Source organism: Bradyrhizobium sp. CSS354, assembly GCF_029051725.1.
Taxonomy (GTDB): Bacteria; Pseudomonadota; Alphaproteobacteria; order Rhizobiales; family Xanthobacteraceae; genus Bradyrhizobium.
On record NZ_JAACFU010000018.1, the window covers coordinates 1 to 54435 of the forward strand.

Annotated in this window: 59 protein-coding genes (1 of these 59 only partly in view); 34 read left to right on the forward strand and 25 right to left on the reverse strand. The window is 63.8% G+C overall.

Features of this window, described 5'->3' with window-relative positions:
* Nucleotides 1-1269, reverse strand: a 1269-nt coding sequence (gene istA / locus GWG67_RS30760; RefSeq protein WP_275173153.1) for an IS21 family transposase, incomplete at its 3' end; no start/stop codon positions are given.
* A gap of 1244 nt (nucleotides 1270-2513) precedes the next feature.
* Nucleotides 2514-2903, reverse strand: coding sequence for a hypothetical protein (locus GWG67_RS30770; RefSeq protein ID WP_275173155.1), 390 nt, complete (start codon nucleotides 2901-2903; stop codon nucleotides 2514-2516).
* A 286-nt stretch (nucleotides 2904-3189) separates the two neighbouring features.
* Here GWG67_RS30770 and GWG67_RS30775 point away from each other — a divergent pair, with 286 nt between their 5' ends.
* The gene (locus GWG67_RS30775) at nucleotides 3190-3447 is read left to right on the forward strand and encodes a DUF2798 domain-containing protein (protein ID WP_275173156.1); all 258 of its coding nucleotides are present in this window, start codon (nucleotides 3190-3192) and stop codon (nucleotides 3445-3447) included.
* 50 nt (nucleotides 3448-3497) lie between these two features.
* On the opposite strand, the gene GWG67_RS30780 is transcribed toward GWG67_RS30775, so the two are convergent.
* From GWG67_RS30780 to GWG67_RS30790, 3 genes are all read right to left on the reverse strand, one after another.
* Nucleotides 3498-5285: a chloride channel protein gene (locus tag GWG67_RS30780; RefSeq protein WP_275173158.1), complete on the reverse strand. Its 1788-nt coding sequence runs from the start codon at nucleotides 5283-5285 to the stop codon at nucleotides 3498-3500.
* A 12-nt stretch (nucleotides 5286-5297) separates the two neighbouring features.
* A complete protein-coding gene (locus GWG67_RS30785) occupies nucleotides 5298-5951 on the reverse strand; it encodes a class II aldolase/adducin family protein (protein ID WP_275173159.1) in 654 nt (217 codons plus the stop codon).
* 159 nt (nucleotides 5952-6110) lie between these two features.
* Complete coding sequence (locus GWG67_RS30790; protein ID WP_275173160.1) at nucleotides 6111-6737, reverse strand: MarC family protein; 627 nt, start codon at nucleotides 6735-6737, stop codon at nucleotides 6111-6113.
* 89 nt (nucleotides 6738-6826) lie between these two features.
* Here GWG67_RS30790 and GWG67_RS30795 point away from each other — a divergent pair, with 89 nt between their 5' ends.
* From GWG67_RS30795 to GWG67_RS30815, 5 genes are all read left to right on the forward strand, one after another.
* Nucleotides 6827-7033 carry a hypothetical protein gene (locus GWG67_RS30795; protein ID WP_007601434.1) on the forward strand — a complete coding sequence of 69 codons (207 nt, stop codon included), beginning with the start codon at nucleotides 6827-6829 and terminating at the stop codon, nucleotides 7031-7033.
* A gap of 112 nt (nucleotides 7034-7145) precedes the next feature.
* A complete protein-coding gene (locus GWG67_RS30800) occupies nucleotides 7146-7712 on the forward strand; it encodes a ferritin-like domain-containing protein (RefSeq protein ID WP_007612902.1) in 567 nt (188 codons plus the stop codon).
* A gap of 156 nt (nucleotides 7713-7868) precedes the next feature.
* Complete coding sequence (locus tag GWG67_RS30805; RefSeq protein WP_275173162.1) at nucleotides 7869-8252, forward strand: Hsp20/alpha crystallin family protein; 384 nt, start codon at nucleotides 7869-7871, stop codon at nucleotides 8250-8252.
* Between the two features lie 8 nt (nucleotides 8253-8260).
* Nucleotides 8261-10678, forward strand: a complete 2418-nt coding sequence (gene lon, locus GWG67_RS30810) for an endopeptidase La (RefSeq protein WP_275173164.1) — start codon at nucleotides 8261-8263, stop codon at nucleotides 10676-10678.
* Nucleotides 10679-10683: 5 nt separating this feature from the next.
* Nucleotides 10684-10839, forward strand: coding sequence for a hypothetical protein (locus tag GWG67_RS30815; protein WP_275173166.1), 156 nt, complete (start codon nucleotides 10684-10686; stop codon nucleotides 10837-10839).
* A 70-nt stretch (nucleotides 10840-10909) separates the two neighbouring features.
* Here GWG67_RS30815 and GWG67_RS30820 read toward each other — a convergent pair whose 3' ends face one another.
* The 3 genes from GWG67_RS30820 to GWG67_RS30830 form a co-directional block, all read right to left on the reverse strand.
* On the reverse strand, nucleotides 10910-11212 hold the full coding sequence (locus tag GWG67_RS30820) for an HU family DNA-binding protein (protein WP_007601427.1): 303 nt from the start codon (nucleotides 11210-11212) through the stop codon (nucleotides 10910-10912).
* 357 nt (nucleotides 11213-11569) lie between these two features.
* Complete coding sequence (locus GWG67_RS30825) at nucleotides 11570-12802, reverse strand: acetyl-CoA C-acetyltransferase (RefSeq protein WP_275173168.1); 1233 nt, start codon at nucleotides 12800-12802, stop codon at nucleotides 11570-11572.
* A gap of 147 nt (nucleotides 12803-12949) precedes the next feature.
* Complete coding sequence (locus GWG67_RS30830) at nucleotides 12950-14413, reverse strand: GH1 family beta-glucosidase (protein ID WP_275173169.1); 1464 nt, start codon at nucleotides 14411-14413, stop codon at nucleotides 12950-12952.
* Between the two features lie 492 nt (nucleotides 14414-14905).
* Between GWG67_RS30830 and GWG67_RS30835 the strand changes: the two genes are divergently transcribed.
* Nucleotides 14906-15112, forward strand: a complete 207-nt coding sequence (locus GWG67_RS30835; protein WP_007601421.1) for a hypothetical protein — start codon at nucleotides 14906-14908, stop codon at nucleotides 15110-15112.
* Nucleotides 15113-15279: 167 nt separating this feature from the next.
* On the opposite strand, the gene GWG67_RS30840 is transcribed toward GWG67_RS30835, so the two are convergent.
* The 6 genes from GWG67_RS30840 to GWG67_RS30865 all read right to left on the reverse strand — a co-directional run bounded on the left by GWG67_RS30840 (nucleotide 15280) and on the right by GWG67_RS30865 (nucleotide 20763).
* Nucleotides 15280-15687, reverse strand: coding sequence for a hypothetical protein (locus tag GWG67_RS30840; protein ID WP_275173171.1), 408 nt, complete (start codon nucleotides 15685-15687; stop codon nucleotides 15280-15282).
* A 58-nt stretch (nucleotides 15688-15745) separates the two neighbouring features.
* Nucleotides 15746-15913 carry a hypothetical protein gene (locus GWG67_RS30845; RefSeq protein WP_275173173.1) on the reverse strand — a complete coding sequence of 56 codons (168 nt, stop codon included), beginning with the start codon at nucleotides 15911-15913 and terminating at the stop codon, nucleotides 15746-15748.
* 169 nt (nucleotides 15914-16082) lie between these two features.
* Complete coding sequence (locus GWG67_RS30850; protein WP_275173174.1) at nucleotides 16083-16316, reverse strand: hypothetical protein; 234 nt, start codon at nucleotides 16314-16316, stop codon at nucleotides 16083-16085.
* Entirely contained in the window at nucleotides 16313-16612 is a 300-nt protein-coding gene (locus GWG67_RS30855; protein WP_275173176.1) for a hypothetical protein, read from the reverse strand. Before GWG67_RS30855 ends, GWG67_RS30850 begins: the two co-directional genes overlap by 4 nt.
* A gap of 152 nt (nucleotides 16613-16764) precedes the next feature.
* Entirely contained in the window at nucleotides 16765-19251 is a 2487-nt protein-coding gene (locus tag GWG67_RS30860) for a TonB-dependent receptor (protein WP_275173178.1), read from the reverse strand.
* A gap of 153 nt (nucleotides 19252-19404) precedes the next feature.
* The gene (locus GWG67_RS30865) at nucleotides 19405-20763 is read right to left on the reverse strand and encodes a histidine kinase (RefSeq protein WP_275173180.1); all 1359 of its coding nucleotides are present in this window, start codon (nucleotides 20761-20763) and stop codon (nucleotides 19405-19407) included.
* A 145-nt stretch (nucleotides 20764-20908) separates the two neighbouring features.
* Here GWG67_RS30865 and GWG67_RS30870 point away from each other — a divergent pair, with 145 nt between their 5' ends.
* Nucleotides 20909-21529, forward strand: coding sequence for a response regulator transcription factor (locus GWG67_RS30870; RefSeq protein ID WP_275173183.1), 621 nt, complete (start codon nucleotides 20909-20911; stop codon nucleotides 21527-21529).
* A 69-nt stretch (nucleotides 21530-21598) separates the two neighbouring features.
* Nucleotides 21599-22444 (forward strand): S-formylglutathione hydrolase, encoded by an 846-nt coding sequence (gene fghA / locus GWG67_RS30875; RefSeq protein WP_275173185.1) that lies wholly within the window; start codon nucleotides 21599-21601, stop codon nucleotides 22442-22444.
* Between the two features lie 27 nt (nucleotides 22445-22471).
* Here the strand turns inward: fghA and GWG67_RS30880 are convergent, their stop codons facing one another.
* Nucleotides 22472-23044 (reverse strand): DUF3280 domain-containing protein, encoded by a 573-nt coding sequence (locus tag GWG67_RS30880; RefSeq protein ID WP_275173186.1) that lies wholly within the window; start codon nucleotides 23042-23044, stop codon nucleotides 22472-22474.
* Nucleotides 23045-23103: 59 nt separating this feature from the next.
* Between GWG67_RS30880 and GWG67_RS30885 the strand changes: the two genes are divergently transcribed.
* From GWG67_RS30885 to GWG67_RS30910, 6 genes are all read left to right on the forward strand, one after another.
* The gene (locus tag GWG67_RS30885) at nucleotides 23104-24285 is read left to right on the forward strand and encodes an ABC transporter substrate-binding protein (protein ID WP_275173188.1); all 1182 of its coding nucleotides are present in this window, start codon (nucleotides 23104-23106) and stop codon (nucleotides 24283-24285) included.
* Between the two features lie 46 nt (nucleotides 24286-24331).
* Complete coding sequence (locus tag GWG67_RS30890) at nucleotides 24332-25276, forward strand: YVTN family beta-propeller repeat protein (RefSeq protein WP_275173190.1); 945 nt, start codon at nucleotides 24332-24334, stop codon at nucleotides 25274-25276.
* On the forward strand, nucleotides 25273-26079 hold the full coding sequence (locus GWG67_RS30895) for an ABC transporter ATP-binding protein (RefSeq protein WP_275173192.1): 807 nt from the start codon (nucleotides 25273-25275) through the stop codon (nucleotides 26077-26079). Before GWG67_RS30890 ends, GWG67_RS30895 begins: the two co-directional genes overlap by 4 nt.
* Nucleotides 26076-26924, forward strand: coding sequence for an ABC transporter permease (locus GWG67_RS30900; protein WP_007612935.1), 849 nt, complete (start codon nucleotides 26076-26078; stop codon nucleotides 26922-26924). Before GWG67_RS30895 ends, GWG67_RS30900 begins: the two co-directional genes overlap by 4 nt.
* Nucleotides 26921-27535 carry a hypothetical protein gene (locus GWG67_RS30905; RefSeq protein ID WP_275173194.1) on the forward strand — a complete coding sequence of 205 codons (615 nt, stop codon included), beginning with the start codon at nucleotides 26921-26923 and terminating at the stop codon, nucleotides 27533-27535. The genes GWG67_RS30900 and GWG67_RS30905 overlap by 4 nt, the downstream gene beginning before the upstream one ends.
* Nucleotides 27536-27672: 137 nt before the next feature.
* Nucleotides 27673-27972 carry a copper-binding protein gene (locus GWG67_RS30910; RefSeq protein WP_275173196.1) on the forward strand — a complete coding sequence of 100 codons (300 nt, stop codon included), beginning with the start codon at nucleotides 27673-27675 and terminating at the stop codon, nucleotides 27970-27972.
* A 128-nt stretch (nucleotides 27973-28100) separates the two neighbouring features.
* On the opposite strand, the gene GWG67_RS30915 is transcribed toward GWG67_RS30910, so the two are convergent.
* Together GWG67_RS30915 and GWG67_RS30920 are read right to left on the reverse strand one after the other, a co-directional pair.
* Complete coding sequence (locus GWG67_RS30915) at nucleotides 28101-28658, reverse strand: PQQ-dependent catabolism-associated CXXCW motif protein (RefSeq protein ID WP_275173197.1); 558 nt, start codon at nucleotides 28656-28658, stop codon at nucleotides 28101-28103.
* 1 nt (nucleotide 28659) lies between these two features.
* Nucleotides 28660-29541, reverse strand: coding sequence for a substrate-binding domain-containing protein (locus GWG67_RS30920; protein ID WP_275173199.1), 882 nt, complete (start codon nucleotides 29539-29541; stop codon nucleotides 28660-28662).
* A 128-nt stretch (nucleotides 29542-29669) separates the two neighbouring features.
* Between GWG67_RS30920 and GWG67_RS30925 the strand changes: the two genes are divergently transcribed.
* Both GWG67_RS30925 and GWG67_RS30930 read left to right on the forward strand, forming a co-directional pair.
* On the forward strand, nucleotides 29670-30596 hold the full coding sequence (locus GWG67_RS30925) for a quinoprotein relay system zinc metallohydrolase 2 (RefSeq protein WP_275173201.1): 927 nt from the start codon (nucleotides 29670-29672) through the stop codon (nucleotides 30594-30596).
* 50 nt (nucleotides 30597-30646) lie between these two features.
* Nucleotides 30647-31465: a quinoprotein dehydrogenase-associated SoxYZ-like carrier gene (locus GWG67_RS30930; protein WP_275173203.1), complete on the forward strand. Its 819-nt coding sequence runs from the start codon at nucleotides 30647-30649 to the stop codon at nucleotides 31463-31465.
* Nucleotides 31466-31484: 19 nt separating this feature from the next.
* Here GWG67_RS30930 and GWG67_RS30935 read toward each other — a convergent pair whose 3' ends face one another.
* Nucleotides 31485-32369: a transporter gene (locus GWG67_RS30935; protein WP_275173205.1), complete on the reverse strand. Its 885-nt coding sequence runs from the start codon at nucleotides 32367-32369 to the stop codon at nucleotides 31485-31487.
* Between the two features lie 213 nt (nucleotides 32370-32582).
* Nucleotides 32583-32942, reverse strand: a complete 360-nt coding sequence (locus GWG67_RS30940) for a hypothetical protein (RefSeq protein ID WP_027566550.1) — start codon at nucleotides 32940-32942, stop codon at nucleotides 32583-32585.
* An 87-nt stretch (nucleotides 32943-33029) separates the two neighbouring features.
* On the opposite strand from GWG67_RS30940, the gene GWG67_RS30945 reads away from it, so the two are divergent.
* Genes GWG67_RS30945 through GWG67_RS30960 form a run of 4 tightly spaced genes read left to right on the forward strand, consistent with a single transcriptional unit; the run spans nucleotide 33030 to nucleotide 35850 of the window.
* A complete protein-coding gene (locus GWG67_RS30945) occupies nucleotides 33030-34010 on the forward strand; it encodes an ABC transporter substrate-binding protein (RefSeq protein WP_275173369.1) in 981 nt (326 codons plus the stop codon).
* A 1-nt stretch (nucleotide 34011) separates the two neighbouring features.
* Nucleotides 34012-34749, forward strand: a complete 738-nt coding sequence (locus GWG67_RS30950; protein WP_275173206.1) for an ABC transporter permease — start codon at nucleotides 34012-34014, stop codon at nucleotides 34747-34749.
* Nucleotides 34739-35449, forward strand: coding sequence for an ABC transporter ATP-binding protein (locus GWG67_RS30955; protein ID WP_275173208.1), 711 nt, complete (start codon nucleotides 34739-34741; stop codon nucleotides 35447-35449). The genes GWG67_RS30950 and GWG67_RS30955 overlap by 11 nt, the downstream gene beginning before the upstream one ends.
* A gap of 47 nt (nucleotides 35450-35496) precedes the next feature.
* Nucleotides 35497-35850, forward strand: a complete 354-nt coding sequence (locus tag GWG67_RS30960; RefSeq protein WP_085350566.1) for a hypothetical protein — start codon at nucleotides 35497-35499, stop codon at nucleotides 35848-35850.
* A gap of 10 nt (nucleotides 35851-35860) precedes the next feature.
* On the opposite strand, the gene GWG67_RS30965 is transcribed toward GWG67_RS30960, so the two are convergent.
* The 4 genes from GWG67_RS30965 to GWG67_RS30980 all read right to left on the reverse strand — a co-directional run bounded on the left by GWG67_RS30965 (nucleotide 35861) and on the right by GWG67_RS30980 (nucleotide 37790).
* Nucleotides 35861-36070: a hypothetical protein gene (locus tag GWG67_RS30965; protein ID WP_027566545.1), complete on the reverse strand. Its 210-nt coding sequence runs from the start codon at nucleotides 36068-36070 to the stop codon at nucleotides 35861-35863.
* 133 nt (nucleotides 36071-36203) lie between these two features.
* Nucleotides 36204-37109: a hypothetical protein gene (locus GWG67_RS30970; protein WP_275173209.1), complete on the reverse strand. Its 906-nt coding sequence runs from the start codon at nucleotides 37107-37109 to the stop codon at nucleotides 36204-36206.
* Between the two features lie 36 nt (nucleotides 37110-37145).
* Entirely contained in the window at nucleotides 37146-37226 is an 81-nt protein-coding gene (gene pqqA, locus GWG67_RS30975; protein WP_018460299.1) for a pyrroloquinoline quinone precursor peptide PqqA, read from the reverse strand.
* 171 nt (nucleotides 37227-37397) lie between these two features.
* A complete protein-coding gene (locus GWG67_RS30980) occupies nucleotides 37398-37790 on the reverse strand; it encodes an EF-hand domain-containing protein (RefSeq protein WP_275173211.1) in 393 nt (130 codons plus the stop codon).
* Nucleotides 37791-38132: 342 nt separating this feature from the next.
* Between GWG67_RS30980 and GWG67_RS30985 the strand changes: the two genes are divergently transcribed.
* The 6 genes from GWG67_RS30985 to GWG67_RS31010 all read left to right on the forward strand — a co-directional run bounded on the left by GWG67_RS30985 (nucleotide 38133) and on the right by GWG67_RS31010 (nucleotide 44014).
* Entirely contained in the window at nucleotides 38133-39797 is a 1665-nt protein-coding gene (locus tag GWG67_RS30985; RefSeq protein ID WP_275173213.1) for a methanol/ethanol family PQQ-dependent dehydrogenase, read from the forward strand.
* A 10-nt stretch (nucleotides 39798-39807) separates the two neighbouring features.
* Nucleotides 39808-40164, forward strand: coding sequence for a cytochrome c (locus tag GWG67_RS30990; protein WP_275173214.1), 357 nt, complete (start codon nucleotides 39808-39810; stop codon nucleotides 40162-40164).
* On the forward strand, nucleotides 40161-41087 hold the full coding sequence (locus GWG67_RS30995) for an ABC transporter substrate-binding protein (protein ID WP_275173216.1): 927 nt from the start codon (nucleotides 40161-40163) through the stop codon (nucleotides 41085-41087). Before GWG67_RS30990 ends, GWG67_RS30995 begins: the two co-directional genes overlap by 4 nt.
* A gap of 254 nt (nucleotides 41088-41341) precedes the next feature.
* Nucleotides 41342-42358 carry an FUSC family protein gene (locus tag GWG67_RS31000; protein WP_275173217.1) on the forward strand — a complete coding sequence of 339 codons (1017 nt, stop codon included), beginning with the start codon at nucleotides 41342-41344 and terminating at the stop codon, nucleotides 42356-42358.
* 110 nt (nucleotides 42359-42468) lie between these two features.
* A complete protein-coding gene (locus GWG67_RS31005) occupies nucleotides 42469-43458 on the forward strand; it encodes a tripartite tricarboxylate transporter substrate binding protein (protein WP_275173218.1) in 990 nt (329 codons plus the stop codon).
* Between the two features lie 130 nt (nucleotides 43459-43588).
* The gene (locus GWG67_RS31010) at nucleotides 43589-44014 is read left to right on the forward strand and encodes a hypothetical protein (protein WP_275173219.1); all 426 of its coding nucleotides are present in this window, start codon (nucleotides 43589-43591) and stop codon (nucleotides 44012-44014) included.
* 59 nt (nucleotides 44015-44073) lie between these two features.
* Here the strand turns inward: GWG67_RS31010 and GWG67_RS31015 are convergent, their stop codons facing one another.
* Entirely contained in the window at nucleotides 44074-45042 is a 969-nt protein-coding gene (locus tag GWG67_RS31015; RefSeq protein ID WP_106946412.1) for a helix-turn-helix domain-containing protein, read from the reverse strand.
* A 512-nt stretch (nucleotides 45043-45554) separates the two neighbouring features.
* On the opposite strand from GWG67_RS31015, the gene xoxF5 reads away from it, so the two are divergent.
* The 7 genes from xoxF5 (at nucleotide 45555) to GWG67_RS31050 (ending at nucleotide 53440) form a co-directional block, all read left to right on the forward strand.
* Nucleotides 45555-47360 carry a lanthanide-dependent methanol dehydrogenase XoxF5 gene (xoxF5, locus tag GWG67_RS31020; protein WP_275173221.1) on the forward strand — a complete coding sequence of 602 codons (1806 nt, stop codon included), beginning with the start codon at nucleotides 45555-45557 and terminating at the stop codon, nucleotides 47358-47360.
* Between the two features lie 109 nt (nucleotides 47361-47469).
* A complete protein-coding gene (locus tag GWG67_RS31025) occupies nucleotides 47470-47958 on the forward strand; it encodes a c-type cytochrome, methanol metabolism-related (RefSeq protein WP_275173371.1) in 489 nt (162 codons plus the stop codon).
* Nucleotides 47959-48018: 60 nt separating this feature from the next.
* Entirely contained in the window at nucleotides 48019-49128 is a 1110-nt protein-coding gene (locus tag GWG67_RS31030; RefSeq protein ID WP_027566533.1) for an S-(hydroxymethyl)glutathione dehydrogenase/class III alcohol dehydrogenase, read from the forward strand.
* 34 nt (nucleotides 49129-49162) lie between these two features.
* Nucleotides 49163-49726, forward strand: a complete 564-nt coding sequence (gene gfa / locus GWG67_RS31035; RefSeq protein ID WP_275173223.1) for an S-(hydroxymethyl)glutathione synthase — start codon at nucleotides 49163-49165, stop codon at nucleotides 49724-49726.
* Nucleotides 49727-50355: 629 nt separating this feature from the next.
* Entirely contained in the window at nucleotides 50356-50808 is a 453-nt protein-coding gene (locus GWG67_RS31040) for a (2Fe-2S)-binding protein (RefSeq protein WP_007612984.1), read from the forward strand.
* Nucleotide 50809: 1 nt separating this feature from the next.
* Nucleotides 50810-53122: a molybdopterin cofactor-binding domain-containing protein gene (locus GWG67_RS31045; protein WP_275173225.1), complete on the forward strand. Its 2313-nt coding sequence runs from the start codon at nucleotides 50810-50812 to the stop codon at nucleotides 53120-53122.
* Between the two features lie 57 nt (nucleotides 53123-53179).
* Entirely contained in the window at nucleotides 53180-53440 is a 261-nt protein-coding gene (locus tag GWG67_RS31050; protein ID WP_275173227.1) for a hypothetical protein, read from the forward strand.
* 221 nt (nucleotides 53441-53661) lie between these two features.
* Here GWG67_RS31050 and GWG67_RS31055 read toward each other — a convergent pair whose 3' ends face one another.
* A protein-coding gene (locus tag GWG67_RS31055) for a methanol/ethanol family PQQ-dependent dehydrogenase (RefSeq protein ID WP_275173229.1) crosses the window boundary here: on the reverse strand, nucleotides 53662-54435 show its final stretch. 966 nt of this gene lie beyond the right edge of the window; 774 of the gene's 1740 nt are visible here — the last part of the coding sequence; the start codon falls outside the window, past its right edge; the stop codon is at nucleotides 53662-53664.

Below are 54435 nucleotides of genomic sequence, written 5' to 3' on the forward strand. Positions count from 1 at the left end.
CGCCTGGCACAGCGCGATCGTGGACGGACCGATCTTCTCGGCGGCGGCCAGCAGACGTGCCGGCGTCCAGAAGGCGTATCGGCGATGTGCGCTCGGCATGTGCTCGGGGATCGTGGTGTGGCGGCGCCTGACGCCTGAGCGTGCGTGGCTGGCGATCCGGGTGCCGCGATGGAACACCTCGATGGTTGCCTCGGTGGCCCGCACCTCGACGACCTGGCGGATCAGGCGAGATGGCACCGAGTAGAAGTGCCCCTGAACCTCGACATGGTAATCCGGCGCTACACGGGCACGACGCCATTCGGCGTACTGATAGGGTTCGGCCGGCAGCGGCATCAGGGCCGGACGATCGATGGTGTCGAAGAACTCGCGGCGGCTGGCACCGAGCTTGCGCATCAGGCGGGCGTTGAGTTCGTCGACCAGGATGCGGATCGCAACGTTCAACTCGGCGAGCGAGAAGAAGCGCCGGTTGCGCAGCCGCGCCAAAATCCATCGCTGGACGATAAGAACCGCCGCCTCCACCTTGGCTTTGTCGCGCGGCTTGCGGGGCCGCGCCGGCATAATGGTGGTGCCGTAATGGGTGGCAAGATCCTGGTAAGTCCGGTTGACGCCTGGCTCGTAGCGGCTCACCACCGTCACCCCGGCCTTCAGATTGTCGCAGACGAGCGCCTTCGGCACTCCGCCCAGGAAGGTGAGCGCATCCACATGGGCGCCGATCCAGTCGGGCAGCGCCTCGCTGAACCGGGCTTGGACGAATGTGTAGTTCGACGCTCCCATGACCGCGACGAAGATCTTGGCGGCGCGCACCTCCCCGGTAAGCCCGTCGAACACCGGCACGGTATCGCCGGCGAAGTCCACGAACAGCTTTTCGCCGGCCGCGTGGGTCTGCCGCATGGTCGCCGTGATGCCGTGGCGCCATTCGACGTAGAGGTCGCAGAACCGGCTGTAGCCGTAGCCGTCGGGATGATGGCCGCGGTATTCCTCCCACAGCAGCGCCAGCGTTACGCTGCGGCGGCGCAACTCGGCATGGACATGCCCCCAATCCGGAAGCGGCTTCGATCGCGGCGGGTTGTAGCCGGCTGGCGCAAACAGCTTGCGCTCCAGTGCTGTGTCGTCGAGCTCCTCCGGTATCGGCCAGGTGATGCCGATCACCGCGGCGCGGCGGACATACTCCGCGATCGCCGTGCGACCGATCCCGACCGATCGGGAGATCACCCGATCGCTCACCCCACAGGCATACTTCAGGCGTAGAACTTCTCGAATCTTCCGCATCGGCAATCTCTCGGCGGGCATCGGACCTCCCATTGCGTGAACCGCAAAAGGAGGGACCTTGCCCCGTTCAGATTGCCGACAACGCCCCCCGTCTCACCCTATCAACAGGGTGGCCGCCTTCGTTCGGATTGGGTGGCCGCTTTCGATCGGAATCGCTGGCCGCCTTCCGTCGGAATCGGTGGCCGCTTTGCCTCGGATTCCGCAGGTACGCCATAATGCCGGTGGCAATGCCAATGGTGGCGTCAACCGCGTCGGCGTGCGGCGATAAGCCAGTTTGCAGGTGACTGGGCAGAAAGGAGCTGTCGCGGTCATCTCGGCCCGGAGGACCGGGACCGATGACGAGCAGCGGCCTCGCGGTATGAAGTACACGTGGTATGTCACGTTTGAAGTGCCCATGGATGGCACGCTGCAAAGACGGCGACTCCGCGCCTGACCAAGACGTTCGTCACTGAAGCAGAAGCGCGGGATTTTGCGCGAGCGAAATTCGCCGAAGGATTGATTGTCACTGCGGGCACCATCATCCCGCACGTGCCGAGAGTGTCGATTCCGTCGGAGGAGATTCCAGCGTGGTTTGAAGCTGACCAAGTAAATGACTGATCAGCCAGCCGGGAGCTTGAAGATGTCGGAGCCGAAAAAGGCCCGTTGTCATCGCAACGCACTGACTTTCCTTGGATACGGAAGGCTGTTTGAACCACCATGTGAAACTAGGGCCTAATAGGGCCCGGCTGTTTCAGGCCGGACGGAGCGCCGGACGGCATCCTTGTAAGTCTTTCAATGATCGAGGGTTTTCAGGTATTCCAACCCACGAGAAATCACTGGACGACAGGACCACACGGTTTGCCGTACGCACGGCTCGCCATTTCACCACCGGTTTCGACGACGTTGTGCACGTTGCCGCCGACCTGATGACGAGACGAAGCCTAGCAGCGCCGCTCGTCGGAACGAAGTTTTGGGCTCACGGAGAGCAATCCGCCCTGCCCACACCTCTCGCACCCGAACGCTGCCGCGTCCACCGCAAGCCCGGCTCGCGAACGTGACGACCACAGGATCGCCCCTCAAGAATGAGCCGGGATGAGCGACACATACGCCAAAACCGAATTTCGGTAAAGTGGAATATTTTTACGCGCGCGCGGATTGACACCCGCGACACAGGTCGCGCAATGACATGCCTCGCGCAGAAGCAACAAGGGGCGGTGTAAAACACCGCCCCTTGGCGCGATAGAGGCTGCAACGAGGGCAGCCGCCTAATACGGCTGATAATAGCCACGCGGACCATAGTAGGGACCGCCGCCGTAATATCCCTGGCCGCCGTAGTAAGGACCGGGGCCGTAATTATAGCGGTCCTCGTAGTACTCCTGGCGCCTGCTCTCCGCGATCGCACCGCCGATCAGACCTGCCGCCACGCCCATGAAAGCGAGGCCTGCAGCGTTCGGACCTCGTCGATAGTAGCGGTGGCGGCGAGCCGCGCTGAAATCAGTGGCAGCCGGAGCAGCCGGACCCGCGGCAGCGGCCTTGCTGGGCGCGGATGAGTTGGCAGCCGAAGGCGCGATAGAGGCCGTAATCAGAACAAGACTTGCGAAAGCCGCCAACACAAGGTTGCGGCCGGCTGCAGAAATCATCGGTCTCTTATTCATCTTGACCTTCCCCTGTTCTCGCTCAAAGCGGCATGCAAACAAGACTTAATGCGCAAACCACTGAAATCGTTTCGCGATCGCGGCAATCTGCCACGCTTTGAACGATTGTAAACCGAACGTCTGGATCCAGCTTGAACCATCCAACATGAGCGGATAATGAACAGACGCACCGTTTTCGGTCGCCGTAAGCGTTTTACGTGAACCAACGCATCAACCGACGCCGTCGGGATCGATGCCATTCTTGGGTTCACCGTGACTGACGCGTCCTATTCCAAAGAGAAATCAGATGATTGCGGTTCGCAAACTGCCGGCGCGCTATGCGCCGATCGTGATGCCATTCGTGCTGTCCATCCTCATGACGGCCGTGGTGTCGGTCATTTCGACGCTCCGAAGCCTCGGCGCAACGCCGGCGTTTCTCGCGACCTGGCCGGGCGCCTGGGCGCTGTCATGGCTCGTCGCCTTTCCGACGCTGCTGATGGTGTTGCCACTGGTCCGCCGGATCGTGGCTAGCGTCGTCACGGCTCCCTCCCAACCGGGCCGGTAGAAGGCGCGGACGGCGGCGCATGACGCACGTCGTCCCGCTTCCGCGTGACCTTACGACAGCGCCCCGAGCACGCCGCGCGTCGCCTTGTCGATCTCCTCGACATAGCGGCGGCGCGCGAAGGTCTCGGTGAGGAAGCCGACCACCTTGCGGCTGTCGGTGGAATCGACTACCGCCAGCATCTCGGCCTCCGCCTCGTCAAACACCGCCATCGCCGACTTCACGTTCATTTCCGGGATCAGCACGATCTCGGTCAAGCGCGCGAGCTCGATCACCTGGATCTCGTCGGCGATGCTGTCGAGGTCGCCGGAGAACAGGTCGGGCAGCAGGACGAGGCCGACATATTCGTCCGCATTGTTGACGATGACGATCCCGGGCCGCGAGCCCAGCGCGAATTCCCGGCGGACCGCGGCGATCGTGGTGGTCGACGGCACCTTGCCGACATCGGAGCGCATCAGCCGCTCGACGGTGAGGTTGCGCAGCCAGCCGACGTCGTTGGCGCTGCGGATGGTCTCGCCGCGCAGATGCAGGCGCCAGGTCGAGAAGGAGTGCCCGAACATGAAGCGGACGCAGATCGAGGTCACGATGCAGCCGGCGAGCACCACGGCGGTAACGTCGACGTTGCGGGTCATCTCGAGCACGAGGAACGACATGGTCAAGGGACCGCCGACGATGGCGACGCCGAGCGTCGCCATGCCCGTCAGCATCGCGACCAGCGGATCGATCACGAAGTTCGGGCTGATCAAGAGCAGCACCGCGGAAAAGAACTTTCCGATCAGGCTGCCGACGAACAGCGAGGCAAAGAACAGCCCGCCGCGGAAGCCGGAGGCGAGCGAGATCAGGCAGGCCGTCACCTTCAAGGCGATGATCAGCGCGATCAGGCCGATCGTCATGTCGTGAAAGAGATCGAGCACCATCGCGCCGTGGCCGGCCGCCAGCACCTGCGGCGTGACAATCGCAAAGCCGCCGACGATGAGGCCGCCGATCACCGGGCGTAGCCAGACCGGCAGCCATTTGAACAGGCGCTCGAACATCGAGGACGAGCGCATCACGGCGATGCCGACGCCGCTGGTGATGAGCGCGAGCCCGATCAGCGCCAGATATTGCTCGACGCCGACGGCGCTGACCTTGGGTATTTCGAGCGAGTATGGCGCGCCGCCGAGCCATTGCGCGGTCAGGGCACCGGCGAGCGAGGCGGCGAGGATCGGCGCGGCACTGCCGACCGAATAGACGCCGACGATCAGCTCGCAGGCGTAGAAGGCCCCCGTGATCGGTGCACCGAAGGCCGCCGCGATCGCCGCAGCCGCGCCGCAGCCGACGATCAGGCGCAGATCGTTGCGGCGCAGATTGAAGAACTTGCCGAGCAGCGAGGCGATGCCCGATCCGATCTGGGTGTAGCCGGCCTCGAGGCCGACGGAGGCGCCGCAACCGTTCGAGATCAGCGTCTGGCTCGACACCACCACGCTGTCGCGCATCGACAGATTGCCACCACGCAGCGCGTTCGCCTCGATCGGATCGACCGCGCTGGAGAGTTTCAGCCGTCGCCGCCACCACTCCATGATGCCGAGCGCCAATCCGCCCAGCGCGGGCGCAATCAGCGCGGCCCAGGGACTGACGCTGGTATTGGCGGACAGACGGACGTCGATGGGAATGCCGTAGATCACCATATGGGCAATCTGCGCAATCTCGGCCATCAGCGTCACGATGGCGCCGGCAAGCGTGCCGATCACCAGCGCCAGCGGGATCAGATAGAATTCGTTGCTGCGCAGCAGCGCCCGCAGCCGAACCATGACGCGGTTCGTCCCCTTGCGGTCGGCGAGATGTCTGATCCGCAGGAACACTTTCTGTCCGCCCTACCCTTCCGACATGCCGTAACCGGACATGCGCTGGCGGACCCGCTCGATCTCCGCGCTCGACAGCAGCGGCGGCTCTCCGATCTGGAGACAGCCGTGATATTGGCGCGCCAGCGTCTCGACCTCAACGGCGAGCCACATCGCCTTGTCCAACGACTTGCCGATCGCGATCATGCCGTGGTGGTCGAGCAGGCAAGCAAGCCGGTCCTCCAGCGCCCGCACGGCATGTTCGGACAGCTCCGCCGTTCCGAAGGTGGCATAGGGCGCGCAGCGGATGCTATCGCCACCGGCGGCCGCGATCATGTAGTGCACAGGCGGGATCTCCAGGCCCATGATCGCCAGGATGGTGCAATAGGTCGGATGGGCGTGGACGACGGCTTCGATTTCGGGCCGGGCCTTCAGGATGTCGAGGTGGAAGCGCCACTCGCTGGACGGCTTCTGATCGGGCGCGTGCGAGCCGTCCATCGTCATGAACACGATTTGGTCCGGCGTCATGGCATCGTAAGGCACGCTGGTCGGAGTGACCAGAAGCCCGTCCACATGCCGGACGCTGATATTGCCCGAGGTGCCCTGGTTGATGCCGAGCGCGTTCATGCGGCGGCAGGCGCCGATGATGGCCTGTCTCTTGTCGAGCTCGTCCGCTGTCATCGACATCTCGATTTCCTGACGATGGGCGCCTGTCAGACGGGGAGTACGTCAAAGCAATGTGGCAGCGCAAGAGAAAGCAGACCGGATCGCGCGTGATCCCGCCAGCCGCCTCATGGCATCATGAAATAAACATGAAAATCAACGCATTAACAGATTGTCGCAGCCCTACGGCAGGCCCGCCCGGACGGCCGAGATTCCGTTGATCACGAACTGCACCGAATAGGCCGCGAGCAGCATGCCGAGCACGCGCGAAAGGACGGCGTTGCCGGTCCGCCCGAGGGTCCGTGCGATCAGGCGCGCGGAGACAAAGCAGAGCATGCAGAGCAAGCACACGGAGAGCACGACCGCGACGATGATCGCGAGCCTCGGCCCGTAGCCGGCATCGCCCGTCAGGAGCAGCGTGGTCGCGATCGCGCCTGGACCGGCCATCATCGGGATCGCCAGCGGGAATACCGCGACGTCGGAGGCATGCTCGGAGCTTGCTTTGTCAGCCTCGCGGGCCTCGCGATGCGGACGGTCGCCGAAGATCATTTGGTACGACACGCCGAACAGCAGCAGTCCGCCGGCGATCTGGAAGGCGGGGATGCCGATCCCGAGCTGGCGCAGCAGCCAGTTTCCGATCAAGGCAATCACCACCAGGATCGACGCCGCAATCAGCGGCGCGCGTAGCGCGATGGTGCGTTTGGTCTTGTCGGGCATGCCTCCGGTCGCGGCGAGGAAGGCGGGCACGAGACCAACGGGATCGACCACCAGCAGCAACGTCACGAACGCGGACAGGGAGAAGTCGATCATGTCTCGGTGGGCTCCCTGGGCGCAGGAACGATGGCTGGCGAACTGACTTAGCCCGGCAGAACCGCTTTGAAAATCACCGGAGATGCACAATGAGCGACAGTGGAATTGGAATGTTGCTGGGCCACCTTTCGGGCAACCTGCTCTGGCTCTGGTTCATCGGAGCCTTCGTGCTCGGTGCGGTCCTCGTCTACGGCGTGGCGAAGGCGGGGCGCCTGCGACGCCGCGAGCGCGCACAGCTCGACCGCAACACCGAGGCGCGGCAGCGGCAGGAAGATCCCTACAAGCGTCCGACCTGAGCGACGCGCCGAGTGCAGCTTGCAGTTTGGAACTTTCGTTCACCGAAAGGCTTGGATCGCCTGAGGATTGAGGAAGGCGATGCCTTCCCGTGTCACCTCAAGAGGAGGATTTATGGCCAAAAAAGCGAAGAAGCGCACAACCAAGAAATCGTCGACGGGCCGCGCCCGTCAGGCGCCCAAGATGTTGAGCGACCTATTCCTGGAAACGCTCAAGGACATCTATTTCGCCGAGAACAAGATCATCAAGACCTTGCCCAAGATGGCCAAGGCTGCCAACTCGAAGGAGCTCGCGGCGGCCTTCAACAAGCATTTGCGCGAGACCCAGGGCCAGGTCAAACGTCTCGACCAGATCTTCAAGATGCTGGGCAAGCCGGCCCGCGGCAAGCCTTGCGAAGCGATCAACGGCATCACCGACGAAGGCGCCGAGATCATGAAGGAGTTCAAGAACGCTCCTGCGCTCGACGCCGGCCTGCTCGCAGCCGCGCAGGCGGTCGAGCATTACGAAATCTCCCGCTACGGCACGCTGCGCACCTGGGCCGAGGAGCTCGGCATGCAGGACGCCGCGAGGCTGCTCCAGGCGACGCTGGACGAGGAAGAGGCGACCGATCACACCCTGACCGAGCTCGCCACCTCCGTGATCAACCTCGAGGCGGAAGAGGAATACCGCCAGGCGGCCTGAGCCACACATCGCGTGACGACGAAACGCCGCGGCCCCAAAAGGCCGCGGCGCTTGTCTTTTCGGATCGCACGATCCGCATGGCACCTGCGCGCCGCCGGACTGGAATTTTCGGGAACCGGCCCCATATTCAGCGTTCCCCACCGCCGAGCCCGCATCATGCAACCCAAAAATCCCCTCGACTGGATGTTGTCCGAAGCCCTGGACTCGCTGACCCGCGCCGAACGGCTGCGCCAGCAGTTCGGCCGGCAGGACGCCTGCTGGGAGCCACCGATCGACGTGCTCGAAACCGAGCATGAGCTCCTGATCCTGGTCGCGCTTCCCGGCGTAAATCCCGACAATGTCGAGACGGTGATCCTCGACGGCGTGCTCGTCATCTCCGGCCAGCGCACCCTTCCGCCGGAGCTTCGCAACGCCCGCATCCACCGGCTCGAACTGCCGCAGGGGCGTTTTGAGCGCCGCATTGCATTGCCCGTTGGCCGCTACGCCATCAGCCGTTTCGTGATGGACGGCTGCGTCGCGCTGCGCCTCGCCAAATCCTGAGGTCGATCATGGCCACCGAACCAATGAATACCGCACCGACCAATCCCCAGAGCAATTCCGACGTGAAGATTCCCGAAGACGCGCTGATCATCATTCCCGTGCGCGAGATGGTGCTATTCCCCGGCGCCATCGCGCCGATCGCGATCGCGCGGCCGAAGTCGGTCGCCGCCGCGCAACAGGCGCTGCGCGAGCAGCGGCCGGTCGGCATCGTCCTGCAGCGCAGCCCCGAGACCGAGGAGCCCGGACCGGACGACCTCTATCGGGTCGCGACCATCGCCAATATCGTACGCTACATCACCGCGCCCGACGGCACCCATCACATCGTCTGCCAGGGCGTGCAGCGCGCGCGCATCCTCGACTTCCTGCCGGGGACGCCGTTCCCGGCCGCGCGGATCCAGCAGATTCCGGAGCCGACCACGAGCACGCCCGAGATCGAGGCCCGCGGGCTGAACCTGCAGCGCCAGGCCATCGAGGCGATCGAGCTGCTGCCGCAGGCGCCGCCCGAACTGATCGCGATGTTCCAGGGCACCACCGCGCCCGGCGCGCTGGCGGACCTGGCGACCTCGTTCATGGACATCAAGCCGCAGGACAAGCAGGAGGTGCTGGAGACCATTGACCTCGCTCTGCGTGTCGAGAAGGTGTCGAAGCATCTGGCCGAACGGCTGGAGGTGCTGCGCATCAGCAACGAGATCGGCCAGCAGACCCGCGCCAGCTTCGACGAGCGGCAGCGCGAAGCGATCCTGCGCGAGCAGATGGCGACCATACAGCGCCAGCTCGGCGAAGGCGACGGCAAGGCGGCTGAGGTCGCCGAGCTGACCGCTGCCATCGCCAAGGCCAACATGCCGCCCGAGGCCGATGCACATGCGAAGAAGGAGCTGCGCCGCTACGAGCGCATGCCGGAGGCCGCGGGCGAGGCCGGCATGGTCCGCACTTACCTGGACTGGCTGATCGAGTTGCCGTGGGCGTTGCCCGCGGAGAAGCCGATCGACATCAAGGAAGCGCGCCGCATCCTCGACGCCGATCATTTTGGCCTGGAGAAGATCAAGAGCCGGATCATCGAATATCTGGCGGTGCGCAAGCTGGCGCCGCAGGGCAAGGCGCCGATCCTGTGCTTCGTCGGACCGCCCGGCGTCGGCAAGACCTCGCTCGGCCAATCCATCGCACGCGCGATGGATCGCCCCTTCGTGCGCGTCAGCCTCGGCGGCGTGCATGACGAGGCCGAGATCCGCGGCCATCGGCGCACCTATATCGGCGCGCTGCCCGGCAACATCATTCAGGGCATCAAGAAGGCCGGCACCCGCAACTGCGTCATGATGCTGGACGAGATCGACAAGATGGGCCGCGGCGTGCAGGGCGACCCTTCCGCCGCAATGCTGGAGGTGCTCGACCCCGAGCAGAACGGGACGTTCCGGGACAATTACCTGGGCGTGCCCTTCGACCTGTCGCGCGTGGTGTTCATCGCGACCGCCAACATGCTGGACCAGATCCCGGGTCCGCTGCTGGACCGCATGGAGCTGATCAGCCTCACCGGCTACACCCAGGAAGAGAAGCTGGAGATCGCCAAGCGCTATCTGGTGCGGCGGCAGCTCGAGGCCAACGGCCTGACGGCCGAGCAGGCCGAGATCGAGCCGGAGGCGCTGAAGCTGGTGGTCAACGGCTACACCCGCGAAGCCGGCGTGCGTAACCTCGAGCGCGAGATCGGCAAACTGTTCCGCCATGCCGCGGTGCAGGTCGCCGAGGGCACCGCCGTCAAAGTCGTCGTGACGCCGAAGGATATCGGCACCGTGCTCGGCCAGCCGCGCTTCGAAGGCGAGATCGCGCAGCGCACCAGCATTCCGGGCGTGGCCACCGGCCTTGCCTGGACACCGGTCGGCGGCGACATCCTGTTCATCGAGGCCTCGCGGGTATCAGGCCGCGGCGGCATGATCCTGACCGGCCAGCTCGGCGAGGTCATGCGCGAGAGCGTGCAGGCTGCGATGACGCTGGTGAAGAGCAAGGCCACGCAGCTCGGCATCGATCCGCAGCTGTTCGAAAAGAGCGACATCCACGTTCACGTGCCCGCAGGCGCGACCCCGAAGGACGGGCCGAGCGCGGGCGTTGCGATGTTCACGGCGCTGACGTCCCTGCTCACCAATCGCACGGTGCGCAGCGACACCGCCATGACCGGCGAGATCTCGCTGCGCGGCCTGGTGCTGCCGGTCGGTGGCATCAAGGAGAAGGTGGTGGCGGCTGCGGCCGCGGGCCTGAAGCGGGTGATGCTGCCGGCGCGCAACAAGCGGGACTACGACGACATCCCCAAGAGCGCGCGGGACAACCTCGAATTCATCTGGCTGGAGCGCGTCGACGAAGCCATCGCCGCGGCGCTCGAGCCGGCCGAGGCCCAAGCCGATGCCCAAGCCGAGGCCAAGGTCGAAGCGGCGGAGTGAATGCGATGAAGAAACTGCTGGAAAGAGCGAAGGAAGCGCGGACAACGCAGCGGCTGCGCCAGTTGCTGGATCGCGCCATCGACGGGGTTCGCGATGCGCTGGCGGCATCAGGACCGCGGCTTCAGCCGGTCCCGGTCAGGGTGAAGCGCCGCAAGGGTTGAGCCCTCCGTCTCAAGTCCTCGCGACAGCCCCAAACAAAAGGCCCCCTCGCTCGAGGGGGCCTTTGCGTCGTTAGCCCACGGCGTCCTTGGCGGCCTTGACCGGACGGGCGCGGACGATCTTGCGGGCCGGCTTGGCCTTGAACATCATCTCTTCGCCCGTGAACGGGTTGGTGCCCTTGCGCGCCTTGGTCGCGGGCTTCTTGATGACCACGAACTTGGCAAAGCCCGGCACCAGGAACAGGCCGTTCTTCTTGAGCTCCTTGTGACCGACGTCGGTCAGCGTCTCCATGACGCTCTTGACGTCACGCTTGGAAAGCTCCGTGGTGGTCGCGATCTTTTCGATCAGCTGCGATTTCGACATTTGGGTGGCCATCGTGTCTCCTCTGATTCGTTGACGGCTGCATATTAGACCAACCGGTGAAGGCCTATAGCCTTCTGCACAGTTTTGTCGGGGTTTTACGGGCTTTTTTGGCCCTCTATGGCAAAAAACCCTGCTTTTTAGCCACTTCCGGAGCGGGAGAGGCCTCAGGCAGCGGATTTTACCTTGTTTCAAAGGCCCGCACGCAGCCTTGCTAAAGCTGATTCGATGCTTTCGACAAGCGACGACCGGCCTCTTTGTGAAAGGCCGGCCGCGATTCACCCCGGAAAATAAGGCTAGATCGTCGTGATGCGGCGATCGCGGGTACTTTCTCTCGCTTATTTCTAAGGAGCGCGACGAGCTTCGCTCGCGCTAGATGCGCTCGATGATGACGGCCGGGGCCATACCACCGGCCGCGCACATGGTGACGAGACCGCGCTTCAAGTCGCGCCGTTCGAGCTCGTCGAGCAGGGTGCCGATCAGGATCGAGCCGGTGGCGCCGATGGGATGGCCGAGTGCGATCGAGCCGCCATTGACGTTGACCTTGGCGCGGTCGAGCTTGAGGTCGCGGATGTATTTTTCCGCAACCACGGCAAAGGCCTCGTTGATCTCGAACAGGTCGATGTCGTCGATGGTCAGCCCGGCCTTCGCCAACACCTTGCGCGTCGCCGGCACCGGCGCGTTCAGCATCAGCGTCGGCGAGTCGCCCATGTTGGCCATCGCAACGACGCGGGCGCGCGGCTTCAGGCCGTGCGCCCTGGCGTAAGCGGGCGAAGCCAGAAGGATCGCGGCGGCGCCGTCGACGACGCCGGACGAATTGCCGGCGTGGTGCATGAAGTCGATTTCGAGATCGGGGTACTTCTGCAGGATCAGGCCGCGATAGGTCGTGCCCTTGTCGTCGAGCGCATGGTCGGCGACCGCGGGGAATGCGGGCTTCAATGCGCTCAGCCCTTCCATCGTGGTCTGCGGCCGCGGATATTCTTCATGGTCGAGCGCGAGGCTGCCGTCCTCGCGATGCACCGGCACGAGGCTCTTCTTGAAGTGGCCGTTCGCGATCGCATGCGCGGCACGCTTCTGGCTTTCGAGGCCGAGCGCGTCGACGTCCCTTCGCGTGATGCCTTCCAGCGTCGCGATCGCGTCGGCGCAGACGCCCTGATGCGACTGCGGATGTTGCGCACGCAGGCGCAGATTGCCGTTGTCCATCATCATCGGGCCGCCGCCGCGGCGTCCTTCCATTGACATCATCTCGCAGCCGCCGGCGACGACGAGGTCTTCCGCGCCCGCCATGATCGAGCTTGCGGCCATGTTGACGCTGGTGATGCCGGAGCCGCAGAAGCGGTCGAGTGTCACGGCACTGGCGCGCACGTCGTAGCCGGCGTCCAGCGCCGACATGCGGCCGAGATCGCCGCCTTGCGTTGCGACCTGTGCGCTGCAGCCCCAGATGATGTCGTCGACGTCGGCGGTGTCGATGCCGGTGCGCGTCGCGAGCGCACGCAGCACGGTTGCTCCCAGCTGCTGCGGATGAATGCCCGAGAGCGCGCCCTTGCCGGCCTTGCCAACGCCCCGCGGGGTCCGGCAGGCATCGATGATAAGTGCGTCGGTCATTGGCGTTATCCTCTTTTTGAATGGTTAGAGGCGTTTTGAATCAGGCGGCGAAGGGAGTCAATGCGCGCTGGCGGAACCCCTCACCCTGTCCCCTCAGCGCGAGCCAAGCTCGTCGCGCCTCCGCAAGAACGGGGCGAGAGAGAGCAATCACACCCCCGCCGCGTTCTTCGCGATCACGTTGCGATAGAAGCTGGCGCTGAGTTTCGGCGTACGCACCTGCGTGTCGAAATTGACGTGGTAGAGCCCAAAGCGCTTGTTGAGCCCGAACACCCATTCAAAATTGTCCATCAGGCTCCAGAGGAAGTAGCCGCGCACCGGTACGCCTTCGGCGGTGGCACGCTGGAGCTGGGCGAGGTAGTTGCGCAAATACATGATGCGATCGGTGTCGTAGATCTTGCCGTCGGGCGTCACGACGTCTTCGCCGGAGGTGCCGTTCTCGCTGATATAGATGGCATCCGTCTTCCAGATCTTCGCCGCCAGCTTCGGCACCCAGTAGATCGTCTCGGGACCGACGCGCAGCCAGTCCGAATTCATGTGCGGGAACGATTTCGGGATCGGCAGCGGCATGAAGCCCGCGCCCTGGTCGGACGCCACCACGTAGTTCTGCGGCGCGTAGATGTTGAGGCCGAGGAAATCGACCGGCGAAGAGATGATCTTCAGCTCCGCATCGGTGTATTTCGGCGCGTCGCGCCCGGCGAACTTCAGGAAGGCGTCGGTGTACTGGCCCGTCATGATGACGTTGAGATAGCCGGCGTTCATCTCGCGCAGCGCGATCTCGGCGGCGCGGACGTTCTCGGGCGTGTCGATCGCGGGGGCGCAGGCATCGATGTTCTCGGCCGGCCCCACCCTGGTGCCGCGGCGGCCATGGGCGCGTACCGCCTGGACCGCGAGCCCGTGCGCGAGCGCGCTGTTGTGCCTGATCTGGTTGACCTCGGCTTGCGGCAGCGTCACGCCCGGCGCGTCGATGCCGATGCCGTAGCCGAAATAGACGAAGCGGCCGCTCTCGTTCAGTGTGAACACGTTCTTGACGCGATCAGTCAGATGCTCGGCGACATAGGCCGCGTAGTCGCCGAAGATCTTGCAGGTCTCCGTCGAGCGCCAGCCGCCAAACCGGTCCTGGAGCGATTGCGGCAGGTCCCAATGATAAAGCGTCAGCCACGGCTCGATGCCGTTCTTGAGGAGCTCGTCGACCAGGCGGTTGTAGAAGTCGAGCCCCTTCAGGTTCGGCTTGCCGTCGCCGTCCGGAAACAGCCGCGGCCAGGCCACCGAGAAGCGATAGGCCTTGCAGCCGAGCTCCCTGATGAGCGCGATGTCCTCCTTGTAGCGGTGATAGTGCTCGTTGGCGCGGTCGCCGGTAGTACCGTCCTCGATCTTGCCGGGGATGCGGACGAACTTGTCCCAGATCGAGGCCCCTCGCCCGTCCTCGTTGACCGCGCCCTCGACCTGATAGGCCGAGGTCGCCGTGCCCCAAACGAAGCCCGTCGGAAAACCGTCCACGCTCCGCGGCGGCGATGCGGGCTTGGCGTCCGCGACCTCGAGAGGATTGGCGATTCCGGCTGCGGACAATCCCGCCAGCGTGGCGAACTGGCGACGCGAAACCTTGTCCGACATTGATTATGCTCCGGGGCGATGCTCCTGCGGCGGCACCATGGCGAATCGCGGGTCGTTTGAGAAGCGGGCGACCCGAGGGCTGAGGAAGCAGAATCGCCGAATGCGACGAAGTTGTCCGAAAGAGGCCACGGCGATCGTCGGCCGAGGTACCCCAGAGCCGAAATACCCAGCCCCACCGTTATTCGAAGTCCCAGCCCAATTCGGCGAGGAAGCGTCAGTTCCCCTCGAGACGCTGGCCCGCTTACCTGCAGAATGCCCTAAACCGCTCGGAAATTACGACCAAAGTTCGCAAATATGGCGTATGGTGCGCCATCGCCGCTCCGCTCTGGGCGATTGTCTGTCTGCACCGGTCAAGCAAGGGAACGACTGACTTATGACGCGATTTGACCGCATGAGACCGTGGTAACTCTTCCGCTTGACCAAGCGCCTGTCCTGCCAGGGATACAACGACTGACCCCACGTCAGAGCCACTGTGAAGTTCGAGGTAGATATATGTCGTATGCCTACAAGCTGAATGAAGACGTTCGCCACCAGCCGCAAGGCCCGCAAGGACGTGCCGCAACTGAGCCACCGATGATTTACACCATCGTCCAGCATATGCCCATCGAGGCCGATGGACGTCTCCGATACCGCATCAAGTGCAAGTCGGAGAAAATCGAGCGAGTCGTCACGGAAGATCAGCTTTCGTATTCGCAGTGATCTGCTTGATGACGGTGGCACTCCAGCGCGGATGAATTGGCTCGGAGTTGCCATGATCAACGGCGGGACCGTTCTCGTTGCTTGGCGAACCTCAATTCCGGAATGTCTGCCTGGGTCAGGAGCAGACATGAGGTCCTTCCGCCGCACTGGCGCGCGGGCTTCCGCGATCAGCGCGAGCGCTTCGGCAACTTTGGCAGCTTGTCGGGATTGAACGGCGGCATCTGCCGGCTTCGTTCAGGTGCGGGCGCCTGCTGTTCCGTCAGAATCAGCGTACCCTGGAGGACCATTCCCGGCACCTGCACTGCCGTCGCCGTGTAGGTCGCGACCTTGCCCGGGCAGTTTCCCTCGATGTCCAGCGTGAGCTCATCGTCGATGCCGAACACCGTTGCGCGTCCGTCGGTATGGCGCTTCGTCGACACGGTGGCGGTGAAGCGATCTCCGTCGATCTTGCAGGAGCCGTGATAGGTCATCAGGCTGTCGCAGCCCCAGATCTGTCCGTCTGCGACATGGACGATCCCGGTCCCCTGATCGAGCGGCGTCTTGTACCAGGCGGCGTAGGTGCCGTCTTTCAACATGGGAGCAGTCTCCCCGGTATTCCCTCGCATCATCCACACGATCAGCGCTAACAAAGCGTTAATCGGGCGGCCCGTGCCAATCCGGGCTATCCCTGCGCAGCTCGGCTTCCAGGTCCTCGATGATGCTGTGAAGCAGACACGCGGCAAGTGGATCGGTCACTTCGCGCTCCAAACGTCGGTAACGCGCGATCTGGAATTCCTGCTCTCTCAACTGGTGCTCTGTCATCGGACGGGCCCTCCGACAAACCGACGCAGAGACAGCCAAGTCGTTTCGTTACAATTTTAGGATCATTCGCTATGGTTTCCGATCGGTAAAAACAACGCGACGCCAGGCTTCGCCGGCGCGCGGGATCATCGGAGGAGTCAAAAGATCGGATAAGCTGACAAGCGCGCTGTCACGGCACCTCGCCGGTGTTGCGACTCCCGCCGATGCTGTGCGGCTTGTTGAGGAAGAACTCCCGGTTGCCGAGAGCTGCCTCCGCGTACTGGTCGATCGCGACCTGGATGGCCTCGATGTGCATGCGGCACCAGCCCTCGAGGCAGGACAGGCGCCGCGCATGATGGAGAGCCTTCAGAAATTCCGGGGGCTCCGGCATATCGGAGAAGTAGGTCGGCCTCTCCCCCTTCATGCCCGTGCCATCTCTCGCGGCGGAACAAGGCGGCGCTTCTCGACACCGACGCGCGATGGCATCGGCCGCCGGCGGGGAACGAAGAGGCTGGCGACGACGATCGGGTCGGCGTCACCGAGGGCGGCCCGCTCCTGAACGAGCCCACTCATCACCGTGCGCATCTTCATGACTTCGCCTGCGACGAAGCTGCAGTCCTCGTCCCTGTTGATCTGTTCATGCATGATCGCCTCGGCCTCACGCATGCTGACGCGTAACGCCCTGATGATCCTGCGGATTTCGTTGATGCGGTTGTCCATGGCTCGCTCCCTTGGCTGGACGAGCAGCATAAGAACAAAACATGAACAATGAGTCAATCGGCTTTAGGTAGAGCACACCCATGCCGGCACGCCGCGCCGGCGAAGACGAGCCCCCTCGTCATCCCACATGCGCCGGGGGCTTGCGAGCCGGATCAGAACGTCACCCGCATCCCCGCATAGAATGCACGCGGCCTTGCCGGGCTGAGCGAGCGCGGGTCGGTGAACTCGGCGCCGCCGTTGGTAAAGTTGGGCACGGCTCCGGTATCGAAGAACTGTCCGTAGGTCGCAAAGCGCTTGTCGAAGATGTTGTCGATCTTGCCGTAGAGCTGGAAGTTCTTGGTCACCTGGTAGGACGTGTGCAGGTTGAACACGGTGTAGGACGGCAGCTTCGCATATTGGTTGGACTCGTCGCCGACCAGATATTGGCTGGAGACGAACAGCGCATTGCCGCCGACCTTCCAGACGTCGGTGACGGCATAGTCGACGCCGACCTTGACGCGGTGGCGCGGGATGGCGGGGAGCTGGTTGCCGGGCGAGACCTGGATGTTGCCGTCACCATCGGCGAACGGGCTGTTGGAGCCGATGGACAACGCGTCGAGGAAGCCCGCGTCGACGAAAGCGTAGCTCGCCTGGAATTGAACCGTCGGCGATTTGATGTTGATTTCGGCCTCGAGGCCTTGCCGCCGGGTGCGGCCGACATTGGAGAAATAGCCAAAGCCGGTGCGGCCGGGAACGGGGATCGCGACGATGTCGTCGTAATTGGTGGCGCGGAAGCCGCCGATTTTCCAGCCGAGCGTGCCGATGTTTAGCTCCCTGCTGCCACGCAAGCCCGCTTCCACGGTCTTGGACACGACCTGCTTCAGCGGCGGATCGGAGACGAGGAACGCGGCGATGAGACAGGGACGGGCAGGATCGGAGCAGCCGAGTTCGAGCGGCGTTGGAACGCGGTTGGCCTCGGAATAGCCGGCATAGGCCGTCAACTCCGGCGTGATCTTGTAGGTGCCGCCGATCACCGGATTGAAGCGGGTGAAGGTGTGATCGCCGTTGAGATCCGCCCCGAGCTGATCCTCCAGCGAGATGCGCGCCACATTGAATCGGCCGCCGCCGGTGACGGCGAAGGCGTCGGTGATATTGAACGTGTCCATCGCGTACAGGCCGTTATATTGATTGACGGTCCGCAGCGAAACGGGACCGGCGACGGTGTTCGGCGCACCGGTCGGCCCCAGGAAGAGGCCGCTGCCGTTGACGACGTAGTTTTCTCCGATCGTGCCGATTTCGGCGGTGGCGTTATAGCGCGTGACGCTGGCGTCATAGGTCGCGCCCATCACGAAGCGGTTGTCGTGGCCGAACAATTGATCGGTGTTGGTGGCCTGCCCCGACACGCCGAAGGTGGTCGAGCGTATCGAGCTGCGGTCGATCTCGCCGAGGATAGTCCCGGACGCGAAAGGATTGGCAAGCGGCAGGCCGTTCACGCCGTTTGCCGGTGTGGCGCCGTCGCCGAAGCAAAGAAGGCCGGCCAGCCCCGGATCGGTGCATTCCTGCGCGTCGGTCGGATTGCCGTCGACCAGCTTCTGCTCGTACCTGCGCACATGCGCAGTGCCTTCGAGCGTCCAGGTCGGCGTCGCATCGACCTTGCCTGTCAGGTTGAGATAGCCGACGCGATTGGAGGTGGTCTGCGGTGTCGTGTAGGTCGCGCCCCAATATTTATCGAGCAGCTCGGCGGGAACGGTGGCGCTGGCGCCGAAATCGTTCTTGGCGACGCCCATGTTGGCGTGGAATTCGCTGTCGCCGGCCTTGTAGCCGACATCGCCGTAGAAGCGCCGCACGTCCGATTGGGAGAAATTGCGGAAGCCGTTGTCGTGCAGGCCTTCGAGCGCGGCATAGACGCCGTAGTTCTTGTCGACCGTCTTGCCCCATTGCGCCGAGCCCTGGATGCGGCCGAACGAGCCGCCCATGAGATCAAGCTCCGCGCCCTGATAGGTGAAACCGTCCTTCATTTGCAAATTGATCGCGCCGCCCAGCGCGTTGAGGCCGAAGGCGGGATTGTTGGTCACGAGCGTCACCGACCGGATCGCCGCGGTCGGGATCAGGTCCCAGTTGACGGCGTCGGAGAAGGCCTCGTTAATGCGAACGCCGTTCTGATACACAGCCAGGCCTTGCGGCGTGCCTGTCACCGGAGATGCAACGAAGCCGCGGAATTCGACATCTGGCTGAAACGGATTGCCGGTGACCTCGCTGATGTTGACGCCGGCGATGTTGTCGCGAAGCGCATCGGTAATGTTCAGCGAGCCGGTGCGCTTGATCTGGCTGGCGTCGACGGCGTTGATCGCCGACGGGACCTTGTCGACGTCAAGACCTCTGCCGGTACCCGGCGCGGTCGGGTAGACGTAGAGGCGCGTCTTGGGGCTGGCGGATGACGGCGCCCCGATGTGCGCGACCGGACGCGATGACGCGGTGCGCCGCGCCGTTGACGGCGGCGGCGCCGTCACCTCGACCGGCGGCAGGTTCTGGACGTTCGTTTCCTCGTCCGGTGCAGCCCCCGCGGGGATCGCGAAGACACAGACCACCCCGGCCGAAACCGAGGCCATCAACAAACCACGCTTGAACCCAAGAGCCTTGAACCGAACACGATCGCCCATCCCAGCCTTCCCATCCGTGACCACCGGCTGTTTTGATTTTCGCCGGTTGGTCGAAACGAGTGTAATCGGCAGGGATGCGGACGCCAGCCACAAAAGGTCGGACCATATCCGCACCCGTTTTCCCGACCAAATCGGGAATTTTTCCCGACACGATCAGGCCGCCGCCGTCGGAACCAGTGCCTCGACGGTTAGACCGCCATCGCCGGACACGACGTTGAGCGTGCCGCCCAACGCCAGGATCCGCTCGCGCATGCCGACGAGCCCGAAGCCGAGCTTCTGGCCCGGCTCCATGCCGCGGCCATTGTCGCTGACCCGCACCCGGGCACAGCCGCGGCCGTCGCTTGCCGCCTGTGCCACCGGCTCGATGACGACATTGACCGAGGTCGCGCCGGCGTGGCGGAACACGTTGGTGAGCGCCTCCTGCACGATGCGGTAGATGGTGAGGTCGGCGGTCTCCCCCGTGACGCCAAGCGCCGGCGAGATCACGGTCTCGATGGCGACATCGGGATGCGACTCTCGCCACAGCCGTGACAGCGATTCCAGTGCCTGGCGCAGGCCGAGCTCGGCAAGGCCGACGGGCCGGAGGCGCTCCAGCACGCGGCGATTGAACTGCTGAAGCGCGTTGATCTGCTCCAGCATGGCACTGCCGTGTTTTCGCACGGCCCCCGCACTCGGGGCGCCTCCGTCCGCCTGCTTCGCCAGCGCGCTGGCATGCGCGCGTAGCGAGAACAGATATGGCCCGAACTCGTCATGGAGCTCGCGCGCGATCTCCTTGCGCTCGACGTCCTGGAGCGACACCGTTCGCTCGGCGAGGCGCCGCTTGTCCTCGATGGCGTCACTGAGCGTCGCCGCAAGATGGTTGAGCTTGGTGCAGATCGCGGCGAGCTCCGGTGCGCCGCCCGGCGCGACGCGCGCCTTATAGCGGCCGTCTTCGAGCTCGGCCATCACATCCGCCAGGGACTGGAGCGGCGCCAGTGCCCGGCCGATCACATTCATCATCACCAGGAACAGCGCCAGCGCGATCGCCGAGCCGACCTCGAGCTGGGTCACGATGGCGTCCCAGATCTCGGCGATCTCGTCATCGGGATGGGAGGTGATCAGCAGTGAACCCGGCTTGCCATGGATCGAGACGGGTACGCTCACCGCGGTCTGCTCGGGATGAACCAGGCTGACAAACCAGGCCGGCGGCGCGCGGGTGTCGTCATCGGCGTCGGTCCGGGGCTGCGTCAGCGGACTGCCGGCTTCGTCCCGCAGCGCGATGCTGACATGGCGCAAGCGGCTGAGGTCGCGTGCGATCTGGTTCAGCCTGGCATCCGGATCGGGCGCCTCGTTGAGGTCCGCCACGATCATTTCGATGAATTCGCGCGCGAGCCGGATCACGCTCTGGTCCTCGGCCTGCACGCGCGGCCCGGCTTCCGCGACCTGGCGGCCGATATTGACGGCGAGCCCCAGCGCCAGCAGCAGCGCCAGCAGCAGGTTGATGCGCCCGCGCAAGGATAGATTTTGCCACATTGGTCTCGCCCGTACCCTCGCGAAGGATTGGCCTGCGCCTGTCCGATGACGTTGACAGAGGCGAAGCGCCCGATATCTAATCGAAAGCGTACAGCAATCCCGGCCGGGCGCGAAACAGGCCAAGACGCTGTCGCGAGGAACGCCTATGCGCATTTTGATCGTCGACGATCATCCCATCGTCGCCTCCGGCTGCCGTGCCGTGCTGGCCGACGAGGGCGAGATCGAGATTTTGGAAGCCGCCGACGCCGAAGACGGCGAGTGCGTCTTCATCGTCGAGCGCCCCGACCTCTCGATCATCGACATCAACCTGCCGACCGTGTCCGGCTTCGAGCTCGCGCGCCGCATTCTCGAGCGCGCGCCCGAGGCCCGGATCATCATGTTCAGCATGAACGACGACCCTGCTTTTGCCGCGCGTGCGATCGAGTGCGGCGCCAAGGGCTATGTCTCCAAGACCGGCGACCCCGATGATCTCGTCGAGGCGATCCGCACCGTCGGCGGCGGCGGCACCTATCTGCCGAGCGCGATCGCGCGCAGCATCGCCTTTGCGGGACCCGCGCTGGCGCAAAGCCCGCTGTCGAAGCTGAACGCGCGCGAGATGGAGATTTTGCGGCTACTCAGCGCCGGAAAGAGCCTTTCCGAGATCGCCTGGCTGGTGCAGTCGTCCTACAAGACTGTCGCCAACACATCGTCCATCATGCGCCAGAAGCTCGGGGTCAGAACCTCTGTCGAGCTGGTGCGGCTGGCGATCGACAGCGGCGTGGCCTGACGGCCGCCACGAATTCGGTCACACAAGCGTTGCAATCCTGATGTGGTTTGATGCCACGGAGCATATGGCATGACGATCCAGACTGTCTCGACCAATACATCCTATGGCGGCGTGCAGGGCGTGTATCGCCATGCCAGCCAGGCGACCGGAACCGACATGACGTTCTCGGTCTATGTTCCCCCGCACGCGCAGGGCGCCAAGCTGCCCGTGGTGTGGTATCTCTCCGGCCTCACCTGCACGCACGCCAACGTCACCGAGAAAGGCGAATTCCGCAAAGCCTGCGCCGAGCTCGGCCTGATCTTCGTCGCGCCCGACACCAGCCCGCGCGGCCCCGACGTGCCGGGCGATGCCAATAATGCCTATGATTTCGGTCTTGGCGCCGGCTTCTATGTCGACGCGACGGAAGCGCCGTTTTCACGCAATTATCGCATGTGGAGCTACGTCACCGACGAACTGCCGAAACTCGTGGCGGAGAATTTTCCGGTCGATGCAAAGCGCCAATCGGTGATGGGCCATTCGATGGGCGGCCATGGCGCGCTGACGGTCGCGCTGCGCAACCCGCACCGTTTTCGCGCGGCCAGCGCCTTTGCGCCGATCGTGGCGCCATCGCTCGTGCCCTGGGGCATCAAGGCGCTGACCGGCTATCTCGGACCGAACAAGGATACCTGGCGCAGCCACGACACGGTGGCGCTGATCGAGGACGGCGCGAAGTTTTCGGGCTTCCTCGTCGACGTCGGCGAGGCCGATAATTTCCTGAAGGAGCAGCTTCGTCCCGAATTGCTGCAGGCGGCCTGTGCCAAGGCCAACATCCCGCTGACGCTGCGACGGCAGGCGGGCTACGACCACAGCTATTATTTCATCTCGACCTTCATGGGCGACCATCTGCACTGGCATGCGGAGAGATTGAAGGGGTAATGGCTTCTTCTTCTCTCTTGGAAGAACCTACTCCGGCTTGCCGTAATTCGGTGCCAGCAAGCGGTTGCGGATCAGATAGCTCATCGTGCGCGTCCAGGATTCATCCGTGTTGCCGCGCATGTCGGCGCTGGCGGCCGTGATCATGTTGCCGGTCTTCACGTCTCGCAGGTAGATGTTCAGATTGATGATCAGGTTCGAGACCTTCTGCACCATGCCGGTGATCTCCAGGTCGGCACCCAACTGCCCGGCAAGCTGGAGATCGCAATTGCCGCAGGCCTGTAAATTGCTGTGTCGGGCCGCGTCCCGGATCGGCGCGATATCGAGCAGCTGGAACCTGCCTGACTCAACCAGCGCCTTGCGCAACTGCTCGCTGATGAGGTCGAGCCGCGCCTCCTCCGGCTTGGATCCGTAGAACTCGCCGGGCAGGCTGGTGTCGATCAGTTCGAAATCGAACACCGCGAGTTTCGGCGGATCGGCGAATGCGACCGAGCCCGTCAACAGCAAAGCGGCGAAACATATCAGCGCTCGCATGATCGTGATTCCCGGCCTCACGCGCGCGAGGACGAAATGCGGGGTTGCATGCCCTGACAAATCGGTCATGCTTTAGCATGAGACAATTCTCCATCGGCGGTCAAGCCGGGGAGTTGTGCGGAGGAAACATGATCCGATGGTTGGTCGGCCTGATCGGCTTGGGACTTGCTGCGACGAGCGCGCTCGCGGCCGACCCTGTCATGATCGGCGTCGGCTATCTCGGAATCGCCGGCACGAGATCGACGCTGTCGCTGGTCGAGCAGCCCGCGGAGAATGACGGCGTCGCCGGCGCACGCCTCGCCATCGACGACAACAACACCACCGGCAAATTCCTGGGCCAGCGATTTGCGCTGGAGGAGCGGCGTATCAAGGAGGGCGAGGATGCCGTGCAGGCCGCGACCGATCTCGCCACACGCAACGGCTTCATCATCGCCGACCTGCCGGCCGACGCGCTGCTGAAAGTCGCGGACGCCCTGCGCGAGCGCGGCACGCTGCTGTTTAACGCCGGCGCGATCGACGAGCGACTGCGCGAGGCCGATTGCCGTGCCAACGTCATCCACACCGCGCCGACGCGCGCAATGCTGGCCGATGCACTCGGTCAATATCTGGTATGGAAGCAGTGGAAGCGCTGGCTGCTCGTGGTCGGCTCGCATGACGAGGACAGACTGTTCGCCGATGCGCTCCGCCGCACCGCGACGCGGTTCGGCGCCAAGATCGTGCAGGAGCGCAGCTTCGAAGACAAAGGCGGCGCGCGCCGCACCGACTCGGGCGTGACGCTGATCCAGCGCCAGATGCCGGTGTTCACACAACAGGCACCGGCCTATGACGTGCTGGTCGCCGCCGACGAGAGCGAGGTGTTCGGCGCCTATTTGCCCTATCGCACCTGGGATCCGCGGCCTGTCGCGGGCTCGGCCGGGCTGGTGCCGCGGAGCTGGGACGCCGCGCAGGATCAATGGGGCGCGATCCAGATGCAGAACCGCTTCGTCAAGCTGAACGCGCGGCGGATGACCGCGCTCGACATGCAGGCCTGGACGGCCGTACGCATGATCGGAGAGGCCACCTCGCGCACCAATTCCGGCGACATCAAGAAGGTCACCGATTTCATCAAGGGTCCGGAGTTCTCGGTCGCTGCCTTCAAGGGGACAAAGCTGACCTTGCGCGATTGGAACCTGCAGCTGCGCCAGCCGATCCTGCTGGTCGACGGCCGCATGGTGGTGTCGGTGTCGCCGCAGGAAGGTTTCCTCCATCAGGTCTCCGAGCTCGACACGCTCGGCTATGACCGCCCGGAGAGCAAATGCAAGCTGAAGTGAGGGCATTAAAGTGAGGACTTGGACGTTGCGCGCGTGGCGAGTTGGGTTGCTGTCCGGACTGGCGCTGGCGGCGGCGCCCGCGCATGCGTTCATCGCCTATGTCTCGAACGAGAAGAGCAACACGGTGTCGGTGATCGACACCGAGAGCTGGACGGTCACCAAGACCATCAAGGTCGGCCAGCGCCCGCGCGGCATCGACTTCACGCGCGACGGCAAGTTCGTGATGGTCGCGGTCGGCGACGACGACACCATCCAGATGATCGACGCCAAGACGCAAAGCGTGGTGGACAGCCTGCCCTCCGGGCCCGACCCGGAATTGTTCGCCCAGGATGCCGCCGGCAAGATCCTCTATGTCGCCAACGAGAACGACAACACGGTGACCGTGATCGACCTCGAGAAGCGCGCCCGCCTTGGCGACATCCAGGTCGGCGTCGAGCCCGAGGGCATGACCATCAGCCCGGACGGCAAGACGCTGATCAACACGTCCGAGACCACCAACATGGCGCATTTCATCGACACGTCGTCGCGCCAGATCGTCGCCAACGTGCTGGTCGACGCGCGGCCGCGCTTTGCCGAATTCAAGCACGACGCTTCCGAATTGTGGGTGTCCTCGGAGATCGGCGGCACCGTCTCGATCATCGATCCCGGCAAACACGAGGTGACCGGCAAGATCAATTTCGAGATCCCGGGGTTGAGGAAAGAGGCGATCCAGCCTGTTGGCATCGGCATGACCCGGGACGACAAGACCGCTTTCATCGCGCTCGGACCCGCCAACCGCATCGCCGTGGTCGACGTCGCAACGCGCAAGGTGACGAAATATCTGCTGGTCGGACAACGGGTCTGGCACATGGCATTCACGCCGGACGAGAAATTTCTGCTCACCACCAATGGCGTGTCGAATGACGTCTCCGTCATCGACGTAGCCGCGCAAAAGGTGATCAAGACCATTCAGGTCGGCGAACTACCCTGGGGTATCACGATCGCGCCATGACCAGCCCTGCTCCCATCGCCGAACAACGCGAAACACCAAGGCCCGATCCGGCGGCCGTGCCCGCGCTGTCGATCGACAGCGTCAGCCACGCCTATGGCCCGCGCCGCGCGCTGATGGACGTGTCCTTCAACGTACAGCCCGCGAGCTTCACGGCCCTGCTCGGCCTCAACGGCGCAGGCAAGAGCACGCTGTTCTCGCTGATCACGCGGTTGTTCGGCATCCAATCCGGCCGCGTCGGCATTTTCGGCCATGATGTCGGCACAAGCCCCGGCGAAGCGCTGCGGTTGCTCGGCGTCGTGTTCCAGCCGCGCACGCTCGATCTCGATCTGTCGCTGACGCAGAACCTGCTCTATCACGCCGCACTCCACGGTATCAGCCGCCGCGAGGCCCGCGCGCGAGCCGCCGAGCTGCTCGACCGCATCGGGCTGACCGAGCGCGCCGGCAGCAAGGTGCGCGATCTCTCGGGCGGGCAGATGCGGCGGCTGGAGATCGCCCGGGCGCTGCTGCACCGGCCGCGCCTGCTATTGCTGGACGAGCCCACCGTCGGCCTCGACGTCAAGGCGCGCGCCGACATCATCAGCCATGTGCGCCAGCTCGTGAGCGAGCAAGGCATCGGCGTGCTCTGGGCCACGCATCTGTTCGACGAAATCATGGCCGGTGACGATCTCGTGGTGCTGCACCAGGGCAAGGTGCTGGCGCAGGGACCGATGAGCCGCGTCGTCGCGGAAGCCGGCGCGCAGGACGTCAACACCGCCTTCATGCGCCTGACCGGCGCGCAGACCCTGCCGGGCGGCGGCGCATGAGCAGCATCACCACCCGCGAGGCTCCGCGCGGCTTCTCGGCCGCCGAATACATGACCTGCCTCACGGGCATCGTCTGGCGCGAGGGACTGCGCTTCCTGCACCAGCGCGAGCGTTTCGTCTCGGCGCTGGTGCGGCCGCTGGTCTGGCTGTTCATCTTCGCCGCCGGATTCCGCCAGGTTCTCGGCATCTCCATCATCCCGCCCTACGAGACCTACATCCTCTACGAGGTCTTCATCGCGCCCGGGCTGATGGCCATGATCCAGCTCTTCAACGGCATGCAGTCCTCGCTCTCGATGGTCTATGACCGCGAGATGGGGAACATGCGCACGCTGCTGGTAAGCCCGCTGCCGCGCGGCTACCTGTTGTTCTGCAAGCTGCTCGCGGGCACCGCGGTGTCGCTGCTCCAGGTCTACGCGTTCCTGCTGATCGCCTGGTTCTGGGACATCACCCCTCCTCTATCAGGCTATCTCACCGTGCTGCCGGCACTGATCCTGTCCGGACTGATGCTGGGCTCGCTCGGCATGCTGATCTCTTCCGGCATCAAGCAGCTGGAGAACTTTGCCGGCGTGATGAATTTCGTCATTTTCCCGATGTTCTTCGCTTCATCGGCGCTCTACCCGCTCTGGCGCGTGCAGGAAGGCAGCCCCTATCTCTACTATGTCTGCGAGGCCAATCCGTTCACCCACGCGGTTGAGCTGATCCGGTTCGCGCTGTACGGACAGATCAACTGGATCTCGCTGGCGGTGGTCGCGACCTGCACAATCGTCTTCATGATCGGCGCGATCTATGCCTATGATCCCTCGCGTGGGCTGGCGCGACGGGGCCCTGCGGGAGGCGAAGGATGACGGTTCGGGTTCTGGCCATGGCCGCTCTGATGCTCGCAGCCGCGAGCACGGCGGCACGCGCGGCCGATCCGCGCTATCCGGATTGGCCCTGCACGCAGGCGAAAGTGCCGGAAATTTCACTCGCCGCGGTATGGGCTGGTCCTTCGCTCGACGACGTGCAGAACAAGTGGAAGGACGACGCCAAAGTCAGCGCGTTGGTCGCCAAACTGTCGGCACGGAAGACGCCGCTGGACGAGGCCGAGAAGCTGGTGAAGGAGTTTTTGGCGGGCTCCGCGGCCGGCAAGACCGCGAATGCAAAATTGCTGTTCGCAGGCCTGTTCGACACGCTCAACGCTCAGCGCTCGCAGGTCATGAGCGGGCTCGAACGCGTCAGCCGCAAGCAGCGCGAAGCCGCCGACAAGATCCGCGAGGAGAGTGTGCAGCTCCAGGCGCTCCAGGGCGCCACGCCGCGCGACGAGGCCAAGGTCGATGCGCTCAGCAACGAGCTGATCTGGAAGACTCGCATTTTCGAGGACCGCTACAAGGTGGTGCGGTTCGTTTGCGAGGTTCCCACCACAATCGACCAGCGGCTGTTTGCGCTCGGACGCGTGATCCAGCAGGAAATGGAATAGCGTCAGCCTCATTGACCGCTTGCGGCAGGTTCCCGCACCTCCATTGCGATCATTAACTCACCGCCGCGCTATATGCCGGAACCAAATCGATCTAGGATGTCTTGTCGATGGGTAATCCAAGGCATCGGGAGGCCTCGATGGGAACCACGAAATTCATCCTCGCAAGCGCTGCGGCCATTAGCATGCTCGCAAGCAGCGCATTCGCTGACGATCTGACCGGAATGGTCACCCGGATCGATCGGCTCAACAGCACGATTTCGATCCAGCAGACACAGAAGGGCACAGTCGGCGGCAGCGCAGGCGGCGCCGGCGCGCTCCAGGAGTACAAGGCCAAGGATGCCGCGATGCTCGACGCCGTCCACGCCGGCGACAGGGTGAGCTACTCTGCGACCGACAATAACGGCACGGGCACGCTGACCAAGCTGCAGAAGCAGTAGGCTTTTCCTCGCCTCTTCCTATGCGCGACACGGCGTCATGGCCGGACTTGTCCCGGCCATCCACGCGTAACCACGCGGCACGAAGAACGTGGATGCCCGGGACAAGCCCGGGCATAACGATCTCTTGCCTACTGCTCCGGCCGCGGCTCCGGCTGCGCCTCCTCGGTCGGAAGCTTGGCGCGCTCCCAGCCGTCGGTGCCATCGGGATACCAGGCGATGTTGGAATAGCCGTACGCGAGCGCGCGCTTGGCGGCGTTCCAGGACATCCAGCAATCGGCCAGGCAATAGATCACGAGCAGCGCGGTCTTGTCGCCGTGTGATGCACGCGCGAGGCCGCGCTGAAAGTAGTCGTCCATGGCTTGCGGCAGCGCGCCGTAGCCGGTATCCGGCAGCCAGATGCTGCCCGGAATGTTTTTGCGCGGCGCCTCGCGCCAGACGGTACCCGCTGGAAGGTTCTTCGGCTTCGGCGCGCGCGGCAACACGTCGATGAAGGCGCCGCTCTTCGCGTGCCAGATCGCCTCGGCCTCTAACGTCGACAGCACGCGCGCGCCGCCCAGTGTGGCCGGCACAGGCGCGCGGTAGTTATCGGTGCGATAGCCCTCGGGCTCGAACGGCTCCTGCTGCTGCGCAACGACCGGCGCCACCAGCATGGCGGCGACCAGCGCAGCGGCAAGATGCCGCCTCATGTCATGGTGCCTTCTTGGCCGTCTCCGCGCCGAGCGGCCGATTGTTCTCGTCCAGCAGCGGCACGCCGAAGTCGAGCAGGATCTTGTTGATCTCGCCTTGGTTCTCCTGGATCAGCTTGTTGAGTTGCCGCTTCCAGTTCTGGTCGGCGCCACGCACGCCCATGCCGATGCGATAGACCAATTTTGGCCCGGTGGTTTCCTTCACCAGCGGCGTAACATGAAGCGATCCCGCCTTCTTTGCGTAGAACCCCGCCATCGGTCCCCACAGCACGCCGGCGTCGATCTTGCCCGCCGTGAGATCATTGATCATTGCCTGCGCTGAATTGTCGTAGCGCGTGTCGATCATCAGTGGATAGGGCTTTGCATCACCCATCAGTCCCGCGATGGCCATGTTGGTCGCAGGCGGCGTGCCGGCGACGATGCCGACATGCTTGCCCTTCAGCCTGGTATCCTCGAGCGTGTCGACCTCCTCGAGCCCGCTTCCTGCTTTCGCGACCAGCGCATAGCTCGTGCGGTAATAGGGATTGGTGCCTTGTACGAGGTCATCCCCTTGGGGGAAGCCCATGATGACGTCGCAGCGATGCGCGCCAAGCGTCATGCGCACGAAGCCGGTGGCCTGCGGAAAAAAGACATAGTCGAGCTTCTTCTGGAGCTTGTCCGCAAACAGCTCGGCAAGCTTGTTCTCGAACCCCTCGCCCTTCTCGTTCGAGAACGGCAGATTGCGCGGGTCGGAACAGACGCGCAGCACCTTGGGATCGACCAATTCGAAGGAGAGGTCGCCGGCGTCGTTGGTCTGCGCGATGGCGATGTCGCCGAACGCGCAAGACGCAACCAGGATACTCAGTGAAAACAACCAGCGACGATGTCGTCCGGCCTCCGTCATCGCGCTTCCTCCTGGGCTTGTTTGAATGCTAACCATGCAACGCATGACGCGCCATGTTTTGCCAGACTGTGTGCTGGCTTTTTTTGTTGCAGTGCAATGCGCGCAACCCTTTGAACTGAGGCGGAAAAGTGTCTCGCATCGCCCTCGTGATCGCAGCCTTGTCCCTGCTGGTGACAGCGACGCTAGCATGCGCCGCAGCGGCCGAATTGCCTGTGAGCGAAGTCGCGCCGGGAATCTTCGTACACTCCGGGACCATCGCCTTGATGACCCGCGAGAACGAGGGCGACATCGCCAATGTCGGATTCATCGTGGGCGAGGATGCTGTGGCGGTGATTGATACCGGCGGTAGCGTTCGCGAGGGCGAGGCGCTGCTGGCGGCGGTACGGGCCAACACCAGCAAGCCGATCCGCTACGTCATCAACACCCACGGCCATCCGGACCATGTTTTCGGCAATGCGGCCTTCGCCGTCGGGGACGCCATTTTCGTCAGTCACAGCAGGCTGCCGCGGGCGCTCGCTGCGCGCGGGCCGTACTATCTCGACAATTTTAAGCGCATCATGGGGGACGAATTGATATCCCCCGTGAAAATCGTGCCGCCCACAATGCTTGTCACGGACACAATGACGCTCGATCTGGGCGCGCGCCGCCTGACCTTGCGGGCCTGGCCGGCCGGGCACAGCGACAATGACCTGACCGTGTTCGATGAGATGACGAAGACGCTGTTCACTGGCGACCTCGTCTTCCTCCGCCATATTCCGGTGATGGACGGCAGCATTCGCGGCTGGCTCGGCACCCTCGGGGAACTCGAGAGCATTCCGGCGCAGCGCGTCGTTCCCGGTCACGGGCCCGTGAGCGAATGGCCGGCAGCGCTGACCGATGAACGGCGCTATCTGACGGCACTGCTGGCGGACGTCCGGGCATCGAACAAGAAGGGCGAGCCGATCCGAACCGCCGCAGACAAGGCCGCCGCCTCGGAACGGCCGCACTGGGAGCTGTTCGACGACTACAACGCCCGCAACGCAACCGCAGCATTTTCGGAAATTGAATGGGAGTAGCGGACGCGCTACGATGCGCGAAACGTTGCTTCGTCCGCGGGACCAAGACCATGACGGGATGCACGCGCCGACTGCCTCTGATCGCCCTGCTCCTCGGCATCGCATTCGCCGTGCCGGTGCAGGCTGACGAAGCTTACGATCCCTGGCCGGGACTGGTGCAGGACATCTTCAGCAACCGTCCGATGAATGACGGCGGCAATGTCATTGGCATCGAGATGCCGTATCGCGCCGAGGACGCGGCCATCGTGCCCGTGACCCTGCGTAGCAAGCTCTCGCCTGGCGATGCCCGCCGCATCCGTTCGATCACGCTGGTGATCGATCGTAACCCAGCACCGATGGCGGCGAAGTTCGAGCTCGGACCGGATGCCAACGTCACTGAAATCTCGACGCGCGTGCGCGTCAACAATTACACCGACGTCCATGCGGTGGCCGAGCTCAGCGACGGCCAGCTCTATGTCTCGAAGGTCTATGTAAAGGCCTCCGGCGGCTGCTCGGCACCGGCGGGGAAGAATGCCGAGGAAGCCCAAAACCGGCTCGGGCAGATGCGCTACCGGCAATTCGCGCGCGAGGAGGCCCCGGCGAGCCGCATGCGAGAGGCGCAGATCATGGTCGGCCATCCCAACAATTCCGGGCTGCAGATGGACCAGGTCACGCAGCTCTACATTCCCGCCTTCTTCGTCAACCAGCTCAAGCTGACGCAGGACGACAGCCCCGTGCTTTCGATGGAAGGCGGCATCTCGATCTCGGAAGATCCCAATCTGCGCTTCACCTATGTGTCCAACGGCGCCAGGCGTTTCCGCGCGGAAGCCAAGGATACGGACGGACACGTGTTCCGCAACGAGTGGGATGTGGAGAAGCCGGGGACGTGAGGGCGTCCATCATCCTCCCTCAATATCCTTCGCCCCAACGATACTGCCATGCGATACCAACAGCTGTCAGTTCGCTTCCCGTGCGGCTGGTGAGGCCGGTGCTGGCAGAGAGCTTGACTGAGTTTTGCCGATCGATCGGAAACGCAACCGTCACGCCCGCGCGCGAAATGGCCTGCTCGTTGTCGTTTTTGATGCCGTTGAGGATCGTGCTGCCGCCGGCGAAATACAGTCCGTCCAGCGCCACCCATATGCCGGACTGGAACGTATAGATGACATGTCCCTGCACCGCATAGATCGGAGCCTGCGAGAACGTCTTGCCACCGAAGAAGTCGGTGTTGTCGCTGAAGAAGGTCACGCTAGGGGCGAGCTCGACCGTCCATGGTCCCCATGCCTTTGAAATTCCGAGCTCGGGCCGGAACGACCAACGGTTGCCGCCGAGGTTGAGCAGCTTGGTGCTGTCATATTGCCCGAGGGGCGCGGAGACCTGAAGGCTTACGCCCACGATCAGATCCTGGTGGTAGCTGGCGAAGTCCTTCGCCGAGAGCGCGGGAGCCCCAAACAGGTTGACCGAGACACGAAATCGCGGATCGCCCAGACCGGACATCTCCCGTTCGCGCGGCTCGCCGTTGACGAGCCCATGCGCGGCAAACGACGATGTCGGCACGATCGCGTCGAACTTGGCCGACTGGCCGGCTACGTCGAAGGACCGAACATAGGCCACTACGCCGGTATCGGAGCGGAATGTGGCATCGGCGATCGCGGTGCTGGGATCGAACGCGAGCTTGCCTTGGGCGTAAACGTAACCCGAGATCAGGAAATTCAACCCGACAGGCGTATTCGAATACGATCGCGGCTCGGCCTCCTGCGCGCTCGCATTCGAGACCGCCGACAATGCGGCGATCATTCCCAATGCCGGGCCGAGCGGGAGCCGTCTTGCGCGACGCACTAGAGGCGCATCGGCGTTTGCATCATCGATGATGGGCGTATCAGCAACCGCCCGGTGCACTCCAACGCCGTGCCGGTCCATCGAGATATCCTACCAAGCAAGCCCGTCGGATCATACCATCGAAGCTCCGCCGGCGACCTTGATGAGGGAAGCAAAGCAGCGCGGCAACGGTCAAAAACACCTCACCTCGGCTTCCGCCTGCGCGCGCCTGAGATCGTTCACCGCGGAATTCGCCTGCTCTGACGTGCGGAACTGAACGCCGAGATTGCCGCGGACCTGGGACATGCTGAGGGCGGTTTCTGCAGTGACGTAGCGCTCATAGGACACAATCGAGGCCACCACGTCGATCGAGCAGGAACATTGTTCAATCGCCTGCCGGCTCTCGCCATTGGCCTTCATGCAGCCATAGACATACTCGGCACGCGCCGACGTCGGATAATCATTGGCCTCTTCAGCCTGCGCAGCGAGCGCGGTCGCAGCCCACACCGCCAATGCGGCGACAATCGGTCGTAGCTGTCCGGCCAGATTCATGAGCGTCCTCCCGCTGGTTGCGACGGAAGCTATGCTATGCGTATTGTCCTGAAAAGCACTCTATCAGAGGAAACGGCTCACAAGGTGATGAGAGCATTTGGTCGATCATTGGCGCTCGCGGTGACGCTGGCGCTGACACTAGCCGGGCCCGGCCGCGCCGCGGATACCATCCGCCTTGCGGTGCAGAAGACCGGAACATTCTCCTGGGAGCTGGCCGCGATCCGCGCCGGCGGCCTCGACAAGGAGGCCGACCTGTCGCTCGACGTCAGCGAGCTTGCGAGCCCCGAGGCCGGCAAGATCGCCCTGCGCGCCGGCAATGCCGACATCATCCTGTCCGACTGGTTGTGGGTGTCGCGCGAGCGCACGCTCGGCGCCAAGCTCACCTTCTATCCCTATTCCAGCGCGCTCGGCGCGGTAATGGTGCCGGCCTCCTCGCCGATCAAGTCGCTGGCCGATTTGAAGGGCCGCAAGCTCGCCGTCGGCGGTGGTCCCATCGACAAGAGCTGGCTGCTGCTCCAGGCGCGCATGAAGCAGGACGGCATCGACCTGAAGTCGGAGGCGACCATCGTCTATGGTGCTCCGCCGCTGATAACCGCCAAGGCGCTCGACGGCGAGATGGATGCGAGCCTCAACTTCTGGAATTTCTGCGCACAGCTGGAGGCCAAGGGTTTTAGACGTCTTGCCGGCATCGAGGACATCCTGCCGAAACTCGGCGCCAAGGGCGCGGTCTCCGCAGTTGGCTATGTCTTCGACGAAAGCTGGGCGGCAAGTCATCGCGAGGCCGTGGCGCGCTTCATCGCGATGACTCGCAAGGCCAAGCAGCTGCTGGTGACCTCGGATGCCGCCTGGGACAAGATCGCCCCGCTCACCGGCACGAGCGATGCCACACTGCTCAAGACCTATCGCGAGCGATATCGCGACGGCATTCCGCGCCGGAGCATCGATGACGAAGAAAAGGACGCGCGCGTGCTCTACCGCGTGCTGGCCGAAACCGGCGGACGCGACCTCGTGGGCTCTGCCGCCGAGCTCGATCCCGGCACGTTCTATCACGCAGTTCCCGGAGACTGAGGTGCTGCGTCTTCTGTCGTTTGCCCTGTTCCTTGCGATCTGGTGGATTGCCGCGCTGTTCGTCGGCGCCACAAAGCTGCCGTCCCCGCCCGCCGTGCTCGACGTCGTCATCGCGGAAGCATCGAGCGGCGCGCTGTTCCTGCATCTCGGCGCTACGCTTGCCCGCGTAAGCCTCGCTTTCGTGCTGGCGATGTCGCTCGGTAGCGCCATCGGCTATCTGATGGGACGGGTGAAGCTCGCCGACCGGCTCGGCGATCCCTGGCTGATCCTGCTCCTGAACCTGCCCGCGCTGGTCGTGATCGTGCTGGCCTATATCTGGGCCGGGCTCACTGAAGCCGCAGCGGTCGCGGCGATCGCCATCAACAAGCTGCCGACCGCCATCGTCACCCTGCGCGAGGGCACGCGCGCGCTCGACCGCTCGCTGGACGAGATGGCGAGCGTGTTCGCGATGCCGCGCTGGCGCGCCTTCCGCCACGTCGTGCTGCCGCAGCTGGCGCCCTATATCGCAGCCTCAGCCCGCTCCGGATTGTCGCTGGTGTGGAAGATCGTGCTGGTCGCCGAACTCCTGGGCCGGCCAAACGGCGTCGGCTTCGAGATCGGCGTTGCTTTCCAGCTGTTCGACACGCCGCGGCTGCTGGCCTATTCGCTGACCTTCGCCGCCGTCGTACTCGTGATCGAGACCGCGCTGGTGCAACCGTTCGAAGCCCGCGCAACACGGTGGCGACCCCGTGCGGCTTGAGGTCGATATCACAGGCAAGAGGTTCAGGAGTGCCGCGGGCGGAACGCAGGAGGTGCTCGCTCCGGTCAGCTTCGCGCTTCAATCCGGCGAGGTCGGCGTGCTGATCGGTCCGTCCGGCTGCGGCAAGAGCACGATGCTTCGCATCATCCTCGGGCTCGACCGCGATTTCGAGGGGCGCATCTCGCGACCGCCGGAGGCGCGGATCGGGATGGTTTTCCAGGAGCCGCGATTGCTGCCATGGCGCTCGGTCGAGCAGAATGTGCGGCTTGCGGCCCCCGATGTCACTGATGCCAAGCTCGCCGAGCTGTTCAGGATCCTGGAGCTGGACGCGCATCGCAGCCACTTTCCCGGCGAATTGTCATTGGGCCTCGCCCGGCGCGTCGCGCTCGCCCGCGCCTTTGCCGTCGAGCCCGATCTGCTCGTGCTCGACGAGCCGCTCGCCTCGCTCGACGACGCACTCGCCGGCCGTTTGCGTGACGAGATCGCAACGCTGGTGGCGCGCCGTCCGGTGATGACGCTGCTCGTCACCCACAGCCTGGATGACGCGATCCGGCTCGGCGACCGCCTGTTCTTGCTGTCGCCGCGACCGGCGCGCATCGTGCGGGAGGTGCCGATTGCCATCCCGCGCGCGGGGCGCAGCGAGGCCGAGCTCGGCAGGATCAGGGCCGAGCTCGCCGCGTTGCAGCTTGAATCAAAATGAGAACTCATGGTCAATTGGACCAACGACATCCTCGCGGGAGGTTCACCATGCGGCGTACGCTGATTGCGATCGGCATCCTTTTGGTTGCGATGCCGGGCGCGGCGCTCGCGCAGGCCAAGGGCAAGGGTATCCGGCTCTGGAACCTGACGACGGAGACGATCTCCGGCTTCCAGCTCTCGCCGGCCGGGAAGACCGAGTGGGGGCCGAACCAGTGCCTGAACGACAAAGACAAGGAGGTCGACCACGACGAGCGGCTGCGCATCACCGGCGTCGAGCCCGGCCGCTACGACGCCAGGGTCAGCTATCCCAATGCGCGGCAGTGCATCGTGCGCGACATCGAGATCAAGGCGGATGCGGTGTTCTCGATCGCCGATAAGGATCTGAAGGACTGCACGAAGTAACGCCGGCGGCTCACGCCTTGTCGTTCGGGTGCGGGTATTCGCAGCGCCACCGCACCGCCTGCCACTTCGGATGGTCGCCGACCCATTGCGCGATATAGGGCGGCGCAGCCATCGCGCATTGCGTCGGCGACCCCGCATAGTTGAACACCAGATGCTGCTCCTCGCAGGTCGCAGGCGAGAGCACCGCACACACAGTCACCACCAGGTCGATCGGGTTCATGCCGGGATCCTCGCAGAGGCGATGAAGATTAGCACAAAAGGTTACGCTCCGAGCAGCGGGAAGTTTCAATCCGGCCGCGAGAAATAAAACGGGAATCGCCCCGTCGCCTCTCCCCGCAACCGGGGCGCGAGCACTAGAAATTGACCCCAAACACCAGCCTCGCCTGGTGGCGCTCGAAATTGACGAGGTCAAGATTGCCGCCCGATCCGGCCGGACGGCCCCAGGCCTGCATGCTCCAGCTCATGGTCAGGCGCGAGCGCTCGGAAAGCTGGAAATAAGCGGTCGGACCGACGAAGAGGGCCTGGCCTGCGAACTCGCCGAGGCCGATGCCTTCGTACTGCCGGAAGTAGCGCACCTCGCCGCCGAGCAGCACGTCGGGACGCACCCGCACGAGGCCGGCGAAAGCCGCGCCGATGGTCGAGCTCTTTTCGGACAGTCCCGCCATCTCAAAACGCGCCCATTCGGGTTGATAGATCAGGTTGAGCGCCCCGATGGCGAAGTTCGGGATCAGCTCGCGATCGAAGGCGAGCGTGAAATCGGTACCGTACATCCGCCCTTTTGCGCCCGAGGTCTCGTCGATGCGGTCGCCATGGAGTTCGGCGGCGACAGTCAACCCGAATGGCGCGCGCTCGCGATCGAGCAGGCGATAGCGCAGGTCGAGCGAAGCGCCCTGAAAATTGAACTGGCGGCGGTCGCCGATATCGGGGACGCCGGTGATGTCGTGCAGCGTGGCGGTGCCGCCGACCTCGATCCGGAAGTTCGGCAGCGGCACGATCTCGATCTCGACCTCCTGCGAGAGGGCGCGATAGGTCCCGCCGCCTTTGCCGAATCGTCCTGTCGTTTGGGTCTGGAATTCGCGCTCGCCGGGATTGCCGACATCGGTGCCGATCATGAAGCCGAAGATGTGCTCGGTATCAAAGCCCTCTTCGGCGCTGACGCATACCGGCGCGAGCGCGACGGTGCAGGCGGCTATGGTCCAGAATGTATGGGCTCTCGCGCGCATCCCCGACACTACCACGGCTTCGACGGTGGTTGCCATCGAAGCCGCGGCAGGTCGTCAGTCTTAGTTGTGGTCTTACTTGCGCAAAGCGCAGGCGTACATGTTGATTTCCATGCCGACCGGCACTTCCACGATCTTCGGAGCTTTCCAGGCCATTCGGGGACTCCCAAGGGATTGAGCGCGACATCGCGCCGGCCAAAACCTAGGGCTGCGTCAGTCACAGCGCAAGTCTGGAATCGCGCCGTCGACACAGTGAACTGCCGCATCGCGCTTGCAAATTTCTCTCTCGGGCAACTCGCCTTCGCTCCCAGTCAAGCGGCGCTGTTCTCACCGCAACAAGCGCAGCAGCGCACGGCCGGCGCGCGAGTTCAGCTCCTTCCCATCCAGCGTTCCATCCTTGTCGGGATTCGCTGCGTTGAAGCGCTGCTCCACCACCGAGAGATATTCGTCGAGCGTGAGAGTCCCGTCGCGATCGGGATCGGCGGCGGCGAGTTCTTTTGCCGTTAACCGTCCGCGCAACTCGCGGGCATCGAGCGTGCCGTCGTGATCGGGATCGAGCTTCGCGAACGACGCGGCCGCCGCTTTCTTCACCTCGGCAAGATCGAGCGTGCCGTCATTGTCGGTATCGAACGTCTTGACCGCGTTGCCGGAGGCCGACCATGCCGGACCGGACAGCAGCGCAATTGTGAGCGCAAGTGCAACAGAGCGACGCGATATCATGAAAATCTCCCTCACCAAGAGCTCCGATTCGAACCGGATCGAAACGACATAAGTCCACAAGCGAGCCTCGGTTCAAGCCCCGAATTGCAGCCTGCGCTCGGCACAACTTGCGGAACCCGTCGCCCCGACCGCTGCCGTCGCGCACGCGCTCTGCATCATGCCGCGAAATTTCTTCAGCGCCTGCGCACAAGTGAGCATGGCTTGTCAGGTCTCCGTCAGGTGACGACATCCGGTCGCCCACCATATCGGCGTCGCGATTGCGACTTTCGTATTGACGCGTTTTGCATTAGGGCGGAGTGTTGCTGTCGCAGCGTCAATAGGCGCGCATATTGGGAGGAACGGATGAAACGCTTTGCGATGGCCGCGGGCCTCGTCATGCTTGCATCGTCTTGTGCAAATGCACAAACCAGCGAGCAGCTGGTCAAGGGTGCGACCGATACATCGAACGTTCTCAACTACGGGATGGGCTACAATCTCCAGCGTTTCTCGACGCTGAACCAGATCAACAAGGACAGCGTCAAGAACCTTGTCCCGGTTTGGAACTACTCTTTCAACGACGATCGCAGCGAGGAATCGCAGCCGCTGGTGTACCAGGGCGTGATCTACGTGACGTCGCACAACGCGACCATGGCGGTCGACGCCAAGACCGGCAAGCAGATCTGGAAATCCAAGGTCGAGTATCCTGCCGAAACGCCGCGCATCGTCTGCTGCGGCATCATCAACCGCGGCGCCGCGCTCTATGAGGGCAAGGTGTTCCGCACCACGCTCGACGCCAACGTGATCGCGCTCGACGCCAAGGACGGCAAGGAGCTGTGGCGGCAGAAGGCGGCCGATATCAAGGAGGGATATTCGATGACGGTGGCGCCGCTGGTCGCCGACGGCGTCGTGATCACCGGCATCTCCGGCGCCGAGTTTGGCACCCGCGGCTTCATCGACGGCTGGGATCCGGCAACAGGCAAGCATTTGTGGCGCACCCATTCGATCCCCTCCCCGGACGAGCCCGGCGGCGACACCTGGAAGGGCGATACCTGGAAGCTCGGCGGTGGCTCGACCTGGATTACGGGCTCCTATGATCCCGAGCTGAACACGGTCTATTGGGGTATCGGCAATCCCGGACCGTTCAACTCGGCGGTGCGCCCAGGCGACAACCTCTACACCTGCTCCGTGCTGGCGATGGATCCCAAGACCGGCAAGATCAAGTGGCACTACCAGTTCTCGCCCAACAATCCGTTCGACTATGACAGCGTGGCCGAGATGGTCCTCGCCGACATGAACGTCGAGGGCAAGCCGACCAAGGTGCTCATGGACGCCAACCGCAACGGCTTCTTCTACGTGCTCGACCGCACCAACGGAAAGCTGCTCGCGGCCAATCCTTACGTAAAGGTCAACTGGGCGACCGGAATCGACATGAAGACCGGACGTCCCATCGAGACCGACGTCTCGAAGGACGCGCGTGAGGGCAAGAAGGTGACAGTCTATCCGTCGATCCTCGGCGGCAAGAACTGGGAGCCGATGTCGTTCAATCCGCAGACCGGCCTCGCCTACGCCAACACGCTCGCCTTCGGCGGCAGGTACAAGACCGAACCCGCCACCTTCAAGCAGGGTGAATGGTACCTCGGCATGGACCTCACCGATCTCTGGGAATGGGGTGACGGCCCGCGCGGTCATCTGAAGGCGATCGATCCCATGACCGGCAAGGCGAAGTGGGAAGCACCAAGCGACATCCCGCGCTTCTCCGGCGTGCTGTCGACCGCGGGCGGCGTCGTGTTCTCGGGGGCGCTGACCGGGGAGTTCGAGGCCTTTGATGCCGACACCGGCAAGAAGCTCTGGCAGTTCCAGACCGGCTCGGGCATCGAGGGACAACCGGTGACCTGGCAGCAGGACGGCGTGCAGTACGTCGCGGTGACGAGCGGCTATGGCGGCGTCTACTCGCTGTTCTCTGGCGACGAACGGCTGGCCAAAGTGCCGCCCGGCGGCTCGCTTTGGGTTTTTGCGGTCAAGCAATAACCCCGGCACGATGCTGAGAAAGCTATCCCACAAGACGGTGGCGATCCTCGCCACCGTCGCGGTGCTGAAGGTCGCGCTTGCGGCGACCGTTCGTGCCGCGGATGATTCAAGCGGCAAACCCGTGCAGGCACAGATCGACCACGGCAAGTCGACCTATGCCGAGAAATGCTCGCACTGCCACGGCCCCAACATGATGAACCCCGGCACCATCACGCCGGACTTGCGCGCCTTCCCCGACGACAAGACGCGCTTCGTCACCACCGTGAAGAACGGCAAGAACAACAAGATGCCGCCCTGGGCCGATATTCTCAGCGACGAGGAGATCGGGAATCTCTGGGCCTTCATCTCGAGCCGGAGAAAACCATGAGGCGCTGGCTGGTCGCTTGGAGCATTGCCGCGATCCTCGCGGCGGCGGCTACGGCTGCACGCGCGGCCGACGACCCGCTCAAGATTTGTCTCGACGAGGACCGGCCACCGCTCTCGGTGCATCACAAGGGCAAGCCGGGCTCGGGTTTCGACGTGCTGCTGGCGCAGGCGCTCGCCGACCGGCTCGGACGGCCGCTGACGATCCAGTGGTTCGAGAGCAAGCTGGATGAGGATTCGAGCCCGCAGCTCGAGGCCAATGCGCTGCTGTCCGACGGGCGCTGCTCGCTCGTCGGCGGCTATGCGCTGACGACCGACTCCCTCGTCAAGCCCGGCATGAAAACGGCGCGCCTGCCGGATTTTGCCGGCGCCACGCGCGACGACCGGCGCCGCCGCGTCGCGCTCGGCGTGCTCGCGCCGAGCCAGCCCTATGTCTACTCGCCGATGACGGTCGTGCTCGGACCGAAGGCGCGGGGTCGCAAGATCGGCGATATCGGCGACCTCGCCGGTCTGCGCCTCGTCATCGAGAGCGGCTCGCTCGGCGATGCGATCCTCATGACCTTCGACAAGGGGCGCCTGATCGATGACATCACGCATCTCGTCCCCGGCCGCGATGATCTCCTCGGCGCACTTGCCCGTGGCGACTATGACGCAACGCTGATCGACCTCGGCCGCCTCGACGCCCATCGCGCCGCGCACCCCGATACGGCGATTACCGCGTCCGGCTACTATCCGATCGGGGCTAATCGCAGCTATGTCGGGCTGGCCAGCGATCCCGCGCTGATCGACGCCGTCAACAAGGCGCTGACCGGGCTTGCTGCCGAGGGTAAGATCGCCGAATTCGGAATACAGGCGGGGCTGACCTATCTGCCGCCGCGGGAGCCTGCGGTCCTCGGTGACGTCTGGATGAAGATCATTCAGCGTTGACGTTCTCGCGTCCCCCTGTGTCCAGTCTCGAGACTTAAATCTTCGCCCGCAACTGCATCAACATCGTCATTGCGAGCGTAGCGAAGCAATCCAGAGTCCCTTCAGAGAAAGACTGGATTGCTTCGCTACGCTCGCAATGACGGAGTGTGGAGCGGCGACGGCGCATCTCTTGAATCAACCTGACGGCATCGACTCGCTTAGTGGCGCCCCGCACCGTATGATGTCTGCGTTCTCATTCGCCCTTTCGGTGCCCCGTGAATTCCCTGACCACTACTGCCAACCTGCGCGACCTCCTCGCCCGGGAAATCAAGACCGGCGAGCTGGTGCGGGCGCTGATCGTCGTCGGCCCGGTGATCGCCGCCTATTTCGTCGCGCGCGAGACGGCGCTGCTGAATCTTGGTTTGGTCGCGGTCTCGTTGCTCATTCCTGCGCTCAGGTTGCACCTGCCGCCGAAAGTCGTCGCGTGGCATTATCTCGCCATCCTCCTCACCTTTGCCGCGCTGTTCCTAGCGAGCCCGATCAAGCCGCTATTCGCAGTGCTGACGGCTCTCGCCGGATTCCTTGCGGTCGCGGTGACACGCCATGGCGAACATTTCCGCACGCTCGGGAATTGGGTGTTCATCCCCGCCGTGTATCTTGCCTGCGAGGTGCGGGAGGGCTTGAGCGCCTCGGAAGCCCTGCGCCATGCCGGCATGATCATCGTGTCCTCCCCGATCGCGCTGGCTCTGGTCTGCGCTATCCAGATTTACGACCAGCGACGGTGCGGCGATGCCGCGAAGCTGTTCGGAGCGCCCGCGGCCGAGTGGTTTGTGCCCGCAGCGGCAACTGCCCTTGCGGTTTTCGCTGCGGCGGCGCTGGTCGATATCCTCGATCTCGCGCAGGGCCAATGGGTGATGTGGTCGGCCGCAAGCGTCGTGGTCGGCGATCTCGCCGCTTCTACCGGCAAGCTGAAGCAGCGGGCGATCGGCGCCGTCGTCGGCGTGCCGCTCGGCTTCCTTGCCGGCATGGTGCTGCCGCCAAGCCGGGTCGGCTATGCACTCGCGGTTCTCGCGGCCACCCTCACGCTGATCTCGTTCTCCCGCTACATCATCGGCTTCGGTCTGCGCTGCTTCTTCATCGCGCTGGCCGCCTCTTTCGCTGGGAGCGCCAGCGGCATCGCGGAGGAGCGCATCCTCAACGTGCTGATCGGCGGCACCTTCGGCTTGCTTGCGGTAGCCCTGACCGAAATCGTCTGGCTGCGTGTCATGCGAAAGGTGCGATCGTCCGGATGACGCCCGAATAGGCACAATGCGGCCCTTCGAATGCGCCAATCTGTCTCGCCTGCCACCCATGGCAGAGGCGACCCGATGCAGTACCGTCGGCGACAATCCGGGAGAGAATCATGTCCGCAAGGCTCGATCGCCGCCACTTCATCGCCGCCGGCACCACCACACTCGCGATGCCTTTCGTCTCACGCGGCGCCTCGGCGCAGGCTGCGTGGCCAACGCGGCAGATCCGCATGATTTGCAGCTATCCCGCCGGCGGACAGACCGACCTGCTCGCACGCGCTTATGGCGAATTCATCTCCAAGCAGGTCGGAAAGACCGTCGTCGTCGAGAACAAGCCCGGTGCCGCCGGCGCGATCGGGACGGCGGAGGTTGCCCGCGCGGAGCCTGACGGCCACACCATCCTGTGCTCGATCTCGACCACCTACATCATGAACCGGGTGGTGATGAAGACTCCGGGCTACGACATGGACAAGGATCTGACGCTCGTCAGCGTCATTCCGGGCGCCGGCTTGTTGCTGGTGGCGAACCCGAAAACCGGCGTCAAGACGCTGGAGGATTTCGTCGCCTTTGCGCGCAAGAACGGCAAGGTCAACTTCGGCACCTATAGCGCGGGCTCGGCCCCGCATATGACGGTCCACGAGCTCAACAAGCAGTACGGCCTTGCCATCGAGCCGATCCACTATCGCGGCGAAGCCCCGATGTGGACGGGCATGCTGGAAGGTACGCTCGATGTCGCCATGGGCAGCTACACGGCAGCGCAATCGGTTTTGCAGAGCGATCGCGGCACCGTGTTCGCGGTGCATTCGAAGAAGGTCGACGCCATCCCTGATATCAAGACCCTGCCCGAGCAGGGCGCGACGTCGAAATTCTTCACCGTCAGCGGCTTCTCCGGTTGGGCCGTGCCGAAAGCGACACCGCAGCCGGTCGTCGACCGCCTGGCGGAGCTTTGCGTCGCTGCCAACAGCGATCCGAAGGTGAAGGAGGTTCTCAACACGTTCGTGCTCGAGCCCGCGATCGGCTTTAAGGACACCAACGCCCTGTATCAGCGCGAGCTGCCGATCTGGATCGAGAGCGCGCGGTCGCTCGGCCTCGAACCCTCCTGAACCGCGAGGCAAGACGGCCTTCGCGGCGCGGCATCCGACCAAAGCCTAGTGCCGGAAGCGCATTTTCCCGCTATGATTGTGCGACGCTGGCGGAAAGGTTTCACCGGCGCGGAGAAGAAAGGCCGATCCCATGACACCGGATGGCGTTGCCGTAGCGGTCATGATCATCCTGCTCTTTCCGATGGGCTATTTCACGCTGGCGTCTCCGGCCTTCCTGCTGGTGAAGCTGGATATCCAGCCCGTCGCCCAGCTTTTGCGCGGAATGTTCAATGCGCATTTTCTGGTGATGCGCGTTGCCGGACTGATTGGGACGGTCGCTTTCCTGCTCGACGGTCGTTTGGTCGCCGCGATGGGCGTTGGCCTCCTTGCAGCCCTGGCGATCTACGGGCGCCGCGGGTTCATGCAACGGATGGACGAACAGCTCAGCGCCAGGGACGCCGGCGATGCCGAGGCCCCGCGCCGGCTACGCCGACTGCATTGGAGTGGAATGCTGGGCAACGCGGTCTTGCTCGTCGCTCTCCTGACCAGCATTCCCTACATCGCCATATCGGCGTGAGAGACATCGCGGGCGTGTGACGGACAACCCTGGTCGTCGACGCCGGGCCTGGCGTTTGCCTAATGCTCGTCCGCGGCAACGGCGCCCTGTTGCGCCTTGTGGATCGAGGACGGCACCACGCCGAAATATTTCCGGAACACCCGGCTGAAATGCGATGAGCTGGAGAAGCCCCAGGAGAACGCGACATCGGTGATGGTCTTGCCGGCGTGGGCCTCGAGCTCCTGGCGGCAATTCTGAAGACGCGCCTGCCAGATGTAGTCGCTCACCGTTGTGCCGCGCTCCGAGAACAGCATGTGCAGATAGCGCTTGGAGCAACCGAGCTCGTTGGATATCTGGTCGATGCACAGATCCGGATCGCGCAAATGTTCGCGGATGAAGAACTGCGCGCGCACATAGGTCGCTTCGGGCCCGACGCGATCGAGCATCGTGTCCGCCTCGCGCAGCGGCAGCAGCAAGAGGTCGATCAGCGAATCGGCGACGCCGACTGCACTGTTCGCCGACAGCTTGGCCGCCTCGTCGAAGGTCGCATGCACGAAATCGTGGGCGATCCGCCCCGTCCCCGTGCGTGAGGTCAATTTGCAGGCGGGCATCCGCTGCGACGGGAATCCGCGGTCGCGCAGCAGCGCCTTCGGCACGATCACCACGTCGTGGCGCGTGAAAGCCGGGCTGATGATCGAATGCGGACAGGAGACGTCATAGGCGATGATGTCGCCGGGGTTCAGCTCGATGTGGCGGCCTTCCTGCTCGAAATAGGACACACCGTAAGTCTGGAAATGGATCTTGATATACGGGTGTTCATTGGCCTTGGCGCGCGCCAGCGTGTGCGCGATGCGATGCTGGCTGACCTCGATCTGGCAGAGCTTCAGGCGCGAGACGCTGGTGTAGTCGATGCGGCCTTCGAGCGAAGACGCTTCCAGCGGATCGACGTCGAAATGCCCACACAGGCTCGTCAGCCCGTCGATCCAGCTCTGGATCTGCCGCTTCGGCGTCATTCCCGTCGTCGAGAGCGTGTGAATTGTGTCGGACATTAATCCAGCCACTGGTTTGATCCGGAGATTTTGACGCGAATCGCGAGCCGCGCTGCCGGAGCCCTGAACCGTGATTGCGTGACGTTTACCTCGATTTTGAGCGATCTTGTGGAACGAGCGCCATCGTTCCATTGCCACCCTTGAAAGTTAATCCTCCGCCTTAGTTGCTGCGCCGTCAAGGGGAACCTAAGCGTGGAAGGCGGTCCCAAAGCGCTACGGAAGCCGCTGAATTCGCTACTGCAAAATCAAAATCTTCGCGGCCGTGCGCTGTCAAGCAAACCAGCTTCTCTCTTGGGCAAGTTTCCCGGTGGCGAAGTCGCTACGGATGCATCAGGAACAACAAAAACGGGCCGCTCCTGCACGTGGACCCGTAGCTCTCATCAGGAGGAGAAAGCACCACAGCATCGTTTCTGGTCCCAAACGTGACCGCCCTGCACGAGCAGACACCGGACGAGAAGCCCGGTGATTGAGCAATGCTTCGGAAAAATAAACGAGACAACGGAGGAATGACTATGCGCAAGGTACTACTGGCGACCTTTCTTGGGTCCGCGGCGGCTCTCGCCGTAGGCAGCGCGTCAGCCAATGACGAGCTGAACAAGATGGCGCAGAACCCGAAAGACTGGGTGATGCCGGCGGGCGACTATGCAAATACCCGCTATTCCAAGCTCAACCAGATCAATGCTCAAAACGTCGGCAAGCTCCAGGTCGCCTGGACCTTCTCGACCGGCGTGCTGCGCGGCCATGAAGGCGGCCCGCTGATCATCGGCAACATGATGTACGTCCACACGCCATTCCCGAACAAGGTCTACGCTATTGACCTTTCGAACGAGAACAAGATTGTCTGGAAGTACGAGCCGAAGCAGGATCCGAACGTCATCCCCGTGATGTGCTGCGACACAGTCAACCGCGGCGTATCTTACGGCGACGGCAAGATCTTCCTGCATCAGGCCGACACCACCCTGGTCGCGCTCGATGCCAAGACCGGTCAGGTTGCATGGACCGTCAAGAATGGCGATCCCGGCAAGGGCGAGACCGGCACCTCGGCGCCGCTCGTCGTGAAGGACAAGGTGCTGATCGGCATCTCCGGCGGCGAGTTCGGTGTTCAGGCCCATATGACCGCCTACGACATCAAGACCGGCAAGCTGGCTTGGCGCGGCTACTCTGAAGGGCCGGATGATCAGATCCTGGTCGACGCAGAGAAGACCACCGCACTCGGCAAGCCGGTCGGCAAGGACTCGAGCCTGAAGACCTGGCAAGGCGATCAGTGGAAGATCGGCGGCGGGGCCACCTGGGGCTGGATCTCCTACGACCCCGAGCTGAACCTCGTCTACTACGGATCGGGCAATCCCTCGACCTGGAATCCGAAGCAGCGTCCCGGCGACAACAAATGGTCGATGACGATCTGGGCTCGCAACCCTGACACCGGGCAGGCCAAGTGGGTTTATCAGATGACGCCCCACGACGAGTGGGACTATGACGGCGTCAACGAGATGATCCTCTCGGACCAGGCCATCAACGGCCAGCCCCGCAAGCTGCTGACGCACTTCGATCGTAACGGCCTCGGCTACACGCTCGATCGTGCCACCGGTGAACTCCTGGTCGCCGAAAAATACGATCCGAAGGTGAACTGGACCTCCGGCGTCGACATGGACAAGAACTCGCCGACCTACGGCCGCCCGAAGGTGCTTGACGCAGCTTCGACCGACAAGGCGGGCGAGGACCACAACGTGAAGGGCATCTGCCCGGCCGCGCTCGGCACCAAGGACGAGCAGCCAGCAGCCTACTCGCCGGACACGCAGCTGTTCTACGTTCCGACCAACCACGTCTGCATGGACTACGAACCGTTCAAGGTGAGCTACACCGCGGGCCAGCCCTATGTGGGTGCGACGCTCTCGATGTATCCGCCGCAGGGTGAAACCCACATGGGTAACTTCATCGCCTGGGACGGCAAGACCGGCAAGATCGTCTGGTCGAACAAGGAGCAGTTCTCGGTCTGGTCGGGTGCGCTCGCAACCGCGGGCAACGTGGTGTTCTACGGAACGCTCGAAGGCTACCTGAAGGCAGTCGACGCCAAGACCGGCAAGGAGCTCTACAAGTTCAAGACTCCCTCCGGCATCATCGGCAACGTCACCACCTATGAGAACGGCGGCAAGCAGTATGTCGCAGTGCTCTCCGGCGTGGGCGGCTGGGCCGGCATCGGTCTGGCGGCAGGCCTGACCGATCCGACCGCCGGTCTCGGCGCAGTCGGTGGCTACGCGGCGCTCAGCAACTACACGGCACTCGGCGGTACGCTGACCGTGTTCTCGCTGCCCAACTAGACCTCTCAGCATCGCTCCGGCGCGTGGATCAACTCCACGCGCCGGCTCGTCTCACCGAATGCCTTCCGAGGAAAATCTCTTGCGTAAAATCTGCTCTGCCATTGCTGCGATGTTCTTGGTCGCGTCCGGGGGAATTGCCGTCGCGGACGGCTCAGGTGACCCGACTGCCGTCAAGCAGAACGAAACCGGCGAATGGTCCGACAAGGAAGGCAACCCAACCTACAAGGTCACTGACGGATCCGTCGACTGGTACACCTATTCCGGATATCGCCGCTATCACTCGGACTGCCATGTGTGTCACGGCCCGGATGGAATGGGCTCGACCTACGCCCCGGCGCTGAAGGATTCGCTGAAGACGATGAGCTATGCCGATTTTCTCGGCGTCGTCGCCTCCGGCCGCAAGAACATCTCGACTGCCACAGACAACGTGATGCCGGCCTTCGGCGATAACCCGAACGTCGCCTGCTACATGGACGATCTCTACGTCTATCTGCGCGCCCGGTCCAACGAGGCCTGGGGCCGCACAAGACCCGGCAAGCACGAGGACAAGAACGACGCCTATACCAAGAACGAAGATTCGTGCATGGGCAAGAAGTGAACGTGCGGAGCCCGACCAGGACCTGGTTCTTGGCGCCCTGCTGGATTTGAGGAGTTTACGATGAAGACACGTGCCGCCGTCGCTTTCGAAGCCAAGAAGCCGCTCGAGATTGTCGAAGTCGATCTGGAAGGACCGAAGGTTGGCGAAGTCCTGGTCGAGATCAAGGCGACGGGCATCTGCCATACCGACGCCTACACGCTCGACGGCTTCGACAGCGAGGGAATCTTCCCGTCGATCCTGGGGCATGAGGGCGCGGGCATCATCCGCGAGATCGGTCCTGGCGTGACCTCGGTGAAGCCGGGCGACCATGTCATCCCGCTCTACACGCCGGAATGCCGGCAATGCAAAAGCTGCCTCAGCCAGAAGACCAATCTCTGCACCGCGATCCGCGCGACGCAGGGCAAAGGCGTAATGCCCGACGGTACCAGCCGCTTCTCCTACAAGGGCAAGCCGATCTACCACTACATGGGCTGCTCGACCTTCTCGAACTTCACCGTGCTGCCGGAGATCGCGGTCGCCAAGATCCGCGAGGACGCGCCGTTCGACAAGAGCTGCTACATCGGCTGCGGCGTCACCACCGGCGTCGGCGCCGTCGTCAACACCGCCAAGGTCGAGCCGGGCTCCAACGTGGTCGTGTTCGGCCTCGGCGGCATCGGCCTGAACGTGATCCAGGGCGCCAAGATGGCTGGCGCGGACAAGATCATCGGCGTCGACATCAACGATTCCAAGGAGGAATGGGGACGCCGGTTCGGCATGACCGATTTCGTCAATCCCAAGAAGATCACCGGCGACATCGTCCCGCATCTCGTGACCCTGACGGACGGAGGCGCCGACTACACCTTCGACTGCACCGGCAACACCACAGTGATGCGCCAGGCGCTCGAAGCCTGCCATCGCGGCTGGGGCACCTCGATCATCATCGGCGTTGCCGAATCCGGCAAGGAGATCGCTACCCGCCCGTTCCAGCTCGTCACCGGGCGAAACTGGCGCGGCACCGCCTTCGGCGGCGCGCGGGGCCGCACCGACGTGCCGAAGATTGTCGACTGGTACATGAACGGAAAGATCCAGATCGACCCGATGATTACCCACACGCTCAAGCTCGAAGACATCAACAAGGGCTTCGACCTGATGCATGAGGGCAAATCGATCCGTTCAGTCGTCGTGTTCTAGCTCGAAAAGCGTCACCCCCAAGGAGGATCGACCCATGACTGTTGCACTCCATCCCTCGATCGATAACGGCCTCAAACAGGGCAGCGGCAGCTTTGCCGGCGGCACGCTCGCCTGCAAATGCAGCGACCATCAGGTCAAGGTCGCCGTCAAGGGCGACGTCGCGCACAACCACGCCTGTGGCTGTACCAAGTGCTGGAAGCCGCAAGGCGCGAATTTCTCCGTCGTCGCTGTGGTACCGCGTCAGAACGTCACCGTGCTCGAGAACGGCGACAAGCTCCAGATCGTCGATCCATCGGCGGTGATCCAGCGCTACGCCTGCAAGGCCTGCGGCACGCACATGTACGGCCGCATCGAGAACAAGGGCCACCCGTTCTACGGCCTCGACTTCATCCACCCCGAACTGTTCCAGGAGCAGGGTTCGCAGGCGCCGCAATTCGCCGCCTTCGTCTCGTCGGTGATCGAATCGGGCGTGAAGCCGGAGCAGATGGGCGGAATACGGGCTCGGTTCAAGGAACTTGGACTTGAGCCCTATGACTGCTTGTCGCCGGCGCTGATGGACGCGATCGCGACGCACGTGGCGAAAGCCAAAGCCGCCTAAGCAAAGGCCGCCTGACGTTTGCCACGCCCCGCCCGTTCGCTGGTTCCACCACAGCCAGCGCGCGGACGGAGCCGGCCTCGGGACCATCGCGGCGATGCCGCCGCTTCTGAACTGCGCTTGTGTGAGGGCCGTCAGCTCCCTCAGTCCTGGTCTCTGAATGACTGCGCAGGGCCGCCGGCTTCCTGCTTGAAGTCCGCGGCGCCTGCGTTTCTCCCTCCCTCGACTGAGGCATCCTGCTTCGTCCGCACAGGTCTTCTGGCGGACGAAGCTTTTTTCATTATGCCCGTATCGAGAGGCGCGCGGCGTGATCCGGCGCGCCCTGCTTTTGACAAACCTTCGTTGCAATCTTTTCCCATCGAGAACAGCTGACTCAAGAATACTTGGCTGTGAACGCCAGACTGAAGCGATCCCGCTACGATCGCGACGTGACGATGCCGCGCGAATTCAATAATCAAGAACACGACGGGAGGTATCGAACACATCCGGACATGACATAGGCATTCCTGATTCCTGCCGGGATCTGCCCGCGCGGGATGACCGCTAGAATGCGACGCCGCGCAGCGGGCACTGCACCGACCGGCATCTGGAAAATCTGAAATCAGCAAGCTTATGAAGAGCGAGGGACGATCATGATCAAGGTGAAGATCAATGGCCAGGAACAGAGCTGGGACGGCGACCCGGATCTCCCGCTACTCTGGTTCCTGCGCGACGAGGCCGGGCTGACCGGCACCAAGTTCGGCTGTGGCCAGGCCCTGTGCGGCGCCTGCACCGTCATCGTCGACAAGGAAGCCGTGCGCGCCTGCATCACGTCGATCAACGACGTCGCCGGCCGCGAGGTCACGACGATCGAAGGACTGCATCCGAACGGCGATCACCCGGTGCAGAAGGCCTGGCGCCAGGTCAACGTTCCCCAATGCGGCTTCTGCCAGGCAGGCCAGATCATGCAGGCGGCTGCGCTGCTGATGGACAATCCAAAGCCGTCGCACGACCAGATCCGCGAAGCGATGTCCGGCAACATCTGCCGCTGCGGCTGCTACCAGCGCATCGAGAATGCGGTCCATCTCGCATCGACGGGAGTGTGACATGAATTTCATCGACAACCCCAAGAAGCTGCGTGGCTTCGAGAAGAACATCAAGGTCGAGAAGGTTTCGCGCCGCAGCATCTTGAAGGGGCTCGGCATCACCGGCGGCTTCGTGCTCGCGGCGCCCGTGATGTCACGCCAGGCGTTCGCCTACGAGACCGGCGCCGGCAAGATGCCGCACGGCGTCGTGGTCGATCCGCGCGTGTTCGTCGCGGTCGCACCCGACGGCACTGTCACCATCCTCGCCCACCGCGCCGAGATGGGCACCGGCGTGCGCACCAGCCTGCCGCTGATCGTGGCCGAGGAGATGGAAGCCGACTGGTCCCGGGTCAAGGTGGAACAGGCCCATGGCGACGAGGTCAAATTCGGCAACCAAGACACCGACGGCTCGCGCAGCACGCGGCATTATTTGATGCCGATGCGCCAGATCGGCGCCTCCGCCCGCACCATGCTCGAGCAAGCCGCCGCCAAGCGCTGGGGGGTGCCGGCCACCGAGGTCAAGGCCGTCAATCACGAGGTCGTCCACAGCGCGACGAGCCGCAAGCTCGGCTTCGGCGAGCTCGCAGCCGATGCCGCCAAGGAATCGGTGCCGAGCATCGAAGGGCTCAAGCTGAAGGACCCCAAGGACTTCCGCTATCTCGGCAAGGGCCAGATCGGCATCGTCGATCTCCACGACATCACCACCGGCAAGGCGCGTTACGGTGCCGACGTGCGGCTGCCTGGCATGAAGTATGCCGTGATCGCCCGCCCGCCGGTAACAGGCGGCAAGCTGGTCAAGTTCGATCCGGACGCCGCGCTGAAGGTTCCGGGCGTCGAGAAGGTGATGCAAGTGCGCGGCTGGCCGTGGCCGTCGAAATTCCAACCGCTCGGCGGCGTTGCCGTGATCGCCCGCAACACCGGTGCGGCGATCAAGGGCCGCGACGCGCTGAAGCTGACGTGGGACGATGGCGCCAACGGCAAATACGACTCCGTCGCCTACCGCAAGGAGCTCGAGGAAGCCTCACGCAAGCCGGGCCTTGTCGTGCGCCAGGAAGGCGACGCCGAGGCTGCTCTGAAGGGCGCCGACAAGGTCGTCGTCGGCGAATATTATCTGCCGCATCTTGCCCATGTCAGCATGGAGCCGCCGGTGGCGGTCGCCGACGTCAAGGGTGACAAGGCGGAGATCTGGGCGCCGGTGCAGAGCCCGGGCGGTACGCGCGAGGACGTCGCGAAGACGCTCGGCATTCCCGAGGGCAATGTCACCGTCAACGTCACGCTGCTCGGCGGCGGCTTCGGCCGCAAGTCGAAATGCGACTTTGCGCTCGAGGCCGCGCTGCTGTCGAAGGAGCTCGGCGTGCCTGTCAAGGTGCAGTGGACGCGCGAGGACGACGTCCGCCACGATTTCCTGCACACGGTCTCCGTGGAACGGATCGAGGCGGGGCTCGACAAGAGTGGCAAGGTGATCGCATGGCGCCATCGCAGCGTCGCCCCGACCATCGCTTCGACGTTCGCCGCGGGTGCCAAGAACGAGGCCCCCTTCGAACTCGGCATGGGCTTGGTCGATATGCCGTTCGAGATCGCGAACATCTCCTGCGAGAACCCGGAGGCCGCGGCGTTCACCCGCATCGGCTGGTTCCGCTCGGTCTCGAACATCCCGCGCGCCTTTGCGGTGCAGTCGATGGTGGGTGAGATCGCCCATGCGACCGGCCGCGACCAGAAGGAGACGCTGCTCGCGCTGATCGGCAGCCCGCGCATCGTCAAGCCTGCTGTGAAGGACATGTGGAACTACGGCGAGCCCTTGGACAGCTATCCGATCGACACCGCGCGCCTGCGCAAGGTGGTCGAGCTGGTCGCCGAGAAGGGCGAATGGGGCCGTCAGGTGCCGAAGGGCCATGGCCTCGGCATCGCCGTACACCGCAGCTTCGTCAGCTATATCGCGACCATCGTCGAGGTGGCCGTCGACGACAAGGGCAAGCTGACGGTGCCGCGGGTGGACACTGCCATCGACTGCGGCACCTATGTCAACCCCGAGCGCATCGCCTCGCAAATCGAGGGTGCTGCAATCATGGGGCTCAGTCTCGCCAAGTACGGCGAGATCACCTTCAAGGACGGCAAGGTGCAGCAGAAGAACTTCGACGACTTCCAGGTCCTCAGGATGGACGAATCTCCTGTGGTAACCAACGTCTACATCGTGCCGCCCGGACCCGACATGCCGCCGAGCGGCGTGGGCGAGCCCGGTGTCCCGCCATTCGCGCCGGCGCTGATGAACGCCATCTTCGCCGCGACCGGAAAACGCATCCGCAGCCTGCCGCTTGGCAAGCAATTGGAAGCATAAAGGCGGGAACACAAGGCGGCCTCGCGCCGTTTGCATCGATCTGACAGGAGCAGATCGATGACCAACATCTCAAGGGCGCTCGCAGTCTCGTTGCTGTCGGGCGCCTTTCTTTTGACGGCCACTGGCGCATACGCCCAGAGCAACACCACGCCGCCGACCACGGCGACGCGCCCCAGCACGCCGGACCAGAACTCCCTGCCCAACGCCAATGCCCCGCCCCCTTCGACCACCCAGACCACCGGGCAGCACAATCCCGATCCCAAGGTTCGCGAGATGAACCAGAAGGAAAAGGACAAGGTCGAGCGCGAGGGGAAATAGCGATCTCGCGTTGCGTGCGAGCGCATCGTCGTGGCCGGGCTTGTCCCGGCCGTCTACGAGCGTTGCTATGACACGAAGACCGTGGATGCCCGGGACAAGCCGGGCATGACGACTTTCGTGGCGTGGGCAACAATCCCGTCACGCACGCAAAATGCGGCGGACGCTGCCGTCCGCCGCATTTGCCCCCTGACACTCCGCTACTTTCGATCCGCCAGCGGAGCCTACTTCTTCAGCGCGAACACCCAGATCACGCCACCCTGCGGCACGTTGGCTTCGATGCCGATATTATTGGTCACGAGTGCATCCTGGATGCGCTGCGCATCCACGCCCCATCCCGACTGGATCGCGATGTATTGCGTGCCGTCGATCTCATAAGACACTGGCATGCCCATGATGCCGGAGTTGGTCTTCTGCTCCCACAGCAGCTCGCCACTCTTGGCGTTGAAGGCGCGGAAGTTGCGGTCGTTGGTGCCGCCCACGAAGACGAGATCGCCCGCGGTTGCCGTCACTGAGCCGAACAGCTGCGATTTCGGGAAGTTGTGTTGCCACATCTTCTTGCCCGTGACGGGATCCCAGGCCTGGAGCTCGCCGAAATGATCGGCACCCGGCTTCGTCTTCAGGCCTATGTCCTCCGGCTTTGTCCCGAGCCAGAGCTCGCCGGGCTTGAGCGGAACCTTCTCGCCGGTGAACCCGCCGCAGAAATTCTCGTTGGCGGGCACGTAGACGAGGCCGGTCTTCTGGCTGTAGGCCGCCGACGGCCAATCCTTGCCGCCCCACAGCGACGGACAGAATTCCACGCGCTTGCCGACCATCGGCTTGTGCGCGGGATCGACGATCGGCCTGCCGCTCTCGGCGTCGATGCCCTTCCAGACGTCGGTGGAGACGAACGGCCAGCCGGCAACGTAGTTGATCTTGGTCGGCGTGCGCTCGAGTATCCAGAAGATCGCGTCGCGTCCCGGATGGACCAGGCTCTTGATGTTGCGACCGTCGCGTTG

What these genes read in the sequence shown, in the direction of transcription:
- GWG67_RS30770 (WP_275173155.1), bottom strand. Translation starts at nt 2,903, where the DNA reads ATGAATAAGAGACCGATGATTTCTGCAGCCGGCCGCAACCTTGTGTTG.
- GWG67_RS30815 (WP_275173166.1), top strand. Translation starts at nt 10,684, where the DNA reads ATGAAGAAACTGCTGGAAAGAGCGAAGGAAGCGCGGACAACGCAGCGG.
- GWG67_RS30885 (WP_275173188.1), top strand. Translation starts at nt 23,104, where the DNA reads ATGATCCGATGGTTGGTCGGCCTGATCGGCTTGGGACTTGCTGCGACG.
- GWG67_RS30965 (WP_027566545.1), bottom strand. Translation starts at nt 36,070, where the DNA reads ATGAACCCGATCGACCTGGTGGTGACTGTGTGTGCGGTGCTCTCGCCT.
- gfa (WP_275173223.1), top strand. Translation starts at nt 49,163, where the DNA reads ATGACTGTTGCACTCCATCCCTCGATCGATAACGGCCTCAAACAGGGC.
- xoxF5 (WP_275173221.1), top strand. Translation starts at nt 45,555, where the DNA reads ATGCGCAAGGTACTACTGGCGACCTTTCTTGGGTCCGCGGCGGCTCTC.
- GWG67_RS31005 (WP_275173218.1), top strand. Translation starts at nt 42,469, where the DNA reads ATGTCCGCAAGGCTCGATCGCCGCCACTTCATCGCCGCCGGCACCACC.
- GWG67_RS30785 (WP_275173159.1), bottom strand. Translation starts at nt 5,951, where the DNA reads ATGTCGATGACAGCGGACGAGCTCGACAAGAGACAGGCCATCATCGGC.
- GWG67_RS30860 (WP_275173178.1), bottom strand. Translation starts at nt 19,251, where the DNA reads ATGGGCGATCGTGTTCGGTTCAAGGCTCTTGGGTTCAAGCGTGGTTTG.
- GWG67_RS30895 (WP_275173192.1), top strand. Translation starts at nt 25,273, where the DNA reads ATGACCAGCCCTGCTCCCATCGCCGAACAACGCGAAACACCAAGGCCC.
- GWG67_RS30855 (WP_275173176.1), bottom strand. Translation starts at nt 16,612, where the DNA reads ATGGACAACCGCATCAACGAAATCCGCAGGATCATCAGGGCGTTACGC.
- GWG67_RS31050 (WP_275173227.1), top strand. Translation starts at nt 53,180, where the DNA reads ATGACCAACATCTCAAGGGCGCTCGCAGTCTCGTTGCTGTCGGGCGCC.
- GWG67_RS31025 (WP_275173371.1), top strand. Translation starts at nt 47,470, where the DNA reads ATGTTCTTGGTCGCGTCCGGGGGAATTGCCGTCGCGGACGGCTCAGGT.
- lon (WP_275173164.1), top strand. Translation starts at nt 8,261, where the DNA reads ATGGCCACCGAACCAATGAATACCGCACCGACCAATCCCCAGAGCAAT.
- GWG67_RS30880 (WP_275173186.1), bottom strand. Translation starts at nt 23,044, where the DNA reads ATGACCGATTTGTCAGGGCATGCAACCCCGCATTTCGTCCTCGCGCGC.
- GWG67_RS30805 (WP_275173162.1), top strand. Translation starts at nt 7,869, where the DNA reads ATGCAACCCAAAAATCCCCTCGACTGGATGTTGTCCGAAGCCCTGGAC.
- GWG67_RS30970 (WP_275173209.1), bottom strand. Translation starts at nt 37,109, where the DNA reads ATGGCAACCACCGTCGAAGCCGTGGTAGTGTCGGGGATGCGCGCGAGA.
- GWG67_RS30960 (WP_085350566.1), top strand. Translation starts at nt 35,497, where the DNA reads ATGCGGCGTACGCTGATTGCGATCGGCATCCTTTTGGTTGCGATGCCG.
- GWG67_RS30990 (WP_275173214.1), top strand. Translation starts at nt 39,808, where the DNA reads ATGCTGAGAAAGCTATCCCACAAGACGGTGGCGATCCTCGCCACCGTC.
- GWG67_RS30870 (WP_275173183.1), top strand. Translation starts at nt 20,909, where the DNA reads ATGCGCATTTTGATCGTCGACGATCATCCCATCGTCGCCTCCGGCTGC.
- GWG67_RS30900 (WP_007612935.1), top strand. Translation starts at nt 26,076, where the DNA reads ATGAGCAGCATCACCACCCGCGAGGCTCCGCGCGGCTTCTCGGCCGCC.
- GWG67_RS31030 (WP_027566533.1), top strand. Translation starts at nt 48,019, where the DNA reads ATGAAGACACGTGCCGCCGTCGCTTTCGAAGCCAAGAAGCCGCTCGAG.
- GWG67_RS30835 (WP_007601421.1), top strand. Translation starts at nt 14,906, where the DNA reads ATGTCGTATGCCTACAAGCTGAATGAAGACGTTCGCCACCAGCCGCAA.
- GWG67_RS30985 (WP_275173213.1), top strand. Translation starts at nt 38,133, where the DNA reads ATGAAACGCTTTGCGATGGCCGCGGGCCTCGTCATGCTTGCATCGTCT.
- GWG67_RS30920 (WP_275173199.1), bottom strand. Translation starts at nt 29,541, where the DNA reads ATGACGGAGGCCGGACGACATCGTCGCTGGTTGTTTTCACTGAGTATC.
- pqqA (WP_018460299.1), bottom strand. Translation starts at nt 37,226, where the DNA reads ATGGCCTGGAAAGCTCCGAAGATCGTGGAAGTGCCGGTCGGCATGGAA.
- GWG67_RS30980 (WP_275173211.1), bottom strand. Translation starts at nt 37,790, where the DNA reads ATGATATCGCGTCGCTCTGTTGCACTTGCGCTCACAATTGCGCTGCTG.
- GWG67_RS31015 (WP_106946412.1), bottom strand. Translation starts at nt 45,042, where the DNA reads ATGTCCGACACAATTCACACGCTCTCGACGACGGGAATGACGCCGAAG.
- GWG67_RS30865 (WP_275173180.1), bottom strand. Translation starts at nt 20,763, where the DNA reads ATGTGGCAAAATCTATCCTTGCGCGGGCGCATCAACCTGCTGCTGGCG.
- GWG67_RS30795 (WP_007601434.1), top strand. Translation starts at nt 6,827, where the DNA reads ATGAGCGACAGTGGAATTGGAATGTTGCTGGGCCACCTTTCGGGCAAC.
- GWG67_RS30930 (WP_275173203.1), top strand. Translation starts at nt 30,647, where the DNA reads ATGACGGGATGCACGCGCCGACTGCCTCTGATCGCCCTGCTCCTCGGC.
- GWG67_RS30775 (WP_275173156.1), top strand. Translation starts at nt 3,190, where the DNA reads ATGATTGCGGTTCGCAAACTGCCGGCGCGCTATGCGCCGATCGTGATG.
- GWG67_RS30845 (WP_275173173.1), bottom strand. Translation starts at nt 15,913, where the DNA reads ATGACAGAGCACCAGTTGAGAGAGCAGGAATTCCAGATCGCGCGTTAC.
- GWG67_RS31010 (WP_275173219.1), top strand. Translation starts at nt 43,589, where the DNA reads ATGACACCGGATGGCGTTGCCGTAGCGGTCATGATCATCCTGCTCTTT.
- GWG67_RS30825 (WP_275173168.1), bottom strand. Translation starts at nt 12,802, where the DNA reads ATGACCGACGCACTTATCATCGATGCCTGCCGGACCCCGCGGGGCGTT.
- GWG67_RS30935 (WP_275173205.1), bottom strand. Translation starts at nt 32,369, where the DNA reads ATGATCGCCGCATTGTCGGCGGTCTCGAATGCGAGCGCGCAGGAGGCC.
- GWG67_RS30850 (WP_275173174.1), bottom strand. Translation starts at nt 16,316, where the DNA reads ATGAAGGGGGAGAGGCCGACCTACTTCTCCGATATGCCGGAGCCCCCG.
- GWG67_RS30945 (WP_275173369.1), top strand. Translation starts at nt 33,030, where the DNA reads ATGAGAGCATTTGGTCGATCATTGGCGCTCGCGGTGACGCTGGCGCTG.
- GWG67_RS30800 (WP_007612902.1), top strand. Translation starts at nt 7,146, where the DNA reads ATGGCCAAAAAAGCGAAGAAGCGCACAACCAAGAAATCGTCGACGGGC.
- GWG67_RS31040 (WP_007612984.1), top strand. Translation starts at nt 50,356, where the DNA reads ATGATCAAGGTGAAGATCAATGGCCAGGAACAGAGCTGGGACGGCGAC.
- GWG67_RS30940 (WP_027566550.1), bottom strand. Translation starts at nt 32,942, where the DNA reads ATGAATCTGGCCGGACAGCTACGACCGATTGTCGCCGCATTGGCGGTG.
- GWG67_RS30910 (WP_275173196.1), top strand. Translation starts at nt 27,673, where the DNA reads ATGGGAACCACGAAATTCATCCTCGCAAGCGCTGCGGCCATTAGCATG.
- GWG67_RS30830 (WP_275173169.1), bottom strand. Translation starts at nt 14,413, where the DNA reads ATGTCGGACAAGGTTTCGCGTCGCCAGTTCGCCACGCTGGCGGGATTG.
- fghA (WP_275173185.1), top strand. Translation starts at nt 21,599, where the DNA reads ATGACGATCCAGACTGTCTCGACCAATACATCCTATGGCGGCGTGCAG.
- GWG67_RS30790 (WP_275173160.1), bottom strand. Translation starts at nt 6,737, where the DNA reads ATGATCGACTTCTCCCTGTCCGCGTTCGTGACGTTGCTGCTGGTGGTC.
- GWG67_RS30915 (WP_275173197.1), bottom strand. Translation starts at nt 28,658, where the DNA reads ATGAGGCGGCATCTTGCCGCTGCGCTGGTCGCCGCCATGCTGGTGGCG.
- GWG67_RS31045 (WP_275173225.1), top strand. Translation starts at nt 50,810, where the DNA reads ATGAATTTCATCGACAACCCCAAGAAGCTGCGTGGCTTCGAGAAGAAC.
- GWG67_RS30840 (WP_275173171.1), bottom strand. Translation starts at nt 15,687, where the DNA reads ATGTTGAAAGACGGCACCTACGCCGCCTGGTACAAGACGCCGCTCGAT.
- GWG67_RS30995 (WP_275173216.1), top strand. Translation starts at nt 40,161, where the DNA reads ATGAGGCGCTGGCTGGTCGCTTGGAGCATTGCCGCGATCCTCGCGGCG.
- GWG67_RS30905 (WP_275173194.1), top strand. Translation starts at nt 26,921, where the DNA reads ATGACGGTTCGGGTTCTGGCCATGGCCGCTCTGATGCTCGCAGCCGCG.
- GWG67_RS30820 (WP_007601427.1), bottom strand. Translation starts at nt 11,212, where the DNA reads ATGGCCACCCAAATGTCGAAATCGCAGCTGATCGAAAAGATCGCGACC.